The organism is Chromatiales bacterium 21-64-14 (assembly GCA_002255365.1).
Classification (GTDB): Bacteria; Pseudomonadota; Gammaproteobacteria; order 21-64-14; family 21-64-14; genus 21-64-14.
Genome location: NCBI01000017.1, coordinates 1 through 57671, shown reverse-complemented (window position 1 = coordinate 57671; position 57671 = coordinate 1). Strand labels below are relative to the sequence as shown.

At 63.5% G+C, this 57671-nt stretch carries 48 protein-coding genes, 3 tRNA genes, 1 other RNA gene and 2 pseudogenes (1 of these 54 running past the window's edge); 22 read left to right on the top strand and 32 right to left on the bottom strand.

Features of this window, described 5'->3' with window-relative positions:
• The 7 genes from carB to B7Z66_09465 form a co-directional block, all read right to left on the bottom strand.
• Window positions 1–1295, bottom strand: the beginning of a protein-coding gene (gene carB, locus B7Z66_09495) for a carbamoyl phosphate synthase large subunit (GenBank protein OYV76296.1). The gene continues 1930 nt to the left of window position 1, outside the view; 1295 of the gene's 3225 nt are visible here — the first part of the coding sequence; it begins with the start codon at window positions 1293–1295; the stop codon falls past the left edge of the window.
• A 200-nt stretch (window positions 1296–1495) separates the two neighbouring features.
• The gene (locus B7Z66_09490; GenBank protein OYV76295.1) at window positions 1496–2641 is read right to left on the bottom strand and encodes a carbamoyl-phosphate synthase small subunit; all 1146 of its coding nucleotides are present in this window, start codon (window positions 2639–2641) and stop codon (window positions 1496–1498) included.
• 266 nt (window positions 2642–2907) lie between these two features.
• Window positions 2908–3711: a 4-hydroxy-tetrahydrodipicolinate reductase gene (locus B7Z66_09485; protein ID OYV76294.1), complete on the bottom strand. Its 804-nt coding sequence runs from the start codon at window positions 3709–3711 to the stop codon at window positions 2908–2910.
• Between the two features lie 107 nt (window positions 3712–3818).
• The gene (locus tag B7Z66_09480; GenBank protein ID OYV76293.1) at window positions 3819–4961 is read right to left on the bottom strand and encodes a molecular chaperone DnaJ; all 1143 of its coding nucleotides are present in this window, start codon (window positions 4959–4961) and stop codon (window positions 3819–3821) included.
• A 178-nt stretch (window positions 4962–5139) separates the two neighbouring features.
• Window positions 5140–7098 (bottom strand): molecular chaperone DnaK, encoded by a 1959-nt coding sequence (locus tag B7Z66_09475; GenBank protein OYV76292.1) that lies wholly within the window; start codon window positions 7096–7098, stop codon window positions 5140–5142.
• Between the two features lie 126 nt (window positions 7099–7224).
• On the bottom strand, window positions 7225–7821 hold the full coding sequence (locus tag B7Z66_09470; GenBank protein OYV76291.1) for a nucleotide exchange factor GrpE: 597 nt from the start codon (window positions 7819–7821) through the stop codon (window positions 7225–7227).
• A gap of 48 nt (window positions 7822–7869) precedes the next feature.
• Window positions 7870–8901 (bottom strand): heat-inducible transcriptional repressor HrcA, encoded by a 1032-nt coding sequence (locus tag B7Z66_09465; GenBank protein ID OYV76307.1) that lies wholly within the window; start codon window positions 8899–8901, stop codon window positions 7870–7872.
• A 184-nt stretch (window positions 8902–9085) separates the two neighbouring features.
• On the opposite strand from B7Z66_09465, the gene B7Z66_09460 reads away from it, so the two are divergent.
• Together B7Z66_09460 and B7Z66_09455 are read left to right on the top strand one after the other, a co-directional pair.
• Window positions 9086–9973, top strand: coding sequence for an NAD kinase (locus B7Z66_09460; protein OYV76290.1), 888 nt, complete (start codon window positions 9086–9088; stop codon window positions 9971–9973).
• A gap of 229 nt (window positions 9974–10202) precedes the next feature.
• A complete protein-coding gene (locus B7Z66_09455) occupies window positions 10203–11876 on the top strand; it encodes a DNA repair protein RecN (GenBank protein ID OYV76289.1) in 1674 nt (557 codons plus the stop codon).
• Window positions 11877–11991: 115 nt separating this feature from the next.
• Here the strand turns inward: B7Z66_09455 and B7Z66_09450 are convergent, their stop codons facing one another.
• From B7Z66_09450 to B7Z66_09435, 4 genes are all read right to left on the bottom strand, one after another.
• On the bottom strand, window positions 11992–12420 hold the full coding sequence (locus tag B7Z66_09450; protein ID OYV76288.1) for a cytochrome C: 429 nt from the start codon (window positions 12418–12420) through the stop codon (window positions 11992–11994).
• A gap of 17 nt (window positions 12421–12437) precedes the next feature.
• On the bottom strand, window positions 12438–13517 hold the full coding sequence (locus B7Z66_09445; GenBank protein OYV76287.1) for a serine/threonine protein phosphatase: 1080 nt from the start codon (window positions 13515–13517) through the stop codon (window positions 12438–12440).
• Window positions 13518–13528: 11 nt separating this feature from the next.
• On the bottom strand, window positions 13529–14680 hold the full coding sequence (locus B7Z66_09440) for a cytochrome-c peroxidase (GenBank protein ID OYV76306.1): 1152 nt from the start codon (window positions 14678–14680) through the stop codon (window positions 13529–13531).
• 118 nt (window positions 14681–14798) lie between these two features.
• Entirely contained in the window at window positions 14799–15119 is a 321-nt protein-coding gene (locus B7Z66_09435; GenBank protein OYV76286.1) for a hypothetical protein, read from the bottom strand.
• Window positions 15120–15408: 289 nt separating this feature from the next.
• Between B7Z66_09435 and B7Z66_09430 the strand changes: the two genes are divergently transcribed.
• Entirely contained in the window at window positions 15409–16392 is a 984-nt protein-coding gene (locus B7Z66_09430) for a LysR family transcriptional regulator (protein OYV76285.1), read from the top strand.
• 125 nt (window positions 16393–16517) lie between these two features.
• Here B7Z66_09430 and B7Z66_09425 read toward each other — a convergent pair whose 3' ends face one another.
• Window positions 16518–16934 (bottom strand): ferric iron uptake transcriptional regulator, encoded by a 417-nt coding sequence (locus B7Z66_09425; GenBank protein OYV76305.1) that lies wholly within the window; start codon window positions 16932–16934, stop codon window positions 16518–16520.
• 91 nt (window positions 16935–17025) lie between these two features.
• Here B7Z66_09425 and B7Z66_09420 point away from each other — a divergent pair, with 91 nt between their 5' ends.
• Entirely contained in the window at window positions 17026–17469 is a 444-nt protein-coding gene (locus B7Z66_09420) for a hypothetical protein (protein OYV76284.1), read from the top strand.
• 388 nt (window positions 17470–17857) lie between these two features.
• On the opposite strand, the gene B7Z66_09415 is transcribed toward B7Z66_09420, so the two are convergent.
• Entirely contained in the window at window positions 17858–18175 is a 318-nt protein-coding gene (locus B7Z66_09415) for an RnfH family protein (protein ID OYV76283.1), read from the bottom strand.
• Complete coding sequence (locus B7Z66_09410; protein OYV76304.1) at window positions 18162–18599, bottom strand: ubiquinone-binding protein; 438 nt, start codon at window positions 18597–18599, stop codon at window positions 18162–18164. Before B7Z66_09410 ends, B7Z66_09415 begins: the two co-directional genes overlap by 14 nt.
• 382 nt (window positions 18600–18981) lie before the next feature.
• Between B7Z66_09410 and B7Z66_09405 the strand changes: the two genes are divergently transcribed.
• The 8 genes and pseudogenes from B7Z66_09405 (at window position 18982) to B7Z66_09370 (ending at window position 25510) form a co-directional block, all read left to right on the top strand.
• Window positions 18982–19470 (top strand): SsrA-binding protein, encoded by a 489-nt coding sequence (locus B7Z66_09405; protein ID OYV76282.1) that lies wholly within the window; start codon window positions 18982–18984, stop codon window positions 19468–19470.
• 104 nt (window positions 19471–19574) lie between these two features.
• Window positions 19575–19937: a transfer-messenger RNA gene (ssrA, locus tag B7Z66_09400) on the top strand.
• Between the two features lie 221 nt (window positions 19938–20158).
• The gene (locus tag B7Z66_09395; protein OYV76281.1) at window positions 20159–20365 is read left to right on the top strand and encodes a hypothetical protein; all 207 of its coding nucleotides are present in this window, start codon (window positions 20159–20161) and stop codon (window positions 20363–20365) included.
• On the top strand, window positions 20362–20553 hold the full coding sequence (locus tag B7Z66_09390) for a hypothetical protein (GenBank protein OYV76280.1): 192 nt from the start codon (window positions 20362–20364) through the stop codon (window positions 20551–20553). The genes B7Z66_09395 and B7Z66_09390 overlap by 4 nt, the downstream gene beginning before the upstream one ends.
• A 50-nt stretch (window positions 20554–20603) precedes the next feature.
• Window positions 20604–21428: a hypothetical protein gene (locus B7Z66_09385; protein ID OYV76279.1), complete on the top strand. Its 825-nt coding sequence runs from the start codon at window positions 20604–20606 to the stop codon at window positions 21426–21428.
• A gap of 160 nt (window positions 21429–21588) precedes the next feature.
• Window positions 21589–22635: a cell filamentation protein Fic gene (locus B7Z66_09380; GenBank protein OYV76303.1), complete on the top strand. Its 1047-nt coding sequence runs from the start codon at window positions 21589–21591 to the stop codon at window positions 22633–22635.
• 11 nt (window positions 22636–22646) lie between these two features.
• A pseudogene (locus tag B7Z66_09375) lies at window positions 22647–23172 on the top strand (hypothetical protein).
• Entirely contained in the window at window positions 23156–25510 is a 2355-nt protein-coding gene (locus tag B7Z66_09370) for a DEAD/DEAH box helicase (protein OYV76278.1), read from the top strand. Before B7Z66_09375 ends, B7Z66_09370 begins: the two are co-directional and overlap by 17 nt.
• A gap of 199 nt (window positions 25511–25709) precedes the next feature.
• Here B7Z66_09370 and B7Z66_09365 read toward each other — a convergent pair whose 3' ends face one another.
• Together B7Z66_09365 and B7Z66_09360 are read right to left on the bottom strand one after the other, a co-directional pair.
• The gene (locus B7Z66_09365) at window positions 25710–26405 is read right to left on the bottom strand and encodes a hypothetical protein (GenBank protein OYV76277.1); all 696 of its coding nucleotides are present in this window, start codon (window positions 26403–26405) and stop codon (window positions 25710–25712) included.
• Window positions 26406–26492: 87 nt separating this feature from the next.
• A complete protein-coding gene (locus tag B7Z66_09360; GenBank protein OYV76276.1) occupies window positions 26493–26987 on the bottom strand; it encodes a hypothetical protein in 495 nt (164 codons plus the stop codon).
• A gap of 587 nt (window positions 26988–27574) precedes the next feature.
• On the opposite strand from B7Z66_09360, the gene B7Z66_09355 reads away from it, so the two are divergent.
• The 3 genes from B7Z66_09355 (at window position 27575) to B7Z66_09345 (ending at window position 31423) form a co-directional block, all read left to right on the top strand.
• The gene (locus B7Z66_09355; protein ID OYV76275.1) at window positions 27575–29209 is read left to right on the top strand and encodes a hypothetical protein; all 1635 of its coding nucleotides are present in this window, start codon (window positions 27575–27577) and stop codon (window positions 29207–29209) included.
• Between the two features lie 176 nt (window positions 29210–29385).
• Window positions 29386–29853 (top strand): hypothetical protein, encoded by a 468-nt coding sequence (locus tag B7Z66_09350; protein ID OYV76302.1) that lies wholly within the window; start codon window positions 29386–29388, stop codon window positions 29851–29853.
• Window positions 29854–30025: 172 nt separating this feature from the next.
• The gene (locus tag B7Z66_09345; GenBank protein OYV76301.1) at window positions 30026–31423 is read left to right on the top strand and encodes a nitrite reductase, copper-containing; all 1398 of its coding nucleotides are present in this window, start codon (window positions 30026–30028) and stop codon (window positions 31421–31423) included.
• Window positions 31424–31452: 29 nt separating this feature from the next.
• On the opposite strand, the gene B7Z66_09340 is transcribed toward B7Z66_09345, so the two are convergent.
• Window positions 31453–33837, bottom strand: a complete 2385-nt coding sequence (locus tag B7Z66_09340) for a phosphoketolase (protein OYV76274.1) — start codon at window positions 33835–33837, stop codon at window positions 31453–31455.
• Window positions 33838–34100: 263 nt separating this feature from the next.
• Window positions 34101–35273, bottom strand: a complete 1173-nt coding sequence (locus B7Z66_09335) for a hypothetical protein (protein OYV76300.1) — start codon at window positions 35271–35273, stop codon at window positions 34101–34103.
• Between the two features lie 722 nt (window positions 35274–35995).
• Here B7Z66_09335 and B7Z66_09330 point away from each other — a divergent pair.
• Complete coding sequence (locus tag B7Z66_09330) at window positions 35996–36472, top strand: hypothetical protein (protein ID OYV76273.1); 477 nt, start codon at window positions 35996–35998, stop codon at window positions 36470–36472.
• A 114-nt stretch (window positions 36473–36586) separates the two neighbouring features.
• Window positions 36587–39367: a carbonate dehydratase gene (locus B7Z66_09325; protein OYV76272.1), complete on the top strand. Its 2781-nt coding sequence runs from the start codon at window positions 36587–36589 to the stop codon at window positions 39365–39367.
• A gap of 383 nt (window positions 39368–39750) precedes the next feature.
• Here the strand turns inward: B7Z66_09325 and B7Z66_09320 are convergent, their stop codons facing one another.
• From B7Z66_09320 to B7Z66_09255, 14 genes and pseudogenes are all read right to left on the bottom strand, one after another.
• Complete coding sequence (locus tag B7Z66_09320; GenBank protein OYV76271.1) at window positions 39751–40251, bottom strand: hypothetical protein; 501 nt, start codon at window positions 40249–40251, stop codon at window positions 39751–39753.
• Window positions 40252–40301: 50 nt separating this feature from the next.
• Window positions 40302–41051 carry a hypothetical protein gene (locus B7Z66_09315; protein OYV76270.1) on the bottom strand — a complete coding sequence of 250 codons (750 nt, stop codon included), beginning with the start codon at window positions 41049–41051 and terminating at the stop codon, window positions 40302–40304.
• Window positions 41052–41125: 74 nt separating this feature from the next.
• On the bottom strand, window positions 41126–42970 hold the full coding sequence (locus B7Z66_09310; protein OYV76269.1) for a hypothetical protein: 1845 nt from the start codon (window positions 42968–42970) through the stop codon (window positions 41126–41128).
• Window positions 42971–44196: 1226 nt separating this feature from the next.
• Window positions 44197–44273: transfer RNA gene (locus B7Z66_09305), tRNA-Pro, on the bottom strand.
• Window positions 44274–44344: 71 nt separating this feature from the next.
• Window positions 44345–44701, bottom strand: a complete 357-nt coding sequence (locus B7Z66_09300; GenBank protein OYV76268.1) for a transcriptional regulator — start codon at window positions 44699–44701, stop codon at window positions 44345–44347.
• Window positions 44682–44981 carry an integration host factor subunit alpha gene (locus B7Z66_09295; protein ID OYV76267.1) on the bottom strand — a complete coding sequence of 100 codons (300 nt, stop codon included), beginning with the start codon at window positions 44979–44981 and terminating at the stop codon, window positions 44682–44684. Before B7Z66_09295 ends, B7Z66_09300 begins: the two co-directional genes overlap by 20 nt.
• Window positions 44982–44984: 3 nt before the next feature.
• Window positions 44985–47235, bottom strand: a pseudogene (locus B7Z66_09290) (phenylalanine--tRNA ligase subunit beta).
• A 135-nt stretch (window positions 47236–47370) separates the two neighbouring features.
• Entirely contained in the window at window positions 47371–48462 is a 1092-nt protein-coding gene (locus tag B7Z66_09285) for a phenylalanine--tRNA ligase subunit alpha (GenBank protein OYV76266.1), read from the bottom strand.
• A gap of 126 nt (window positions 48463–48588) precedes the next feature.
• On the bottom strand, window positions 48589–48951 hold the full coding sequence (locus B7Z66_09280; GenBank protein ID OYV76265.1) for a 50S ribosomal protein L20: 363 nt from the start codon (window positions 48949–48951) through the stop codon (window positions 48589–48591).
• A 29-nt stretch (window positions 48952–48980) separates the two neighbouring features.
• The gene (locus tag B7Z66_09275; GenBank protein OYV76264.1) at window positions 48981–49178 is read right to left on the bottom strand and encodes a 50S ribosomal protein L35; all 198 of its coding nucleotides are present in this window, start codon (window positions 49176–49178) and stop codon (window positions 48981–48983) included.
• 90 nt (window positions 49179–49268) lie between these two features.
• Window positions 49269–49763: a translation initiation factor IF-3 gene (locus B7Z66_09270; protein ID OYV76263.1), complete on the bottom strand. Its 495-nt coding sequence runs from the start codon at window positions 49761–49763 to the stop codon at window positions 49269–49271.
• A 27-nt stretch (window positions 49764–49790) separates the two neighbouring features.
• Window positions 49791–51716, bottom strand: a complete 1926-nt coding sequence (locus tag B7Z66_09265; protein OYV76262.1) for a threonine--tRNA ligase — start codon at window positions 51714–51716, stop codon at window positions 49791–49793.
• A 163-nt stretch (window positions 51717–51879) separates the two neighbouring features.
• Window positions 51880–51956: transfer RNA gene (locus B7Z66_09260), tRNA-Val, on the bottom strand.
• Between the two features lie 114 nt (window positions 51957–52070).
• The gene (locus B7Z66_09255) at window positions 52071–54095 is read right to left on the bottom strand and encodes an excinuclease ABC subunit B (protein OYV76261.1); all 2025 of its coding nucleotides are present in this window, start codon (window positions 54093–54095) and stop codon (window positions 52071–52073) included.
• A gap of 173 nt (window positions 54096–54268) precedes the next feature.
• Here B7Z66_09255 and B7Z66_09250 point away from each other — a divergent pair, with 173 nt between their 5' ends.
• The 5 genes from B7Z66_09250 to B7Z66_09230 form a co-directional block, all read left to right on the top strand.
• On the top strand, window positions 54269–55471 hold the full coding sequence (locus B7Z66_09250; GenBank protein ID OYV76260.1) for an aspartate aminotransferase: 1203 nt from the start codon (window positions 54269–54271) through the stop codon (window positions 55469–55471).
• A gap of 184 nt (window positions 55472–55655) precedes the next feature.
• A complete protein-coding gene (locus B7Z66_09245) occupies window positions 55656–56228 on the top strand; it encodes a hypothetical protein (GenBank protein ID OYV76259.1) in 573 nt (190 codons plus the stop codon).
• A gap of 68 nt (window positions 56229–56296) precedes the next feature.
• A tRNA-Asn gene (locus tag B7Z66_09240) sits at window positions 56297–56372 on the top strand.
• Window positions 56373–56547: 175 nt separating this feature from the next.
• Entirely contained in the window at window positions 56548–57093 is a 546-nt protein-coding gene (locus B7Z66_09235) for a hypothetical protein (GenBank protein ID OYV76258.1), read from the top strand.
• Between the two features lie 162 nt (window positions 57094–57255).
• On the top strand, window positions 57256–57671 hold a 416-nt coding region (locus B7Z66_09230; protein ID OYV76257.1), incomplete at its 3' end, for a hypothetical protein.

Sequence of the window (57671 nt, the reverse complement as noted above, 5' to 3'; positions counted from 1 at the left end):
GGCTCGTGCAACTCCTGGCGCAGCTTCGCCTTCACCTCCTCCGGATCCTGAGCAACGATGCGTTCGTCGAATCCGTCGATCCCGATTTCCAGCCCGCGCAGCGCCTTCTGCAGCGACTCCTGGAAGGTGCGCCCGATGGCCATCACCTCGCCCACCGACTTCATCTGGGTGGTAAGTCGGGGTTTGGCCCGAGGGAACTTCTCGAAGGCGAAACGCGGGACCTTGGTGACGACGTAATCGATGGTGGGCTCGAAGGAGGCCGGGGTGGCGCCCCCGGTGATCTCGTTGCGCAGTTCATCCAGGCTGTAGCCCACCGCCAGCTTGGCCGCCACCTTGGCGATCGGAAAGCCAGTGGCCTTGGATGCGAGGGCCGAGGAACGCGATACCCGCGGGTTCATCTCGATCACCAACATGCGTCCGGTCTCCGGACTGATCGCGAACTGCACGTTGGACCCGCCGGTATCCACCCCGATCTTGCGCAGCACCGCGATGGAGGCATCGCGCATGCGCTGGAATTCCTTGTCAGTGAGGGTCTGCGCCGGCGCCACGGTAATGGAGTCCCCGGTGTGCACCCCCATGGGGTCCAGGTTCTCGATGGAACACACGATGATGCAGTTGTCCTTGTGGTCGCGCACCACCTCCATCTCGAATTCCTTCCAACCCAGCACCGATTGCTCCAGCAGCACTTCGTGGGTGGGCGACAGGTCCAGCCCGCGCTCGCAGATCTCCACGAACTCCTCGCGGTTGTAGGCCACGCCGCCGCCGCTGCCGCCGAGGGTAAAGGACGGGCGCATGATGGTCGGGAACCCGATCTGGGCCTGCAACTGCATCGCCTCTTCCATACTGTGCGCGAGCGCCGCGCGCGGCACTTCGAGCCCAATTTCGATCATGGCGCGGCGAAACAGCTCCCGGTCCTCGGCCATGTCGATGGCCGCGCGGCTCGCCCCGATCATCTCCACACCGTAGCGCTCCAGCACCCCTTCCCGCACCAGGTCCAGGGCGCAGTTGAGGGCCGTTTGCCCGCCCATGGTGGGCAACAGTGCGTCGGGGCGTTCCAGCTCGATGATGCGCGCCACCACCGGCCAGCGAATCGGCTCGATGTAGACCGCGTCGGCGGACTCCGAATCGGTCATGACGGTGGCCGGATTGGAGTTCACCAGGATGACCCGGTAACCCTCCTCCCGCAGGGCGCGGCAGGCCTGCACCCCGGAGTAGTCGAATTCGCAGGCCTGCCCGATGACGATAGGCCCTGCCCCGATGATCAGGACGCTCTTGATGTCGGTGCGTTTCGGCATGCGCTAAACCAGATTCAGGCGTTGAAAACGAAGCACGATCGCGGCAAGGCGGTGACATCCGCGCCGCCCCACCCAGCCTTCGTCGGTACCGTGCCCGGACCACCGGGTCCGTAGGGCTCCGGCGCGGCGGCAAGGTGCCGGCCCGCGCAGCACCCCGGGGTCTGTTCCGGCATCCGCATCATGGTGCCTCCGCGCGCGGCTCATCCGGCGCGCCCATGCATCAGCTCGATGAAGTGACCGAACAGCGGCGCCACGTCGTGGGGTCCGGGGCTCGCTTCCGGGTGTCCCTGGAAGCTGAACACCGGACGCGTGGTGTGGTGCATGCCCTGCAACGACCCATCGAACAGGGAACGGTGGGTGGGACGCAGGACCGGCGGCAGCGTCGCCTCGTCCACCGTGAACCCGTGGTTCTGGCTGCTGATCATGACCCGTCCGGTATCCAGATCCAGCACCGGGTGGTTGGCACCGTGGTGGCCGAATTTCATCTTCGCGGTGCGCGCGCCGCAGGCCAGTCCCAGGAGCTGGTGCCCGAGACAGATACCGAACACCGGGATACCCGTGTCCACCAATGCGCGGATGGCCTCGATTGCGTAGCCGCATGGCTCCGGATCGCCGGGACCGTTGGAGAGAAACACCCCGTCCGGATTCAGGGCCAGTATGTCCCGGGCCGGGGTCTGCGCCCCCACTACCGAGAGCCGGCAACCGTGGTCCACCAAGACCCGCAGGATATTGCGCTTGGTGCCGTAGTCCACCGCCACGACGTGGTACGGCAAGGCTTCCGCGTCGGGATCCTGGGCCGCCGGCAGGTCACTCTCGATCCGCCAAGTCCCCTGGGTCCAGGTATAGGGGTCGCGGGTCGTCACCACCCGGGCCAAGTCCATGCCCTTGAGCCCCGGGAATGCCCGCGCCGCCGCGTGAGCCGCGTCCGGGTCCAGTCCGTCGCCGGCCTGGATGCAGCCGTTCAGCGCACCCTTCTCGCGCAGCAACCGGGTCAGGCGACGGGTGTCGATGCCGGCGATCGCGACGATGCCGTGATCGCGCAGGTAATCGCCCAACGCCCGGGTGCTGCGCCAGCTGCTGGCCCGCGCCGGCAAATCCCGCACCACCAGGCCGCTGGCATACACCGTCCCCGATTCCTCGTCGGCCGGGTTCGTGCCCACGTTGCCGATATGCGGGCAGGTCAGGGTAACGATCTGGCGGCAATAGGAAGGGTCGGTAAGGATCTCCTGGTACCCGGACATGGCGGTGTTGAACACCACCTCGCCGACGGTCTGACCCGGGCTGCCGATGGCCTCACCGCGGAACAGACTGCCGTCTTCCAAAGCCAGTAGGGCCGGGGTACGCAAAGTGCCTCCTCCAATGAGCCGGTCCCGAAGGGCGCGCGTCCCGCAGAACAGCCCTGCCGCTCGTGGATCTTCCGCTGCCTGCTGGACGGACCTGCGGCAGCAAACGCTGCGCGCAGACGCGCACAGCGGGAAGAGGCCTCAGATCCCTTCCCGCTCCCATGAGTTCCGTGCTCGTTACCGTGACGCCGCTGGAAATCGGTGGAATTTTACTGGATGGAGTGGGGGGTGTCCATGTGATTGCGGGGATATCCGGGCGCGCCGGCACCTCAGCGCAGATCCAGTACGTCCTGCATATCGAACAGGCCGTTCTCCCGGGCCATGAGCCAGCTGGCCGCACGCAGCGCACCCCGGGCAAAGGTCATGCGGCTGCTCGCCTTGTGGACGATCTCCACCCGCTCCCCAGGGGCCGCGAACATCACCGTGTGCTCGCCCACGATGTCCCCGGCGCGGATGGTCTCGAAGCCGATCGCCTTTGGGTCCCGGGGGCCGGTATGGCCCTGGCGCCCATACACCGCGCACTGGGCCAAGTCCCGGCCCAGTGCGCGGGCCACGACCTCGCCCATCGCCAGGGCGGTCCCGGAGGGGGCATCCACCTTGTGGCGGTGATGGGCCTCAATGATCTCCACGTCCACCTCGTCTCCCAGCACCCCGGCGGTCAGGGCCAGGAGCTTGAGGCACAGGTTCACCCCCACGCTCATATTCGGGGCCATCACCACCGCGATCTCCCGGGACGCGGCGCGCACCTGTTCCCGCTGGGGCGAATCGAAGCCAGTGGTACCGATGACGATGCGCCGCCGCGCGGCGCGGCAGATCTCCAGGTGCGCCAGGGTTACCTCCGGGCGGGTGAAGTCCACCAGCACGTCGAAATCCCCGGCCACCCCGGCCAAGTCTGCGGTGACCGGTACCCCCAGGGATCCCACGCCCGCCAACTGGCCTGCGTCCATACCCAGGACTTCGCTGCCCGGACGCTCGGTGGCCACGGTGCAGCGCAGCCCCTCCGACGCGGCGGCGGCCTGAATGAGGGTGCGACCCATGCGCCCTGTGGCGCCAGCGATGGCGACTCTAGTCATGAGGGTTTGGTATCCGCGGATATATCCGGAGCTGAATCCGGGTCAGGGGCCTTAGAGGATAACAGGACCACCGCCCACCCGTCAGCGGATCCTTAAAGTCGGGGTCGTCAAAACTTCACGTTCTCAAAGAATTTCTTGACCCCATCCAGCCACGAACTCTCGCGCGGGCTGTGGCGGTTACCTCCGCCGCGCACCTCCGCCTCGAACGCATGCAGCAACTCCTTCTGGTGCTTGGTGAGGTTGACGGGGGTCTCCACTGTGACCCGGGCCAGCAGGTCGCCGGCGGCACCGCCCCGCACCGGCGTGACCCCCTTGCCGCGCAGCCGAAACAGCTTGCCGCTCTGGGTCTCCGGCGGGATCTTGAGGATCACCCGCCCGTCCAGGGTCGGGACCTCCAGTTCGCCGCCCAAGGCCGCCGTCACGAAGCGGATCGGCACCTCGCAGGCCAAGTCGTTGCCTTCCCGGGTGAAGATCGGGTGCGGTTGTACCCGGACCTGCACGTACAGATCTCCGGCCGGCCCGCCACCCTCGCCCGCCTCCCCTTCCCCCGAGAGCCGGATCCGATCCCCGGTATCCACGCCGGGGGGCACCTTCACGGAAAGGGTCTTCTGTTCCTGAACCCGCCCGTTGCCGTGACAGGTGGGACAGGGATCTTCAATCACCGTCCCGGCCCCGTGGCAGCGCGGGCAGGTCTGCTGGATGGAGAAGAAGCCCTGCTGCATGCGCACCTGCCCGTGGCCGGCGCAGGTGCCGCAGGTACTGGGCTGGGTGCCCTTGCGGGCGCCGCCACCGCCGCAGCTGCTACAGGTCACGAAGGTGGGAACCCGGACCTTGACGGTGGTACCGAATACCGCGTCCTCCAGAGACAGATCCAGGTTGTAGCGCAAATCGGAACCGCGGCGCGCGCGGCTGCCGGCGCCGGTCCGTCCACCGCCACCACCACCAAAGATATCCCCGAAGATATCACCGAAGATGTCGCTGAAGCTGGCCCCGGCGCCCGCGGCCCCGGCGGCCCCGACCCCGCCGCTTAGTCCGGCGTGTCCGAACTGGTCGTAGGCAGCGCGCTTGCGCGGATCCGCAAGGACCTCATAGGCCTCCTTGGCCTCTTTGAACCGCTCTTCCGCCGTATGGTCTCCCGGATTGCGATCCGGGTGGTATTTCATGGCCATGCGGCGATAGGTCTTTTTGAGGTCCGCCTCCGAGGCGTTGCGACTAATTCCCAGGACTTCGTAATAATCGCGTTTGGACATGATTCAGTGCGTCTTTTCCAAGGTCATCAATGCGCGGAGCGGCATGGCATGCATGCAAGGGCGCCCCGCTCCCGCCTCAATGAACAGCCCCCGCAACGCCGCGCGGCCAACGCATCCCTGGACCCCCGCACCCGCCGGGGGCCGGGTCGCCGGCCGCGCCACGAAACGCATAGTCAGGTTACTTGCGATCTTCCTTCACTTCCTCGAATTCGGCGTCCACCACATCATCGTGCTGAGCGGACTCGGACTGCGCCCCGTCCGCAGCGCCGCCGTGCGCCCCGTCAGCGGCGCCCCCGGGCTGGCCGCCGGACTCCTGGCCCTTCTGTTGGTACAGGCGTTCGGCGAGTTTGCCCGAAAGTTCAGCGAGGCGCTGGCTCTTGGACTCGATCTCCGCCTTGTCCTCGCTCTTCAAGGCCGCCTGCACGGCACTGATGGCCGCCTCGATGTCCTTGCGCTCCGCCGCGTCCGCCTTGTCTCCCAATTCCTTGAGGGTCTTGGTGGTGGCATGAACCAGGTTGTCCGCATGGTTGCGGGTCTCCACCAATTCGTGGAAACGGCGATCCTCGTCGGCGTGCGCCTCGGCGTCCTTGACCATGCGCTGAATCTCATCCTCCTTCAGCCCGCTGGAGGCCTTGATGACGATGGACTGTTCCTTGCCGGTAGCCTTGTCCTTGGCCGACACATGAAGGATGCCATTGGCATCGATGTCGAAGGTCACCTCGATCTGCGGCACGCCCCGCGGCGCCGGCGGCAGGCCCGCCAGATCAAATTTGCCGAGCGACTTGTTGGCAGAGGCCATTTCGCGTTCACCTTGCAGCACATGCACGGTAACCGCGGTCTGACTGTCATCGGCGGTGGAAAACACCTGATTCGCCCGGGTCGGGATCGTGGTGTTCTTTTCGATGAGCTTGGTCATGACACCGCCCAGCGTCTCGATCCCGAGGGACAGGGGCGTGACATCCAGCAGCAGCACGTCTTTTACTTCACCGGTGAGCACCGCGGCCTGTACTGCGGCACCCACTGCCACCGCCTCGTCCGGGTTGACGTCCTTGCGCGGCTCCTTGCCGAAGAAGGACTTCACCGTCTCCTGAACCTTGGGCATGCGGGTCTGCCCACCCACCAGGATGACCTCCTGAATATCGCTCACGCTCAACCCGGCGTCCTTGAGCGCGGTCTTGGTCGGATCCACGGTACGGGCAATGAGGTCCTCCACCAGGGACTCGAGCTTGGCCCGGGTGATCTTGTAATTCATGTGCTTCGGGCCGGCCTGGTTGGCGGTGATATAGGGCAGATTGACCTCGGTCTGCTGGGTGGAGGAGAGTTCGATCTTGGCCTTCTCCGCCGATTCCTTCAGGCGCTGCATCGCCAACGCGTCGCCGCGCAGGTCGATCCCCTGTTCCTTGTGGAACTCGTCCACCAGATAGTCGATGAGGCGGTTGTCGAAATCCTCGCCGCCCAGGAAGGTGTCGCCGTTGGTGGCCAACACCTCGAACTGCTGTTCGCCGTCCACCTCCGCGATCTCGATGATGGAGATGTCGAAGGTGCCGCCGCCCAGGTCATAGACGGCAACTTTCTGATCGCCCTTCTGCTTGTCGAGACCGTAGGCCAGCGCCGCCGCGGTGGGCTCGTTGATGATGCGCTTGACCTCCAGACCCGCAATGCGGCCGGCATCCTTGGTGGCCTGACGCTGGGAGTCGTTGAAGTAAGCGGGCACCGTGATTACCGCTTCTTTGACCTCCTCCCCGAGATAGGCCTCTGCATCCTTCTTGATCTTCATCAGCACCCGCGCGGAGATCTCCGGCGGCGCCATGCGCTTGCCGCGCACTTCCACCCAGGCATCACCGTTGTCGGCCTTGCCGATCTTGTAGGGCATCAGCTTGATGTCGCGCTGCACCACCTCTTCATCGAAGCGGCGGCCGATCAGGCGCTTGATGGCAAACAGGGTGTTGTGGGGATTGGTGACCGCCTGGCGCTTGGCGGGCTGCCCCACCAATACCTCCCCGTCCTCGGCGTAGGCCACCACCGACGGCGTGGTGCGTGCCCCCTCGCTGTTCTCGATCACCTTCGGCTTGCCGGCCTCCATCACCGCCAGGCACGAGTTGGTGGTCCCGAGGTCTATCCCGATCGTCTTTGCCATGGTTCGCGCTCTCCAGCTCCAATACCCGAAATTTTCGAAGGTTCGTCCGCCCACTCCAGGGCAAGCCGACGTGTTACCGGTAAGGTGTGGTCAGGATTCCGTTTTTCAAGGCCCTGTCATGGTGGCTCAGCCGTTCCCCGAGGCCGCCTTGGACACGATGACCATTGCCGGGCGGATCAGGCGATCATTGAGGGTGTACCCCTTCTGGACCACGTTGAGGACCGTGTTGGGCTCCAGGTCGGCGCGCTCCTGCATGGCCATGGCCTCGTGGTAACTGGGGTCGAAGCGCGTACCCGCCGGGTCCAGGGCGCGAATACCGAATTTCTCGAACACCTGGCTCAGCAGCTTCAGGGTGAGCTCGCTGCCCTCCTTGAGTTTGCCCGCATCCACGACACCTTCCTGGGCGACACTCAGCCCCATTTCCAAGCTATCACGCACTGCCAGCAACTCCGTGGCGAACTTCTCCACGGCGTACTTGTGGGCGTTCTCCAGCTCCCGTTCGCTGCGCCGGCGGAAATTCTCCATCTCCGCCTTGAGCCGGAGGAACTGGTTCCAATGCTCCTCCGCCTTGGCCCGCGCCTCCTCCAGCAGGGACACCAACTCCGCCACCGGACGCTCCTCCAGGGGGCGTTCCTCCAGTGCAGTCCCGGAGTCAGATCCGGCCTCGGTGCCATTGCCGGCGGATCCGGCCGCCGCTGTCGACCGGTTTTCCTCATCTTGCATGCCATTTCCCCCGCAGCTTCATGAATCCTAAACGGTAGATAAGGGCGCTTAACGTGGATTCAAGGCCGCACTCAAAAGCTTGGCGGTGGCGTCCACCAGAGGGATCACCCGCTCGTAGGCCATCCGGGTGGGCCCAATCACCCCGAGCACGCCGAGCACGCGGCCGTCCACCGAATAGGGCGCGGTAACCACGCTGCATTCATCCAGCACCTGGTATCCGGACTCCTCGCCGATGAAGATCTGTACCCCGTCGGCGTGGGCGCATTGATCCAGCAGGTGGAGGATCTCGCGCTTCTGCGTGAACGCCTCGAAGAGCTGCCGCAGCCGCCCGACGCTTCCAGTAAGCTCATTGAATTCCATAAGATTATTCTGGCCGGCCAATACATAGTCCCCGTGCTGGGGGGTGGGTGTGAAGGCCTTCTCCGCCATATCCACAGCGGTGCGCATGATACGGTCCATATGTTCCCGGGCGACGCCCATCTCCCGGATCAACTGCCGCCGCACCCCGTCCATACCCTTCCCGGCGAAGTTCTGGTTCAGGTAATGGGCGGCCTGTTCCAACTCCGAGGCGCTATAGGCCCGCTCGGTGTGGATGATCCGATTCTCCACATTGGCCTCGTTAACCACCAGGATCGCCAGCACCCGTTTGCCAGACAGGGGCAGGAATTCCACATGACGCAGGGAATCCTCCCCGGGACGTGGCAGGGTCACGACGCCGGCCATGCGCGTGATGGCCGACAGCAGACCGGACGCCACCGCCAGCACGTCCTCGGTGCGCCCGGCACCGGACGTGGCCAGGGAATGGCGCAATGCCTCCAATTCCTCGGATTCCAAGGACCGCACCGTCAGCAGGGCATCCACAAAAAACCGGTAACCACGCACGGTGGGGATACGGCCGGCGGAAGTATGGGGGGACTGGACATAGCCCAGATCTTCCAGATCGGCCATTACGTTGCGGATCGTGGCGGAACTAAGGTCCAGGCTCCGGTTCCGGGACAAGGTACGCGAACCTACCGGCTCGCCCTGGCTGATATAGTGCTCCACCAGGGCCTTGAGCACCTGTTGGGCGCGATCCCCCAGGCCGGGATCCCCAGAGTGTCCGGTTTTACTCGCCACGGCGCGATCAGGCTCCCGAATCAAGGATTTGTTAGCACTCTTAAGGGTAGAGTGCTAACATCCCGCTGTCAACGGCGCAGGCATCCGATACCGGCGCCCGTAACGTAGCGACCGGCATGGCGTTCACTCGATCCAGGCACGACCCGCGATGACGGAACGGTTCCAGACCATCGGGCTCATCGGCAAGCAGGGGGACCCCAGGGTGGTGGGCGCCCTGCAGGCCATCCGGGCGTACCTGAAAGATCAGGGACGCACCGTGCTGTTGGACGACGGACTGACGGAACTGCCCGGCCCATGCCCTCATCCGCGGGTCAGCCGCGCCGAACTCGGGCAGCGCTCCGACCTGGCGATCATCATCGGCGGCGACGGCACTCTGCTCAGCGCTGCCCGCAGCCTCGCCGACGACGACGTCCCCCTCCTCGGGGTAAACCTGGGGCATCTGGGATTCCTGGTGGACGTGTCTCCCGAGGAAATGACCCAGCGGCTGGCGGAGATACTCGCCGGGCGCTACCGCGAGGAACGCCGCTTCCTGTTGCGCGCCCGCGTCCTGCGGGACGGCGATACGGTGCTGGAGAGCGACGCCCTCAACGACGTCGTCCTGCACAAGGGTGGCGTGGCACGCATGATCGAATTCGATACCCTGCTGAATGGGCGCTACCTGTACACCCAGCGTTCCGACGGGCTGATTATCTCCACGCCCACCGGTTCCACCGCGTACGCCCTGTCCGGCGGAGGGCCGATCCTCCACCCGACCCTCGATGCCATGGTGCTGGTGCCGATCTGTCCCCACACCCTGAGCAACCGCCCCATTGTGGTCAGTGCCGACAGCGAGGTACAGATCGTGGTGAAACACGGGGATGACGTGGCGCCCCACGTCAGCTGCGACGGGCAGATCAACACGGAGCTGCGTTGCGGCGACCAGATCTCCGTGCGCCGCAAGGAACGGGCCATCCGCCTGCTCCACCCCATCGACCACGACTATTTCGAGATCCTGCGCGCCAAGCTCGCTTGGGGACGGACGCCGGAGAACCGTTAGCCCGCATGGTTCATGAAGGCTCTCGGAGAATGGCATGGTTTGCGCCCCGGCGTACCGCGATACCCGAACTGGCCTGACTGCGGCATAATCCTGGGGAGAGCCCAGCGAAACCTGCCATGACCGCCAACCGACCCGCATCCCAACCGTCCCGCTGCAGCACCACCCGCAACGCCGCCCGGCCGCGGCACCCGCACCGCGTCATGTTCACCGTGGCATCACGCAAGCCCCCATGCTGACCCAGATCCAGATCCGCGACTTCGCCATCATCGAGGCCCTGGAGCTGGAACTGGCACCGGGCCTGACCGTGCTCACCGGCGAGACCGGCGCCGGCAAGTCGATCCTGGTCGGCGCGGTGGGCCTGGTCCTCGGGGACCGCTCGGATCCGGACACGGTGCGCAACGGCGCGGAACGCGCCGAGGTCAGCGCCGCCTTCGACGTGTGCGCCAACCCGGCGGCGCGCCGCTGGCTCCAGGAGCAAGATCTCGAGTCCGGGGACGAATGCCAGTTGCGCCGCGTGGTGTTCCGGGAGGGACGCACGCGCGCCTACATCAACGCCCGCCCGGTCCCGCTGCAATCCCTCAAAGACCTGGGCGCCTGTCTGGTGGACATCCACGGCCAGCACGAGCACCAGTCCTTACTGCGCCCCGACGTTCAGCGCGCCTGGTTGGACGGGTTCGGCGGCCACCTCGCCCTCGCCCGCACGGTGGACCAGACGTACCGGCGCTGGAAGGAACTGGACCGGGAGCGCACCGCACTGCTGGAATCCGCAGCACAATTCGCGGCCCGCGCCGAGCTGTTGCGCTATCAGGTGCGGGAACTGGAAACCCTGGCACTGACAGCGGAGGAGATTCCCGCCCTGGACGACGAACACCGGCGTTTGGCCAACGCCGGGCGGCTGCTGGAGACCGGCCGCGAGGCCCTGGACACCCTGTATGAGGACGAAGAAGCTTCCCTATCCACCCGCTTGAACCGCGTGCTGGCGGCGATCCAGGGACTCCAGAATCTGGATGGACATCTCGCTGGCATCGCCGAATATCTGGAGAACGCGCGCATACAGATGGACGAGGCGGGCAGCGAGTTACGCCGCTATCTGGACCGGCTGGACCTGGACCCGGCACGGCTGCGGTGGGTGGACGAGCGCCTGGCCACCATCCACGACCTGGCCCGTAAACATCGGGTTGCGCCCGAAGCGCTGCCGGCGCTCCTGGAACAGATCCGCGCGGAATGGCAGGCAGTGGAACACGCCGACCAGCGCCGCGATGCGCTGGAACAGGAAGTGGCCGCGGCCCGCGACGACTTCGAAAAATCGGCCCGCGAACTGAGCCTGCGCCGCGCCGAGGCCGGCGCCCGGCTCACGCAGCGGATCAGCGCGGCAATGCAGGAGCTGGGCATGCCCGGCGGGCAGTTCCAGGTCGAACTCGCGCCTTTACCCGACGGCGAGGCCGCGGCCAGCGGGCGCGAGCGGGTGGAGTTTCTGGTGAGCGCCAATCCGGGCGAACCGGTGAAGGCGCTGCGCAAGGTGGCGTCGGGTGGTGAACTGTCGCGCATCAGCCTGGCGATCCAGGTCACCGCGGTGGACGAAGGCGCGTTGCCCAGCCTGATCTTCGACGAGGTGGACAGCGGCATCGGCGGCGGCGTGGCGGAGACCGTGGGACATCACCTGCGCGCATTGGGCCGGCATCACCAAGTATTGTGCGTCACCCACCTGCCGCAGGTGGCCTCGCTGGCCCACCACCATCTGCAAGTCACCAAGCGTTCCACGCGCCAGTCCACCCATACCCAGATCCGCGGCCTCAGCGCGGCGGAACGTATCGGCGAGATCGCGCGCATGCTGGGGGGGCTGGAGATCACGCCGCAGACCCTGGCCCATGCCGAGGAGATGATCCAGCGCGCCCAGGGTTAAGAACTGCGGGCAGCGCAAATCGCGGGACGGGACCGGCTCCTGGAAGTCCCGCGCCGTGGACCCCGCCGTGGGACACCCGATCGGGGTGTGACGGCGGGGACCAGCCGGGCGGTCCTCAGTGCTTGCCCGGCGCGAGCGCCACACCGCGCCGTTGCTGGGTAATGTAGGCCTGCAGGGCCACCATGCGCGGGTCGTCCAATGCCAGCGGCTTGCTCTGCAACGGGTTCATGATGCACCAGTTGATCATCTCGCCGAGCACCACCACCCGTCCGAGCTGCTTCTGGAACTTGGGGTAGGTCTCCGGATGGATACCCGCGGCATCCGGGTGACACTGGTCGCAGGACACCGTGTTCTTGCTGTCCAGGCCACCGTGGAACAGCTGCTCACCCTTCTTCACCACGGACATGTACTCACCCTGCCAGCGTACCAGGTCCTGCTGGGTGAACTCGTCACCCCAGGCCACGGTCGCAGCCCCAGCCAGCGCCGCTGCGCTGAGCGCCGCCAGCAGCCGTTTGCCCCGCACTCCCCGTCTCCTGCTGTTCATGGGTCGTTCCTCCTCAATCAATAGTGGGTCTGGGGCGGGATGCGCCGGTCCTCGGCCTGGAACACCGTGTCCACCGGGTGGCCCAGGGCCGCATCGTAGGCCACCACCCGGTTCTGGTTGTCCGGCAGCAGGTAGTGGGCGTCCACATGACCCGTGTGCAGGTTGATGAACTGCCATCCGGTCCCGTCGCGCTCGAAGAACGGGTCGGCGCGGTCCATCGGCACCGTGAGCTTGGGCAGATGGCTGGGCGCCTGCGAGAAGGACTGCGGGTAGGGCCACGGCCAGGCGGTGGCCATGGCGGAATGGAAACTGATGTTGCCGATCTGGTTGTACTGGATCTGGTGGACATGGCCGTAGAGGACCGTGACCTTCTTGAACGGCTTGAGCAGCGCCTGGACCTGTTCCGCGTCATCGGTCCAGAAGTTCCAGCCCTTGTAGATCTTCTGCAGCGGGGAGTGCGAGAACACCACCAGCGGGGTGTCGACGCTGACCTTCTCCAGTTCCTTGCGCAACCACTCGCGCTGCGCATCGCCCACCATGAACGGCGACCCGTGCGGGTTGTCCAGCCGCGCCATCTGGTGCATGCGCTCCGCCGCGCTCGGCCAGCGGTGATAGGTCCATTCGTCGTAGGTCAGGATGCTGTTCAGGACGATGAAATGGACGCCCTTGTGGTCGAAGCTGTAGTGGTCCCGCCCGAGCTTGCTGCGCCAGTACTTGCCCAGGTCCAGGTAATAGTCATGCTCGCCCATGACGTAGCGGGCCTTGCCACGCAGCCCGGAGAGGATCTCCAGGCCATGGTCGATCTCCTCGCGCTTGCCGAGCTGCGCGATGTCGCCGCCGTACATGATGAAGTCCGGCCGCGGGGTCAGCAGATTGGCCTCGGCCACCGCCTGGATCAGGCCCCGGTCCCAGTTGCGCACGAACTCCTTGCCGCGCACGTGAGTAATGTGGCTGTCGGAGATATAGGCGAAGGTGAACCCCTGCTCCTTGCTGTCCTTGCCGTACGCGATCTCCACCAGGCTCATGGGTAGCGCGCCGGCGGCGAGCAACGCGCCGCCACGCTTGAGGAAGTCACGTCGGTTGATGGGTTTCTTCATGGCTGCCCCCTTCAGTGTGCGGCCGGTTTGCGGCTGGCAGCCGGCCCCGGAACCCGCTTGACGTACTGTGGACTGGTGAGCGCCTCGAGGAACGCGACCAGGTCGGCCTTCTGCCGCTTGGAGAGATTCAACGGGCGAATGCCACCGCTCTGGAAGTCGTCCACCGGATCGCTCTCGCGCAAACGCCCGCCGTTGTTGTAGAAGTCCACCACCTCCTTGAGGGTCTTCAGGCTGCCGTCGTGCATATACGGCGCGGTGCGTGCCACGTTGCGCAGGGTCGGGGTCTTGAACGCGCCGATCTGCGTCAGGTTCTCGGTCACCGCGAAGCGCCCCATCTCGGACATGTCCTTGCTGGTGAGCACCGTGACGTCGACGTTCGCGCCGCCGCGCTTCGCGGTGATGAACTGCTCAGCGAGGCGGTTCTCCTTGCCGCGTATGCGCTTGAAGCCGATACCGATGTTGTGGAAGCGGTTGTCGGTGAACAGCGCCTGGGTCTGCTCGATGGTGTGACAGGACACGCAGCGCCCCTGATTGACGAATACCTCGAGGCCGCGAATCTGCGCAGGCGTCATGGCGTGGCGGTCTCCACCGTAGTAGTAGCGGTCGAAGGGACTGTCGCCGGACACCAGGGTGCGCTCGAAGCTCGCGATCGCCTGGGCGACCTCGGTCATGGTGATCTCCTCGCCGCTCTTGCCGAACACGCGCTGGAACGCCGCCGCGTAGGCCGGATCCGTGCGCACGATCTTCAGGATCGGCCGATGGTCCTTCAGCCCCATCTCCACCGGGTTCACGAACGGCTGCTGGGATTGGCCTTCGAGATCCGGTTCGCGCCCGTCCCAGAACAGCGTCTTCATATACGCTGCGTTCACCACCGTCGGTGCGTTGCGGGTGCCCTTGAGCCCGTGGATACCCTGGGAAACCTTCAGTCCGTCGGTAAACACCAGCTCTGCCTTGTGACAGTTGGCACACGCGACCTGCCCAGTGCTGCTGAAGCGCTTATCGTGGAACAGCCGGTCGCCGAGTTTGATCTTCTCCGGCGTCTGGGGGTTGTCTGCCGGTATCGGTACCGGTGGAAGCCCCAAGGGAGCCGCCAGCGCCGCCGGCCCGCAAATTGCCAGCGCGACCGCGCAGGCCGCACCGATATGCCCTGTTCGCTTGGCCATCATGGAAGGTCCTCCCTTGCTCGCACACGGGCCAGTGCCGGCCCGCCCCACGCCCCACCGGCACTCCCGCACCGGTCTTAGAATTAGAATTGGTCTAGCGCCAATAGGCGCCGACGCATCACCCCTTGCAATTGATTGTGTCAATCGGTCGGGCTGGCGCCCGCGCCGGCGCGACACCGGCCGGGGCCCGGGCGGCCACTTGTCGAATCGCGCCGGCGAGGCGCAGCATCTGGCGGCCCAGCTCCACGATTTCGCGCGCCGCGGGCGTATCCCAGATACCGCGGCGCTCCCGGTCGAACAATTCCAGACCGAGATAGGTCTCCATACGCCGCAACTGCAGGCTCAGGGTGGATTGGCTCACGCAACAACGCTCGGCGGCGCGCCCGAAATGCCCGGCATCCGCCAGCGCAATGAGATATTGAATCTGTCTAAGTGTCATGCTGCCGACTCCGCTCCCCGACGAAGTAGCCGCCGCGCAGGTAACCAACGCGAAACAGCGCTCCCTTTGTTTCGCCTTGCACCGCGCCGGATTACACTACCCCCAACCTGTGCCGCTCGCTCAAAGCATGGCACAAACGCGGACCGCTTGGGCGGCCGCCCAAGCGGGTTATCCGTAACCTAAGCCCTACGGCGCGGGCGCGGGAAGCTAAATTTTCCAATCCACCCGATAGGCGTAAACTATACAAGGCTCGGGACCAGGTCGTGGGATCGTGCCAGGAGGCGCATTCGTGACGTTGACCGAACTCCGCTACATCGTGGCCTTGGCCCACGAGCGCCATTTCGGGCGCGCCGCCGAGCGCTGCTTCGTCAGCCAGCCAACCCTCAGCGTGGCGGTGCGCAAGCTAGAGGCCGACCTGGGGGTGTCGATCTTCGAACGGGGTGCCGGCGAAGTGTCTTTGACCCCCATCGGCGAGCGGGTGATAGCCCAGGCTCAGCGCGCCCTGGAAGAGGCCGATGCGGTCAAGCAGGTGGCGCAGACCGGGGGCGATCAACTCGACGGCCAACTGCGCATAGGGGCCATCTACACCGTCGGCCCCTATCTGTTTCCGGCCCTGATCCCGATCCTGCGGCGGCGCACGCCATCCATGCCCCTCATCGTGGAGGAGAACTTCACCGCGATCCTGGTGGAGAAACTCAAGCAGGGACAACTCGACGTGATCGTGATCTCGCTGCCGTTTGCGGCCCCCGGCATCCTGACCCTGCCCCTGTACCGGGAGCCCTTCGTGGTCCTGATGCCGGCATCCCACCCGCTGATCGAACGTTCTTCCATCCGCGCGGCGGACCTGAAGCACGAGACCATGCTACTGCTGGGCGCAGGACACTGCTTCCGGGATCAGGTCATCGAGGCCTGTCCGGCCTGCGCACCCCGCGGAGATGGCGGCGAGGCCCGCGCGGTGGAGGGCAGTTCCCTGGAGACCATCCGGCACATGGTGGTATCCGGAATCGGCATCACCGTGCTGCCGTGCTCCGCCGCCGGTGCCGACCGCTACGCACGCCGCCTGCTGGCGATACGGCGCTTCGCGGGCAAAACGCCAAGCCGCGACGTGGCCCTGGCGTGGCGCACCACATTCCCGCGTCCGAAGGTCATCGACGCGCTGCGCGGGGCGATCGCCGCCTGCCAACTCAGCTGCACCAGCCCGATCGCCGATCCCCAGCGCAGGGGAAGCGCCAAGGCCGACGCGCGGCCTGGAAAGAAGGCCCGAGCACGCTGATCAAAGCCGGCGCCGCGCCGGCGCCGCGCCCGCGTCGCACGCAGGCCGTGGGCAGGGCGACGGGTCAGAGGTCCGCAACGATACGCGCTAGGAGCGGCGGGTCCGCAGCGCGGCTTACCCGTGGTTCAGCCGGCATCCTGGCAGCGCCGGCAGATGCCATAGATATAGAGGCAATGATCGGTCATGTCGTAGCCCTGCTTCTCGGCGATCGTCCGCTGGCGGGACTCGATGACCTCATCCACGAACTCGTCCACGCGCCCGCAACGTACGCACAGGATGTGGTCGTGGTGGGCTCCCTGGTTGAGTTCGAATACTGAGTGCCCGCCTTCGAAGTGATGGCGCGACACCAGGCCCGCAGTCTCGAACTGGGTCAGCACCCGGTACACCGTGGCCAACCCGATCTCGTCCCCATCCTCCAGGAGCAGTTTGTATACATCCTCCGCCGTGACGTGGCGAGCCTCGCCGCGCTCCAGGATCTCCAGGATCTTGACCCGGGGAAGGGTCACCTTGAGCCCGGCCTTCTTGATGTCCTGGGATTCCATGATCCGTACCACCCTGTCCTGCCTGCTATCGTGAAAAGCCGGGCCGGTTCCGCTATGATCGGGCGCCAGATCCAGCAGCAATGGCCATCAGATGCAAAAGCTTCTCATTTCTATCCTACTCTGCGCAAGCCTCGCGCTGACGGCCTGCTCCATCGACCGCATCCCGTGGGTCCATAGGATCGACATCCCCCAGGGCAATATCGTCACCCAGCGCATGGTCAACCAGCTGAAACCGGGGATGACGCACGCCCAGGTGCGGTTCATCCTCGGCACTTCCCTGACACTGGACCCGTTCCAGGCGGACCGCTGGGATTACGTCTACATGAACAAACACCCGAACGGGAAAATGGACGAATCCCGGGTAACCGTGTTTTTCCATAACGGACTGCTGGCCAAGGTCGAAGGAAATCTGCGGCCCCAACCCCATGCGGCGCCGGCCCCGCGGCGCGAGGTCATGGTGGAGGTACCCCCCAAGACCGTGGTTCACAGGGGGCTCCTGGTGAAATTCTGGTTGTGGATACGCCAGAAGGGGTAAGTCCTCGGAGCCCGCCGAACGGCGCACTCGACAGAGAGAAACCGGGAAATCCAGGACGGTCCCAATCGTTGGAGGCGGATCGCACACGTCATCCGACGCACTCGCTGGAACCTCGCGGGCCAATCTAACGCCGCCGCGCTCACCACCCGAGCACCGGGATATTCATGAATGGTTGCGCCGGATGGCGCGGTTCGCAGCCGGGATCGCGCCGCCTGGAAGCGAACCCCATTGCCGTGGTTCTGGCGTTAGTCACGGACCGCGAACCGGTACGATACCCCGCCGTGCCGGGACACACGAACCGCGTCTTTCCACTCGCCTGGGCTACCCCGGACGGACCGCGTGAGCCCCGTTCACTACGGGCACGGCCCGCGCACACGGCACGCGGCCCTCATTCGGCGTCCTGCCCCTCGGCCCCGCGCTTGCCCTGCGCGGCCCGCCGCCGCCGCGCCTCTTTGGGATCCACCACCAGCGGGCGATAGATCTCCACCCGGTCCCCATCGCGAAGCACCGCGTCCAAGGTCCGGCGGCGGCCGAACACCCCCACCGGATTTACTTTCAGGTCGATCTCGGGAAACTGTGTGAGTACCCCACAACGGCGGATCGCCTGCTCCAGGGTAGCACCCGGCGGGAGCTGCAAGACCATCAACACCTGCCGGTCGGGCCGGGCATAGGTCACCTCCACCCGCAGCGCCTCAGCGTTTCCCATACACCTCCACCGCGCGTCGCGTAAAAGCATCCACAAGGCTGTTGGTGATCTGGCTGAACACCGGGCCAATGGCCATGCTCAGGATGCGGTTGGCAAACTCGAACTGCATATCCAAGGAGACCTTGCTCGCCTGCTCCCCCAACGGATGGAAGCGCCAGAACCCATCCAGACGCCGGAACGGACCCTCCACCAGCCGGATCTCGATCATCTTGTCGCGCTGCAGCCGGTTGCAGGTGGTGAAGGACTTCTGGATGCCGTGCCAAGCCAACTCCAGAGTGGCCCGTACCTCGTCGTTCTTCTCATATAAGACCCGGGCCGAGCGGCACCAGGGAAGAAATTCCGGATAGGCCTCGAACCCGTTGACCAAAGCGAACATTTCTGCGGTGGAATAAGGTACCACCGCGCTCCTGCTGATACTCGTCACCGTCTTTCCACCTCGAGTCTGAATCCGTGCCGTGCCCGAACCGATCCCCGGCGCGGCCTTCACCCTGAACCGGGAGACCAAGCCGATGACGCTCGGCGCCTCATACCGTACCAGCAGACGCCGTGCACGGAAACCGGGGCGTGGACTCGCGCCCCGGGCGAGCACGCCATGGTGGACTGTCCGCCCATGACCCGCACCGCGAACCGACTGAGATACAAGCGGTCCGGTGGCAGCATAACGTCCGATCTGACGAAATCAATTCCCCGTTGCGCTTCCCGGTCCGAATCCGGATCCCGGCCATTTTGGGCGAATTGCCCGGCAGGCTCAACCGAAGGCCGCCGGGGCCGGCGGGCCAGCGCGCCGCTCCTGGTATACTGGCGCAATGGCCAAGAACAAGGACAATAAGGGGACCTCCGGAGACGGCAACCGGACCATCGCCCTCAACAAGAAAGCGCGCCACGACTACAGCCTCGAGGAACGCTTCGAGGCGGGCTTGGTATTGCAGGGCTGGGAGGTGAAAAGCATGCGCGCCGGCCGGGTACAGCTCAAGGAGAGCTACGTCCTAGTCAAGGACGAGGAAGCGTGGCTGTTTGGGGCCCATATTTCACCCCTGACCAGCGCCTCCACCCATGTGCAGCCCGACCCCACCCGCACCCGCAAGCTGCTGCTCCACGCGCGCGAACTCAGCAAGCTGATCGGCGCCGTGGAACGCCGCGGCTACACCCTGATCCCGCTGGCCCTGTACTGGAAACGGGGCCGCGCCAAGCTCGAGGTCGCCCTGGCCAAGGGCAAGAAGGCCCACGACAAGCGCGCCACCGAGAAGGAGCGCGACTGGGATCGGGAGAAACAGCGCATCATGCGCCACGGCTGAAGGCAATCGGCGCGGGCGCACCCATCCTATTGAAGAACCCGCGGCCCCAGCCGCCAATCTCCCGTGGAGCGGGCGATTCCGCTGCGCTATACTATGGCAGTTCTGGGGGCGACCTGGATTCGACGTGGGTTGCGAAACCGGAGGTGCATGCCGAGGATGCAGGTTCCCTCGTAAATCCATCTGCAAACGATAGTTGCCAACGACGACAACTACGCACTCGCCGCTTAATACCCGGTAGGGTGCCGTCGGACTGGAGCCGTGCCTGTGCGTCCAGATCTCCGGCGTCATCTCTCATAGGATCGCGGTGACGCTCTCCCGGGGCGAATCCGCTAAATCCACACTGGGATCGCCGTCGACATGCCCTGCCCGTCGGGTGGCTGGCGGTTAAATCCAAAGACTGGGATAAGCATGTAGAGCCAAAGGCGGAGAACTTACGGACGCGGGTTCGATTCCCGCCGCCTCCACCACTACCGGCCCTGACGCCTCGTCAGGGCCGTTTTTTTTCGGGACGGCCACGGATGGCCACCTACCGGGGCGAAAAGGGCGCGCGGCGCTCCGTTCGGCACACCACACCCCACCCTTGCATCACAGTAATCCACGGGTAAGAATACGGGCAACTGGAGAGCCGACAGTACGCGCAGCGCTCAAGGTCGCGCCGTATCTGTTCGCCCGCCCGGGGGAACTCAGGATGATGCGCTGGGCCGATGTGGACCTGGACGGCGGGAAGTGGCGTTACACCGCCAGCAAGACCCGCACCGAGCACCTGGTGCCGCTCGCCCCGCAGGTGGTGAAGATCCTCGGGGATCTGCGCCCGCTCACCGCGCACCAAACATGGGTGTTCCTCGGTCAGTGGATGAAAGTTTATTTCAAGTACTCTGATACTCTGACCCCTTGATTCCCATCTCAGCGTTCATCGATAACGCCTTCCGTGACGGCGCCTTCCCGACCGCCGGCACCGCCATCACGAAGGTATCGCCGCCTGTTTCACGATTCTCGAAGGACAACGGCCACGGGCGAAAGAAGCAGACGCTGCTGGACAAGCTGGCCGCCTTCTTTGAGCGGTATTTCGGGCTGATGAGTTAATTGCGTATGGGCCTCGGCTCAGCGATGCGCAACGAAAGGGAGGGCGCTTAATGCGTTTCAGCCCGACATGGTACCTCTTGGAACAGGAGGGGCTGCTGGCGCAGGCCTGCCTCTGCAATGGCCTGACGGCCCTGCGTTGCGCCAATTTAGGCGACAAGAAAGGTCTTTTCTATTCGGCTTTTTTCGAACTATCGATTGGTTTTGAGCGGGTGTTGAAGCTGGTCTTGATCCTCGACCATATGGCGCACAATCAGCTGGTTCCTCCCGACAGCAAAACCGTCGAGGAGTACGGGCACAAGCTTCGCGCCATCTTCGACGCCGCAAAGGCCGTCTGCGCCGCGCGCGGCGTAACCGCACTGGATGGATTTCAATCCGATTCATTGCCGATCGTGATCCTGGGTTTCCTTGACGATTTCGCTCACCCCGGTGGGCGCTATTCCAACATCAACAAGCTTACCGGCCACAGGCATCAGGCGATGGTCGACCCCATCGCCCGGTGGGGCGAGATTGCGAGCCAGATCATGCGCACCCAGGCTACGCCCCGGGAGCGCGAACGTGCGCAGATGAACGGTCGCGTCACGAGCATTGCGTTTGGCGATGCTGCAGTCAGTCTGATGAGTGATCTCAACCAGCAACGGATGGATGTAGCACCGCTGCATGTCCGAGCCTCGGAACTGGATACCGCCGCCAAGTACGCCATCTACGCACTGGTCACCCTGATCGCCGCGTTGCGCGATGTCATCGCCTCGCTTTGTGACAGCGCGCGGGCGGTCAATCACGCCGCTCAATCCGGTGCGGCCGAGGTGCCAACCATGAAAGAGTTCCTCCAGTTCGCCTGGCCAGACAAACAGTACGTGATGCGGAAGCGGCAGTAGCCATGATCGCCGGCACCAATAAACCCATCCGCATCAGCAGCGCGGAACTCCTGACCTTCATCTGTCCCAGCGGCGTGCAGGGCATCGAGACACGCGACGACGATATCGCCCGGAGCAGCAAAGAGTGGGAGTGGAAATGAGCAAGAGAAAGCCACCGCAAATCCCGGAGAAAAAAGAGGTGTCCCTGGTCCGCTCCTCGGCAGCCGAGTACCTGACCTTTGTGGCTGCCACCGGTGGCGGTGGCGTTGAGGCCGCCTATGCCGACGAGAGCATCTGGCTGACCCAGAAGATGATGGGGGTGCTCTACGACGTGAACGTGCGCACAGTGAATGAGCACCTGAAAAAGATCTTTGTCGACAGCGAGCTGCAGGAAGATTCAGTTATCCGGAAATTCCGGATAACTGCCTCCGACGGCAAGAACTACAACACCCTGCACTACAAGCTCCCCGCCATCATCGCCGTGGGCTACAAGGTCAACTCCGAGCGCGCGGTGCAGTTCCGCAAGTGGGCCACGGGCGTCATCGAGCAGTTCACCATCAAGGCCTACGTGATGGACGATGAGCGCATCAAGGCGGGCGGCTCCATCCTCACCGAGCAGTATTTCGAAGAGCAGTTGCAGCGCATCCGCGAGATCCGCCTCTCGGAGCGCAAGTTCTACCAAAAGATCACCGACATCTACGCCACGGCGGTCGACTACGACGTGACGGCGCAGGCCACCAAGCGCTTTTTCGCCACCGTGCAAAACAAGCTGCATTGGGCCATTCACGGCCAGACCGCGGCCGAGGCCATCTACCAGCGTGCAGATGCCGGCAAAGACCACATGGGGTTGACCACCTGGAAGGATGCGCCCAGCGGCAAGATCCAGAAATTCGATGTGGTGGTGGCCAAGAACTACCTCACCGAGCACGAAATGGCGCAACTCTCCCGCCTGGTGAACGCCTATCTGGACGTGGCCGAGGACATGGCACAGCGCAAGATCCCGATGACCATGCAGGATTGGGAATCCCGTCTGAACCGTTTCATTGAGGCCACCGACCGGGAAGTGTTGCAGGACGCCGGCAAGGTCACGGCGGAAATCGCCAAGGCCCACGCCGAAAGCGAATTCGAAATATATCGCATCGTGCAGGACCGGCTGTTCGAGAGCGACTTTGACCAGCTTATCAAGCAAATCGACGCGGCCAGCCAACCAGACAACGATAAGAAATAGGTCCGATGGCCATGAAGAAGCGCGCGCCCGGTTGGAGCGACGTCAAAACCAAGCTGGGCGACTTCGATCGTGCTGGCCTGATCGGTCTGGTGCAGGACCTGTACGCAGCCAGCAAGGACACAAGCCCTTCTTCACGCGCGCTTCGAGCTGGGCGACGACGTGCTGAAGCCGTACAAGGCCACGATAGATCGCTGGCTCTGGCCGGATGTGTTCAAGAACCAGGACACCTCGGTGGCCAAGGCCAAGAAGGCCATTGGCCAGCCGGAAGGGTTGGCTGAACTCATGGTGTTCTACTGCGAGTGCGCAGCCGGCTTCAGCAATGATGTCGGCTTGCAGGACGAGGGTTACTTTGCTGCGCTGGTCCAGATGTTCAGGAAGGCCATGAAGACCATCGATGCGCTGCCTGAAGATTGCAAACCCGCATTGATGGCGCGCCTGGATTCCGTGCGCCACATCAGCCACAACTTCGGCTATGGCGTCGGCGACGACATGAACGATCTCCTTGCAGAGTTCGAATTTGATGACAGATCGCGATGAACTGACTGCACTGCGAGCCGAGAACACGCGCTTGATCGCGTTGCTCGAATCGCACGGAATGGAGTGGCGTCCGTCGTCAAAGGCGGCGACTCCGCAACCGGAGCCGTCCCGGCTGTCCACCGAAGAAAAGGTTGCACTGTTTCGCCGACTGTTCCGTGGTCGCACCGACGTCTACCCCGTCCGTTGGGAAAGCAAGACCACCGGCAAATCGGGCTACGCGCCGGCCTGCGCGAATGAGTGGCGCGCTGGCTTGTGCGAGAAGCCGCGCATCAAGTGCGGTGATTGCAGCAATCGCCTTCTGACCCCGCTGTCGGACGCGGTGATCTACAACCATCTGGCCGGTGAGCATACGGTCGGCGTCTATCCGCTGATGGAGGACGACAGCTGCTACTTCCTGGCCGTCGATTTCGACGAGGCCGAATGGCGAGAAGATGCGCGAGCGTTCATGCAGTCCTGCGATGAGCTCGGTGTACCGACCGCGCTGGAAATTTCTCGCTCCGGGAAAGGCGCACACGCTTGGGTGTTCTTCGCCGGCCGTGTCTCGGCCAGTGATGCGCGGCGGCTAGGCACGGCCATCATCAGCCATACCTGCACACGCACGCGGCAGCTCCAACTCGCCTCCTACGACCGGTTGTTCCCCAACCAGGACACGATGCCCAAGGGCGGCTTCGGCAACCTGATTGCCTTACCGCTGCAAAAGGCGTCGAGGGAGATGGGTTTCAGCGTATTCGTCGATGCTGATCTGTGCCCATATGCGGATCAATGGGCCTTCCTGGCTTCCATCCAGTCGATGTCAGCAGTCGATATCGGACCGACCATCCTGCGGGCCACCGGTGGCGTCCATCCATTGGACGTTACCTTTATCGACGACGAAGACTTGGCGACGCCTTGGAAGTGCGAGAGCACTTCGCCCCGGAAGTTGGCCGGAAGAATGCCAAGTTCGCTGACCGTGACGCTGGCCAACCTGATCTACTTCGGAAAAGCCCAGTTGCCGCAGGCGCTGGCCAACCGCCTGATCCGCCTGGCGGCCTTCCAGAATCCCGAGTTCTACAAGGCCCAGGCGATGCGGATGTCGGTGTGGGACAAACCGCGCGTCATCGGCTGCGCTGAGAACTACCCTCAGCACATCGCACTGCCTCGCGGCTGCCTGGACGCTGCCCTGTCATTGCTCCGTGACAACGACATCGCCTGTGATCTGAAGGACGAGCGTTTCGCCGGTGCACCTCTGGACGTCGCCTTCGTCGGCACCCTCCGCATTGACCAGGAGACGGCAGTCGCGGCGATGCTGCAACACGATGCCGGCGTGCTCTGCGCGCCGACCGCATTCGGCAAGACGGTGACGGCCGCTGCAATGATTGCGCGGCGGGGAGTGAACACTTTGGTTCTTGTGCATCGCACCGAACTACTCAAGCAATGGCAGGAACGCCTGCAGGCCTTTCTTGGCGTCGGCAAGGGGGTTGTCGGCACCATCGGCGGCGGCAAGGCCAGGCCTACCGGCAGGATCGATATCGCGGTGATGCAGTCCTTGTCCCGCCAGGGCGAGGTGAACCCGCTGGTTGAGGACTACGGGCAGGTGATCGTCGACGAGTGCCATCACGTTGGTGCCGTGTCCTTCGACGCCATCCTGAAGAGAACCAGGGCGAAATACGTGCTCGGCCTGACGGCGACGCCGATCCGTCGCGACGGTCAGCAGCCGATTATCTTCATGCAGTGCGGGCCGATCCGCCACACGGCGGCCACACCCGCCGGTGCTCCCCGGGATTTGGAGGTCGTGCCACGGTCACGCTTCGCACGGATCGATCTGCCATCCGAAGCCGGAATTCAGGATGTGTTCCGTCACCTGGCCAACGATCAGGACCGTACCAGCGCGATCGCAGCAGAAATTCAGGGCGCTTTCGCACAGGGCCGCAAGGTTCTGGTGCTGACCGAGCGGACCGAGCATCTCGACGCCATTCGCGCTGCGCTGAATGGGCATGAGCCGGGCCCGTTGGTGTTACACGGCCGAATGTCGAAGAAGCAGCGAGGCGCCCTCATTGCTCAGCTGGACGCCTTACCGCCCGAAGCGCCGCGCATCCTTCTGGCGACTGGAAAGCTGGTCGGTGAGGGTTTCGACCATCCCCCTCTCGATACCCTGGTACTGGCGATGCCGGTTTCCTGGAAGGGAACGCTGCAGCAGTACGCCGGCCGCCTGCACCGGGAGCACGCATCCAAGACCGGGGTTCGGATCATCGATTTCGTCGACACCGGCCACCCGGCATTGCTCCGAATGTGGGACAAGCGCCAGCGCGGGTACCGGGCAATGGGCTACCGGATCGCTGCGGAAGCGGGCGGTTCATGAACCGGTCTTTGCGACATTCCGCAGGCGCTTGCACCGGTCCGAAACGACTGACCGAGGACCCAGTTCTGCGGTCAACCATCCGCCGCCAATATAGAAACCCCAACCGTTCTCGGTTGGGGTTTTTTCTTGCCTGATCGCGCCGGTTCCCGCGTGTTGTTGAGGGCGCGAAAAGGGGAAAAGGGGACGGAGGGAATAATTATTAACCAGCCCGGGGCTGCTTCCTCGGCCGTCCCCGGCGCATCTGCCCGGCCGTGATTCCGTACCGATGCGCAATCCGCAGCTGAAACCGATCGTCTCCGACCGGTTGGCAGTAATGTGCGGCCTTGCGGATCAGGTCCAGGTCCGCTTGCCTCAGCGGGCGCTCAAACAGGGCCCGATACGCATGGCGCCTCAGGTCTGCGGTCCCACCCAGCCGTCCGTACACCTCGTGCGGCTCCAGCCAATCTCCCTCGCCCCAGGCATTGAATCCATAGCTCGACCACCGATATTCGCCGGGGCGGCGGACCATACCGGCGCGCACAGGATTCAGTTCGATGTACCGGTAGCAACAGAGCAGATAGCGTTCCGAGTCGACCAGGCTCGAGCGATGGCGCCCCTCCCACAGCGTCCCCGTACGCCGGTAACGGAGATTGACGTAACGCGCATAACAGCTGCCCACGACCTTCATGGCACGCGAGACCGCGTCCTCCACCGTCGGCGTGACGAGAAAATGCACGTGGTTGGTCATCAGACAGTAGGCGTGGACCGCCACACCGTAACGCCTCGCCATCCGCCGCCACAGATCGAGGTAGGCCCGATAGTCGTCCGGCCCCTGGAAACACGCCCCCCGATTATTGCCGCGCTGGACAACGTGATAGGGCAGCCCGGCGATGTACATCCGCACACGCCTCGGCATGGCAATCCTTTGCTCCGCCGGATCAAAACGCCATCTTCACAATTCGAAGCACTGCCGGTCAAGCCCGGCCAACGGCGTCATTGAGCACTAAATATTCCCTCCGTCCCCATTTTGCGATAGCGGGTCGTACTGCCCGGAATTGAAATGGTCCACCAGAAATTTCTGCATCTGTGCCAATGCCTGGTCCTGCGCGGCCAGATGGTCCAGGACCGCCCGAATCTCCTCCTCGGATTTTATGTTGACCTGATAGTCGTTCTGCGCCTCTACGCGATCCCGTTGCGCCTGGCGATTCTGGCTCATCATGATGATCGGGGCGGCATACGCGGCCTGCATTGAAAGCACGAGATTCATCAGGATGAACGGGTACGGATCCCAGTGGTTCAGGTATGCCGTAACATTCAAAATGATCCATGCCGTCAACAGGACCGATTGCACGATGATGAAATTCCAGGAGCCCATCACCGCGGCTACGCGATCAGCGGTGCGTTGGCCAAAGGTCGAACGTTGCTCGAGCACCTCGTTGACGTTGCGAACTTTCGAGTGCTTGTGTTGATATGGGTTCGGGAATCGTACAAATCGCATGAGAAAACCCTCGCCTCGCTGTTACTCGTGGGTGGAATAAAACCAGTCCGGACCAATTCCAAAGACGTCAGTCTAGCCCGAATGGCATTTACTCGGTGGCCGAAGCGTGGAAAAAACGGTCACGGAACTCGTGGAAAAAGCCGTGCCCATCCGCGCGTTCCGTGGCGTCCATACCCGATCTCAACCCCGTTTTGGACGGTTTCAAGGTCTGGCTCTTGGGTAGCCTGGATACCGGCCGCAGGCCAGAATTCGCGGATTGCGCCGCGCTGGAAGCCCAGTCCCTGGATTCCGCTGCGTTCGATACCGGCTACGGCGAACGGCACAATGGCCATGGGGAAGCCATGGACCAAGCCCGAAACAGCGTGTCCTCGCGTCCCACGCCGAGCGCTGGAAGAGGTCCGCGATCTCACATATATCGATCAGTGCTGGTTGAGATCCGCAGGCGCCACGGCATGGATCGTCGGCCCACCCAACGCCAGATGCACCGCACGGGCGTGGTCGACCGCGCGACTCGGACATAAACCCAGCTACCGTCAACATCCTCACCTCCGCCAGGCGCAGCCGTTGTGGCGCGCACTGGCCGGCGGATGACACACCCAGCATTATTGCACTGCACACACGGGCCACCAGTGCTATCCTTGAAATTCGCGCCGGACAGGACGGTAGCTCGCCACCATAAAGTCCATGGCCATGCAGCAGCCGTCCACACCGCTGTTTGTCTTGATCGATGCGGGAACTGTTTGAGGGGATTTCGCAGACTCAGAATAATCTCCGCCGGTTTCCCACCGCCGCCCAGTAAAATCCACACCGTTTCGCGAGTGCCGTCGCAGGAGAACCACAATATGCCCGATCAGGAAGCCGCCACCGACGGACTTGCCGTCCATCACGACCGTATCGCCTTACTCCGCGAGACGCTGCGCGCACCCGGCCGCTACATGGAGCCGTGGTACCTCGCGTATCTGTTGCTCGGCGCGGTCACTGCGGGACTCGTACCCATATTGTTACCACTGATGATTGTGGCGGTCTCTCACAAACTCAGCACGGTCGCCTATGTAATGGGTGTTTTCAATCTCGGGCTGCTGACTTCCCCGGCGTGGGGCCTGTTGGCCGAGCGGGGTCGACTCTACCGGGGGGTTTTCTTCGGAGGCTTCGTCGCAGTGCTGTCCGGCCTCATCGTCATGCCGTTGGTCGCCAGCGCGGGGCCGTGGATGGTGCTGGCATTTGTAATCGGCGCTGGAACAGCGGCCGCGGCGACCGTGGCGAGTCTATTCGTGCTCGATTTCGCGCCACGCACTGAGTGGGAACCGCGCATCGGCTGGCTGCAAAGCTTTAACGGCGCCGGTCAGGTGGTTGGATTGTTGCTCGCCGGCGTATTCTCCCATGGGCACTACGCGGCGGGGCTGTGGGTAGCAGCGCTGCTGCTCGCCCCGGCCCTGTATCTCGGCGGGCGCGGGCTGCCGATAGCCCGGGAACGGCGTGCCGGGCGGGAACGCGATCCGCACCTGCACCTAAACGTACGAGCGCTCGCTGGCGTGCCGCGCGCGAATCTCCCAGGCGGCGGGTTGTTGCACCATTCCCATCACATCAACCTCGCCGCGCTACGATCGATCCGGGGTCTGCTCGGAACGCCCTTCGGGCGCTTTCTCGGATCTTGGTTTGCCCTGTCTATGGGCGTGGCCGGATTTTTCACCTATTTCCCGCTCCTGATGCGCAGCAGCTACGGAGTAGCTCCGTCCTGGACTTCGCTGACCTATGCGCTCGCCGCCGGGGTGGGCATCGCGCTGTTCATACTCTCGAGCCGCTGGGCCGCGCGTTCCGGCGCGGCGCATGTCTACCTCGCAGGGGTGGCGCTGCGGCTGGCGGGTTTTGGGTTATTGCTGGCGCTGTTCTTGGTACCGGCCGGCGCGAAGGCGGGGCTCAGTCTCGCCGGGTTCGCGGCGATCATGCTCGCCTGGCCGATCCTGAGCGTTTCCGGAACTGATCTGGCCGCACGGCTCGCGCCGATGGGGGAAGGCGCGGCCATGGGCCTATTCAACGCAAGCCAAGCCCTGGCAACCGTCCTCGGCACATTTGCCGCCGGCCCGCTGGTCCACGTGTTCGGCTATGGCGTCATACCGGTACTGGCACTCGCCGGGTTGCTCGCCGCGGGGGCGCTCGCCCGTGGCCTCGGCGATGCGGGCACTGTTCCGGACGACCCGCACGGCACAAGAACCGGCCAATGATTTCGCGAAACTTGTTTTACGGGTTCGTGCTTACGGACCGCAGGCTGTTAGCACGCACGGCGCGGTACGGGCTTGGTTTATGGCCGTTTCTTCTGATCGCAGGGTTGCGATACGCCGCGACGGCACCGCCACGCGGCCGGCAATACACGGGCGCGCGCCTCGCCGTTGTTCTCTGCATCTCCCTGGCCTGGAGCCCGGTGAGCACTGCCGCTCCGCACCCTGGCCTGCCCAACCCGCACATCACCCCTGGGACCCTCAACCGGGCGGTGACCCAAGTCAATCTCCATCACACCATCTGTGTGCCCGGCTACACCCGCACCATCCGTCCACCAGAACGCTATACGGAGGCGCTGAAGCGGCGCCAGTTGCGTGCCTATGGCTATCGCGATCAACACCTGCGGGACTATGAAGAGGACCACCTCGTGCCGTTGGAGTTGGGCGGCGCCCCTCGTGACCCGCGGAATCTATGGCCGGAACCCCGCTACGGACATTGGAACGCCCATCGCAAAGACCGCTTGGAGACCGCGCTGCACCGGCGCGTATGTCGCGGGGATGTCGCCCTGCGTACCGTCCAGTCCGCGTTCGAGCACGACTGGACCCGGGCATACCAGCGCTATCTCGGCACCCGGCGTCGCCAGCCCTAGCACACCATCCCTTATCCGGTCACCCCCAAGATGTCACCGCTTGCCCATCGCATAGTCATCACCTCCCCTATCCACGCGTAGTTTGACTTGCGTCAAGGACGGATGTCATCGAATATCCTACGATACGCACATGTCCTCACTGGTAGGTGAACTGGAGGGATCGACCGTGGATATGACCCCAAAATACGTCGTGGCAAATCCCCGCAACCTGGCGCTCGGATGGGCCGTCATCGCGCTCCTGTTGGTCGCTCCGCTCTTGCGCGCCGCGCCTGGCGCCCAGCAGCAACCCGGGGCGGTCACCTACCGTCCCGACCTCAGTTACACGTTGAAAACCCATATCGGCAAGGAAGGCATGGTCTACGTGGGGGTTGGGGGGGGTATCGACGGCGTGGTCAATCCGACGCTGAGGGTGCCGGTAAACGCCATAGTTCAGATCACGCTGGTCAATGCCGACGGCGCCGAACACGATCTGTCGGTACCGAAATTCAAGGCGCTGTCCGACCACGTCATGGGACTCGGGGCGAGTTCCTCCATCGTGTTCAAGGCCGATGCCGAAGGAACCTTTCCCTACTTCTGTACCCTGCCCGGTCACCGCCAGGCCGGCATGGAAGGCAAGCTCGTGGTCGGCCAGGAAAGGGCCGCGGCCGCCACACCGAAGCTGCCGGATGTTTCCCGCGATCCGGCCGACTTGCCTACGCCGATCGGAAAGCGTGGCGCCAAGCATGTACGGGTCAACCTGGATACACGGGAAATCGACTCCCAGCTTGCCGACGGCACGACCTACACCTACTGGACCTTCGATGGAAAAGTCCCCGGTCCCATGCTCCGGGTACGCGTCGGCGATACGGTTGAACTCCATCTGAAGAATGCCAAAGACAGTCGTATGATCCACTCCATCGACCTGCACGCGGTCACCGGACCCGGTGGCGGAGCGGCCGTCATGCAGGTTCCCCCGGGGCAGGAGCGCAGTTTCACCTTCAAGGCGTTGAAGCCGGGCGTATACGTTTACCACTGCGCGACCCCGATGGTGGCGGAACACATCGCCAACGGGATGTTCGGCCTAATCGTCGTCGAACCGGCCGGTGGCCTTCCTAAGGTAAGCCGGGAGTTCTACGTCATGCAGAGCGAACTGTACACCACGCGCCCGTTCGGATTCCATGGTCACCAGGAATTCGATGTGGCGCGGCTCCTGGCCGAACAACCCACGTATTTCGTCTTCAACGGCACCGTGGGAGCACTGACCAAGGATCACCCGATGCACGCCAAGGTGGGAGACACCGTGCGGATCTTCTTCGGGGTCGGCGGCCCCAACTTCACCTCGTCGTTCCACATGATCGGTGAGATCTTCGATAACGTCTACGAGTGGGGTTCGCTCCAAACGCCGCCGGACCACGGGGTGCAAACCGTCTCCGTTCCGCCCGGTGGGGCCACCATGGCCGATTTCCACCTCGAGGTCCCAGGGAAATACATCCTGGTGGATCACGCATTGTCACGCATGGAACTCGGACTGGCCGGTTACCTGCTCGTCACCGGCCCCGAAGACCCGCGCATCTACAGGGCGAACCCATAAGGCGCCGGAGCGGCCACGGCACGATCGGCTCACCGCTCGTAGGGCCAGTTCCAGTCGCTGAATTCCGGCTGATCATATCCCTCATGTGACGCGAACAGTAGGTTGGCGATAATCTGGTTCTTCATCTGCTCCTTGACGTGTGCCCCTGCGACTTGGAGCTGTGGGACACGGTTAATTACATCGATCACCAGATTGAACCGATCGATCTGGTTACGGATGGCCAGCTCCATAGGAGTATTGATGTTGCCGCATTCCTTATAGCCGCGTACGTGCAGGTTCCGAGAGTTGGTGCGCCGGTAGGCCAGCTTGTGGATTAGATAAGGATAACCGTGAAAATTGAACACCACCGGCTTATCACGCGTAAACAGGCCGTCAAAATCCCGATCTGATAGTCCGTGCTCGTGTTCCTTTTCCGGCAGCAGGCGGAACAGATCCACGACGTTGATGAAGCGCACCCTAAGAGCCGGGAAATGCGCGCGCAACAGGGCAGTGGCCGCCAGAGACTCCGTCGTAGATACATCCCCGGCGCAGGCCATGACCACGTCCGGTTCCGCTCCGCCGTCGCTGCTCGCCCAGTCCCATATGCCCACGCCCTTGGTGCAGTGTGTGATTGCCTCATCGATTGACAGGTATTGCAGATGGAACTGCTTATCCGAGACAATAACATTGACGTAATTGGTGCTGCGCAAACAATGATCCGAAACCGATAGTAGGCAGTTGGCATCGGGAGGAAGATAAATGCGCGTCACACGCGGGCTCTTGTTCGTCACGACGTCCAGGAAGCCCGGATCTTGGTGCGAAAATCCGTTGTGGTCCTGGCGCCAGACCGTCGAGGTAACCAGCAGATTCAGGGAGGAGATGCGCGCTCTCCACGGCACATCGAGGCACTTTTGGAGCCACTTTGCGTGCTGATTGAACATTGAATCGATCACATGGATAAACGCCTCATAGGAGGAGAGTAGCCCGTGGCGGCCCGTGAGGAGATAGCCCTCCAGCCAGCCCTCCAGCGTATGTTCGCTAAGCATTTCCATGACCCGCCCATTCGCCGACAGGTGCCCACCATCAGCGTCCTCCGGCAGGATCCCCGCCATCCAGGTCTTTCCCGTGACCTCATAGATGTCATCAAGCCGGTTGGACGCCGTCTCATCCGGCCCGAACACGCGAAACGTGTTCATGTTCTGCCTCATCGTGTCGCGCAGAAAACGACCGAGAACACGTGTGTTCTCTATTCGAATCCTTCCCGGCTGTGTCACCTCAACGGCGTAGTTACGAAAATCCGGAAGTCGCAGTGCCTTGCGCACGAGACCGCCGTTGGTCACCGGATTGGCGCTCATGCGTCGCATGCCCGTGGGCGCCAGCTCCCTGAGTTCCGGAATGAGCCGGCCATTCGAATCGAAAAGGCGTTCGGGTTCATAACCACGCAGCCAGCGCTCAAGCAACGCGAGATGCAGCGGGTTGTCGTGGACGGCGAACGGCACTTGGTGCGCCCGCCAGGAACCCTCCAACTTATGTCCGTCTATTTTTTGCGGGCAAGTCCAGCCCTTGGGAGTACGTAATACAATCATCGGCCACTGCGGCAGCCCCTGCAGACCCGGGCCACGCGCTTGCGCTTGAATGGCATGGATCTCGCCGAGCACGTCTTCCAAGGTCCGTGCTAAGAGCTGATGCACGGTGTCGGGATCGTCGCCATCCACGAAGTACGGATGGTAACCGTATCCACTGAACAGGCTCTCGAGTTGGTCACGGCCGATACGCGCAAAGATACTGGGATTGGCGATCTTATACCCATTGAGATTGAGGATCGGCAGCACGGCACCGTCGCACGCCGGATTGAGAAATTTGTTGGAGTGCCATGAGGTGGCCAGGGGCCCGGTCTCGGCCTCCCCGTCCCCAACCACCACGGCCACGACCAGGTCGGGACAGTCGAATGCGGCGCCGAAGGCGTGCGATAGACTGTAGCCAAGCTCCCCACCCTCATGGATAGATCCGGGGGTCTCTGGGGTGCAGTGACTACCAATTCCGCCCGGAAAAGAAAACTGTTTGAGAAAATGGCGCAATCCGTCCACATCCCCACCGCAGTCCGGGTAGAATTCCGCATACGTCCCCTCCAGGTACGCATGCGAGAGCATGGACGGTGCGCCGTGTCCGGGTCCGGAAAGAAAAATCACGTCGAGGTCATCGCGTTTGATAAGCCGGTTCAAATGGACCCATACCAAGGTCTGGGCTGGATCCGATCCCCAGTGGCCCAACAGTCGCTTCTTGATGTGGTCGATCCGGAGCGGCTCCTTGAGTAACGGATTGTCGCGCAAATAGAGCATCGCGGCGCAGAGATACAGGCTCGCGCGCCAGTAGTCGTCCGTCTTACGCAGTTCATCCGGCGAAAGTGCATTGGATCCCTGAGCTATCTTAGTCATCACTGACCTCCCGATCATCCTGGATCGCCCCCGCGACGTGGAACCACGAGCGGCGCAGTAGTTCGCCGTAAAGTCGACACACATACAAATCGATGTATCCTATCAGGAATTCATGCCTTTAACTTTGCGGTTGCACCAATCACTGCACCCACTGTTCCGCCTGCAGGCCCTGTTTTCGGTGGCCGCGGCCTGCGCGGCGCGCCGCCAGGACCCGCAACCGGCGGGAAGCAGTCCGAGCACGACGTATTGTCATACTTGAATTCTCAGCCAGCACCGAACAACATCTCATGGGTGTGGCGGGCGATCATACGATCCTCGTCCGTCGCAATCACCAGCACCTCGCACGCAGCGCCATCCGAGGAAATCCGCTCCGCCCCGACGTTATTACGGTCCGGGTCCAACTGCACCCCTAGAAATTCCAATCCTGCGCAGGCCGCCGCACGAACCGGTGCGGCGTTTTCGCCAATCCCGCCGGTGAATACCAGCCGATCGAGGCCGCCGAGCACCGCCGCGAAAGCACCAATCTGCTTGCGTACCTGGTAGGCGAATTGATCGACGGCCAAGGCGGCCTTGGGGTCCGCCTCGCGGTGCGCCAACAACACCGCCATCTCAGCGCTGCGCCCCGAAACACCCAGTAACCCTGCCTCGCGCTCCACTAACCGCTCGATACGCGCGCTGTCGTAACCACATCGCGACAAATAGACCAGAACCCCGGGATCCAGGTCCCCACAACGCGTGCCCATCATAATCCCACCCGCCGGCGTGAACCCCATGGTCGTATCGAGCGAGCGGCCGTCGAGAATCGCGGCGAGGCTCGCCCCCCCGCCGAGGTGGGCAACTACGAGTCTTCCTGACGCTTTAGGGCCGAGTTCCGCGACTATGTACTCGTACGATAGGCCATGAAATCCGTACCGTCGCACACCCTGCTCCCACAACGCCTCGGGCAACGGCAATCGTTGTGCCCGTGCGGGCAGATTTCGATGGAATCCGGTATCGAAACACGCTACCTGCGCATGCCCCGGAAAGTACCTGGAGCACGTGTGGATTGCCTCCAACGCCGGCGGCAGGTGCAGCGGCGCAAGCGAAATTACAGCTTCGAGCTCACCCAGCAGCGCCGGGGTGATCTTCTCGGGCTCTCGATGCGCCTTCCCACCGTGGACCAGGCGGTGGCCGATCGCATCTGGCGGAGGGAGTCCGTTGCCCTCCAACGACGCCAAAAACTGCGCTAACGCCTCGCCATAATTGGAAGAGCGGAGCTCCACAACCTCCTCGACACCGTCCTGGCTGCGCAGACGCAAGCTACCACCAACGTCGCCTATACCATGCGCCTCGGCGTTCAACACGCGCACTTCGCGCGCAGCCTCAAAGCGGAACACAGAGAGCTTGAGTGAGCTGGATCCACTGTTCACACAAAGAATATGACGCAGGTCGCTCAAGAAGGCCCCTAGAACATCATGGAACAACGCATGCAGAAACGATCGCCCACAAAGCGGCCGCAGCCATTGCACGATTACGTGCAAGCTCGGCTTATGCTCCTCTTGCGGCGGGTTGCGCTCGCGCTCGCACTGGCACCACCCGCCACGCGATTGACCTCTATTGGCGCCATGCTGAGGCAAGCCCACCTCACGAAAGACCGCCGTAACTCCCCTCCACGCGTTCCAATCCGGACCCCGCCCGTCTCGAACACTCCGTCATCCTCCGTTCCAACCCCCATCGGAACCCACGGACACGGCGCCAACCGAGAGCATCGATGCGTGGAACGAGGACACTTGGAAACCTGCTCGATAACGCATACCCATACCCCGCACGACGGGGCAATCACCTTGACTGGATGAGTTTACGCCACCCTACGCCTGTGGTGGCTGACTGACGTCAAGCATGCGCACGATTTGGGAGACGCATGCGAGCGCGACGGATTCATGACGGTGAACGTGCCCGTTCATGCAGACCATCCTTACACAGTGTAGTATAGCGGGATTCCGCCGAAGCACGGTCCTCCATGCTGTGTCGGCATCGACCATTGACCATTGACCATTGACCCTGGTCAATTGACCTGTCTTGTTGAACTGCTACACTACAAATGGCGTGAGAAATACGACGCGTCTAAAACCCTGATTCTAAGGAAGGACCGCCCAACAAACCGGCTAAGGAGAAGCTCATGATGGCGACGAAATCCATAGTGATGATCACCGCGTTAATGATGGTAGCGGGGACCGCATTAGCAGCGGGCAATGACCAAGGTCAGAAAGCGAATCCTACCAACGCAGCTGCTATCACCAATAATGGCGATTCTGGAATGCCGGGAAGCGGCATGCAAATGAACGAACAAATGCACAAGATGCGTGCACAGATGGCGGAGATACATCGCACCAAGGACCCCGCCAAGCGTGCCGTTCTCATCCGCGAACACATGGCAGCGATGCAAAAAATGATGGGGATGATGGACGGAATGCATAGTGGGAAATCGATGATGGGAAGGGGCGGAATGATGGAGGTCATGGACCATCAGAAGATGATGGAAAAGCGCATGAACATGATGCAGATGATGATGGAGCAAATGATGCAGAATCAGGCTGCGGCCGAAGAAACACAGACACTCCGTGGACCTCGTCACGAACACCGCGATAACAACTAGACACTAGACCAGCGGTTGGCCGACACGCCCCGAGATATATCCTGTCGGGGGTGGCTATTTTAACAAAGGGCCAACCTAACCCCGACAGGAAATTTTTCTAAGGGAGCAGGGTCCATGTCTTTCTCATCGACCCATGCCACATCCACACCGTCACCCGCATGGCACACTTCGACGCCTGCTCAGGTGTTCCACCACCTGTCCAGCGGTCCCGCCGGACTCAGCGGCTCCGAAGCCGCCAAACGCCTGACGGACGTCGGCCCCAATCGCCTACCTCCACCGCCACGTCGCAGCGCACTGATGCGTATGCTCTCGCAGTTCCATAATGTGTTGATATATATACTCCTGCTTGCTGGCGTAAGCACGGTCTGGCTGAGACACTGGGTGGATAGCGGGGTCATTTTTGGTGTCGTCATCATCAATGCGGTTATCGGTTTTATCCAGGAGGGAAAGGCAGAACACGCCATGGAGGCGATCCGCAACCTGCTCTCGCCCCATGCGTCGGTACTGCGCGATGGGCACTACCAGTACGTCGCTTCCGAGTCGTTGGTGCCCGGAGATGTCGTTCGCCTGCGATCTGGCGACCGCGTGCCGGCCGACCTGCGCCTGCTCAACGTGCGTGACCTGCGTATCGAGGAGGCTGCCCTCACCGGCGAGTCCATGCCCACTGAAAAGTGCCTCGATCCGGTCGATCCACTGGCTGTGTTGGGCGACCGCAACAACTTGGCCTACTCTGGAACATTGATCCGTTCCGGACAGGGGCAGGGCATCGTTGTAGCTACTGGAGCGAGGACGCAACTGGGCCAGATCAGCGCAATGCTGGACAGCGTCAGCCCCATTGATACCCCGCTATTACGCCAGATCGCAGACTTCGGGCGTGTGCTTACACTGGCTATACTTTTCATAGCAATCGTCACCTTCGTAGTCGGGAGCCTCCTGCGGAACTACCCACTTGAGGAGATGTTCCTGGCCGCCGTAGCCCTCGCGGTGGCCGCGATCCCGGAAGGACTGCCCGCCGTCATCACCATCACTTTGGCGGTCGGCGTCCAACGTATGGCGCGACGTAGCGTGATCATCCGACGCCTTCCCGCGGTCGAGACCCTTGGGTCAGTCACTGTAATCTGTTCGGACAAGACAGGAACGCTCACACGCAACGAGATGACCGTCCAAAGCGTGGTCACCGCTGCCGATACGGTAACCGTCAGCGGTGTTGGCTATCGCCCAAACGGAAGTTTCAGTGTTGGAGGTGTCCCAGTAGATCCTGAACATGATGGTGACCTGGGCGAGCTGCTTCGTGCCGGACTGCTGTGCAACGACGCCGAACTCGTGAACGCGAACGATAACGTAACAAAAACCAGAGACAATACGCATCCCGAAGCAGATCCGGATGGCTGGCACATAGACGGAGACCCGATGGAGGGCGCGCTCATCACCGCCGCTCGTAAAGCCGGACTAGATCCCGTGCACGAACACGCCATGTTGCCGCGCACTGACGTCATTCCATTCGAATCCGCGCACCGGTTCATGGCGACCCTGCATCACGATCACGCCGGGCACGGTTTTCTCTATCTCAAAGGCGCACCAGAGCAGATACTGTCCATGTGCGTCCACGAACGTCATGCCGGTACCGACCGCCCGCTGCATCCGGCCTATTGGCATGCCTGTATCGAGCGCCTGGCCGCTTCCGGACAACGTTTGCTCGCTGTAGCATTTCTCCCCGCCCAGGACCACCTCCGCGGCCTCACATTTCGTGATCTCGAGGCCGGGCTGACCCTGCTCGGCCTGTTTGGGTTCATCGATCCGCCGCGTGAAGACGTGCGAGGCGCGGTTGCCAAATGTCAGGCCGCAGGAATCCGGATCAAGATGATAACGGGTGATCATCGAGCGACCGCGGAAGCCATAGGCCGCCAGATTGGGATTGGCCAAGATAACCAAGTAACCACCGGAGACGAACTGGACCTGCTCGACGACGCAGCGATCCGTGAAACCGCTCGGAACGTAGATATTTTCGCGCGCGCCAGCCCGAAAAACAAACTCCGTTTGGTCGAAGCCCTACAAGCCGACGGACAGGTCTGCGCCATGACCGGGGACGGGGTAAACGACGCCCCCGCCCTCAAACGGGCCGATGTCGGCGTTGCGATGGGCGTCAAGGGTACAGAGGCTGCCAAGGAGGCCGCCGAATTAGTCTTGGCTGATGACAACTTCGCGTCCATCGTCGCCGGCGTTGAGGAGGGGCGTACCGCCTACGAGAACATCAAGAAGGCCATACTGTTCATCCTGCCCACCAACGCGGCCCAGGCCTTTATCGTGATCACCGCCATCGCGTTCGGGAACCTGCTACCCATTACCCCGGTGCAAATCCTTTGGGTCAACATGATAACCGCCGTTACGTTAGCGTTAGCCCTCGCCTTCGAACCGGCCGAACCAGAAATCATGCGGCATCCGCCACGTCCAACGGACGAACGCCTCCTGTCCCGCTTCCTCATTTGGCGCGTCCTGTTCGTGTCAATGATCCTGGTCGTCGGCGTGTTCGGACTGTTTATCTGGCAACGCATGGTTGGCGCCTCTCTGGAGACCGCCCGTACAATCGCAGTGAACACCCTTGTGTCGGGAGAAATATTTTACCTGTTCAATAGTCGTTTCCTCGTTGCCTCCAGCATTACTGCCGCCACACTGCGTGGCAACCGTACCGCCCTACTCGCCGCTCTTATGGTTATTGGTCTCCAGCTACTGTTCACGTACTTTCCACCCGCGCAGCGCCTGTTCGGAACCGCCGCGCTCGATTTCCACCTTTGGCTACCGGTTATCGGTATAGGCGCTAGCGTTTTCGTTCTGGTTGAAATAGAAAAAACCGTTTGGCGCCGACACGAAAATTCCACACTCCATCGCATTCCGTAATCGGGCTCAACCCGATTCTGGCCCGATTCCACGCTAGCCGCGCGGATAACCCGGATACAGGCCGCAGGCCGAAATCCGGCGATTGCGCAGCGTTGCAAGGCCAGCCCCCGATTCCGCCGCGCTCCATCCGGGCTACCGGATACGGCGTAATGGCAACGGAACGCACATACCAAGGCGCGAGGATCCCGCGGCTCAACTCAACATGGTTGTGACTTGTGGCTTGATCGCCCGGAATTCGCGTGAGCATCATTTGTCCTGGGACTGAATGTGTGCCGAGCGGGGACCAGAACATGACCTGCCCTGGACACCCACCCCCTTGAGAGCCACCCCATCCCGCCACCGTTCCAAAACGTGGCGTTCGCACAATACCGATTCCGCCCGCCCTATTCGATGCGTAGTTCGCCGTACATGCCCGCCGCGTAGTGGCCTGGCTCATGACACGCATAACGAACCGTCATGGGTTTCGTGAAGGTCCAGATCAGCGACGCGGTCTTGCCTTTTTGGATAGCGATTCCGTTGGGGTCATCCATCTTCATGTTCGGATGCGCTTCCATCTCCTTTTCGTGCTCCTTCTGCTCTTCGTTGGTTCCAAGCACGAATTCGTGCTTCACCATGCCCTTATTGACAACGACGAATTTTATGGTCTGGCCGGCCTTGACTGTAATAGTCTTCGGAACGAACTTGAAATCCATCGCGGTGATCCGGATGACTCGATCTACGTGCTTGGCGCTCCCCGGGTGTCCGAACGGAAACGCCTCTGCCTGAGAACCCTTCTCCATATGCATCCCAGCCATGGAGGCCATGTCCTCCGCCTGACTCGCGCCAGGCAGGATAAAGGCGGCAGCCGCCATCGAAACGAGTAATGCTGATCCAAATTTCTTCATCTTCTATCTCCGAGTATTGGAAACATCGCCATGAATCCCGAAAACTACCCTCAGAACCACAACCGTATGCCGGTGACGAACCGGAGGTCTTCCACTGATGCTCCATCCTGGCGCGCATAATCGGCACTCCTTCCGTACTTCTTCTCGTACGTAACGCCGATATAAGGCGCAAACTGACGGCGGATTTCATAGCGTAGCCGCAGCCCGCTGTCGAGGCTCTCCAACCCCGATCCGATCCGCCGGCGTGGATCGCTCTTGGTGTAGAAATTGAGCTCCGCCTGTGGCTGCAAGATCAGGCGCTGCGTGATCAACAAGTCATACGAACCCTCCAGTCGCGCGGCAAAATATCCGTCATTGCTGACGAATCCGGTCGCCGCCACCTCGAAGAAATAGGGCGCCAGTCCCTGGACCCCGAACGCGCCCCAGCCCCGGGATGGTCCGGGCTTGAAGTCGTATCGAACCCCGGTCTGCAGGTCGAAATAGCGCGTGATGGCGCGCGAATAGAGCGCCTGGAGTTCCCCTTCGTCCACCTTTCCCGTTGTCGTATCCAGATTGCCCTCGGTCTTGAACCAAGCCCGGTTGATATTCCCGCCGTACCAACCTTCCCCTTCCCAGCGATAGGTGGAATTCCCGTCCCAGGTCCGCAGTTCGTTCTGGTTCAAAGCCCAATAGGAGTAAGGCAGGTTGTTCTGCACCGGCTGCGGCCAACCGGGTTTCGTCGGCTGCTGCGCATACGCTACGGGGCCGAGCAGCAGGCCCAGTGCGAGGGCCGCGGCGTACCACTGGATAGGTCTTCGCATGGCATTATCCTGTCGGTGCTGCGTTTCACCCGCCGGGCCACCGCCCGGACATTGACTCCCGTCCGCGAACCGCATCATGCCACTACCGCGGAGGTAAACATCCCCGCCTCCATGTGATAGAGCAGGTGGCAGTGATACGCCCATCGCCCAAGGGCATCGGCGTTCACGTAATAGTGCAACTTTTCACCTGGCTTGACGCTGATCGTGTGCTTGAGCGGGCGCAGCCGGCCGTGGTGGTTTTCCAGTTCGCTCCACAGTCCGTGCAAATGGATCGGGTGTTCCATCATGGTGTCGTTGATCAGTGTCACCCGGATGCGCTGCCCGTGGGGAAATCTCACCGGCTGGCTCTGATCGTAGGTCAGGCCGTTGAAACCGAAGATGTAGCGGTCCATGTTTCCGGTCAGGTGCAGCAGCACCTCGGCATCCGGATCGCGGGTGACAAAGGGTGCATTCTGCGGACCGACATCCAGGCGGACCAGATCGGCATAGGTCAGGACCTTGCGTCCGTTGTGGTCGAGGCCGTCACCCGGGGTGTCCAGGCGTTCGGTGGGATCCATCGCGATGTTGACCACCGCGGGTCCGAGTTCCAGATGGACATCCTGGGGCTGGGGATAGGCGGTCTCGCCCGATTTTCCGGGCCTCGCCCGGCCCATCGGTTTCATGCCGCTCATGCCACTCATGCCACTCATGCCGCTCATGCCGCTCATGCCGCTCATGCCGCTCATGCCACTCATCTTTCCGCCGCCCCCCATCTTCATGCCGGGCGGCATCCCCATGTCCGTCATGGTGCGGTTGAATACGGGATCCAGCGGTGGAACCGGCGCCTGCAGCCCGGACCGGACCGCCAGCGTGGCACGCGCATAGCCGCTGCGGTCCATCGCCTCGGCGAAAATGGTATAGGCATCGTCCGTCGGCTCTACCAGCACATCGTAGGTCTCTGCCACGCCGATCCGGAATTCATCCACGCTCACAGGCTCCACGTTATTGGCGTCCGCCTGCACCACCGTCATTTTCAGGCCGGGAATACGCACATCGAAATACGTCATCGAGGAACCGTTGATGAAGCGGAGCCGGACCTTCTCACCGGGCTTGAACAGGCCGGTCCAATTCGCCGCCGGAGGCTGGCCATTGACCAGGTACGTGTACGTGGCGCCACTCACGTCCGAGATGTCGCGCGGGCTCATGCGCATCATCCCCCAGGCGGACCGGTTCTTCAGGGTCGCCGTCAGCCCCTCCTTCTCAACGTCGTCGAAGAAGGTCCCGATGGTGCGCCGGTGATAGTTGTAGTAGTCGCTCATCTGCTTCAGATGCGCATACACGTCATCCGGATTTTCGTCGGTCCAGTCGTTCAACATGATCACGTAGTCGCGATCGGCCTTCACCGGGTCCTCGCCACGCGGCGTCACGATCAATGGGCCGTAGAGTCCGGTCTGTTCCTGGAACCCGCTGTGGCTGTGATACCAATAGGTACCGCTCTGCTCCACCTTGAACCGGTAGACAAACGTTTCGCCGGGCGCGATACCGGGGAAACTGATGCCCGGAACGCCGTCGAACTGCGTCGGCGGACGGATCCCGTGCCAATGGATGGAGGTGGACCTGTTCAAACGGTTGCGCACCCGCATAGTAACCGTGTCACCCTCACGCCAGCGCAGCAACGGCCCTGGAATCAATCCGTTCACCAGCGTTGCCACGCGCGGCCTACCGGTGATATTCACGCGGCTAGGCCCAATCGTCAGGTCGAATTCGGTTCCGGACAGCTCGGGGATACCGAACGTCCCGGCCGGCGCCCCTGCCGCGTGGGCGCTGCGCGGAAACCAAGGCGCCAGCGCAGTGACGGCAGCGCCCGCCGCGAGACCGTGCACGAAACGGCGACGGCTCAGCCCGTGGGCATCGAGTGGAATCCAGATTCGCTTGCTCATCGCTAATGCCTCGTTGTCGATGGATGACCACACCGCCGCAGCTTCCGCCGGCGATCCCCGGGTCCCTCGTACTGGATTGCAACGCTCCCTGAGAGCCCGTCCGATTCATCATGACGCGGTGGCAACGTCGAACCGGTCCTCGGGTCGCACGCGCCTCGCCCGGCGTGGATGACTCGGACGGGCTCTCAGGCCAAGGTGGCCCGGAGTAAGCGCTCGGCCACGGAGCGCGGAAAACGAATGGAACGGGGTCGCGGGCTACCCGCGTCCAACGCGATGCGCCGCGTGATTCAGCCGCCGGAACGTTGGAGCAGCCGGGCGTCCCGCTGTTGTGGGACTAGCAGGGAGGGGCGTGGGGCCAGAGTCGTCCGGCAGACGGCGAGCGTCGGCGCCGGGGGGGTGGGAGAAGTGGACTGCCCGGAATCCTGACGGCCTCGGTCCGCCCCAGGCGCAGGGCTGCCCACAGGGCGAATACGGACAGCAACACCCAGGAAAGGGCGGCGCCCGGATTCATGTCGGGACCGGAGGATCGCTGGAGCACGGACACATGCTGGAACACGGTACAACAAACATCATTGCCCGTTCCCGCGTGCGAGTGCGCTGTCACGGCCTGAATCACCCGCGCAGCGCCGCCCGGAAGGTTGCCGGCGAGCCCCGCCAACGTCGGTGGGCAGGCAAGGAGCCAGCTTACCCATGAAAACAGCACCAACAGCACGACGAAGCGTCGACCGGCGCCGTCATGCCGGCGGCCGTGATAGACGTGTGTTGTGCTCAAGTGGGTGATCACGGGCGAGGCGCTCCTGCCCTCCACAATCCTGAATCCCGGTGTCCGGGGAGGGACCTCCGGGCCATTACGGAACCGCTCGAATGACCGTTGGCGTCGTGGGCACGGATGGAAATGCGGAGTCAATGATACAGACCGCGGTGACGGGAGGCAAGTGGTACCCGTACGCGAGCCGCTGGGGCCCGCCGGCCCTGCCGGCGGGCCGGGAATCCGAGCGCCCAACGCAGTCGCGCGAAATCGCGCTGCTGGATGTCCACCGATACGAGCGAAACTGCGGATGTTGGGCGGGGCGAGAGGGTGAGACGGACCCGCGGGATGTCCAGTGGACATCCCGCCCGCCGAGCGCCCGCCGGCCCTGCCGGCGGGCCGGGAATCCGAGCGCCCAACGCAGTCGCGTGAAACCGCGCTGCTGGATGTCCACCGATACGAGAGAAACTGCGGATGTTGGTCGGGGCGAGAGGATTTGAACCTCCGACCACCTGAACCCCATTCAGGTGCGCTACCAGGCTGCGCTACGCCCCGAGAGTGACTTCAATCTGGCGGGGCCATGATACCCCAGCAGGACACGCGATGGGAACGGACCGGGAACGCCTTCAGCGTTTCAGTTCCTGCAGCAGTTCTTCCAGTTCCATGCGCAACTGGCGGATGATCTGATAACTGCGCTGGCTGTCTTCCCGGGCGTGATGGCCGGTCATCTGCTGACGGGCACCACTGATGGTGAACCCCTGGTCATACAGCAGATTGCGGATCTGACGGATCATCAGCACGTCCTGGTGCTGATAGTAGCGCCGGTTGCCGCGCCGCTTCACCGGCTTGAGCTGCGGGAATTCCTGCTCCCAGTAACGAAGCACGTGGGGCTTGACCCCGCACAGCTCGCTCACCTCCCCGATGGTGAAATACCGCTTGGCGGGGATCGGTGGCAGTTCGTTGTTATTGCTGGGTTCCAGCATAGGCTTCTACCCGGGCCTTGAGTTTTTGACCGGGCCGGAAGGTAACCACCCGCCGGGCCGTGATCGGGATTTCTTCGCCCGTCTTGGGGTTGCGCCCCGGGCGCTCATTCTTGTCCCGCAAGCTGAAGTTTCCAAACCCGGACAGCTTCACCGCCTGCCCGTCCTCAAGCGCCGCACGGACCTCCTCAAAGAACATCTCCACCAGGTCCTTGGCCTCACGCTTGTTCAGCCCGAGTTCTTCGAAAAGCCTTTCGGCCATTTCCGCCTTGGTCAGTGCCATCGTCTATCCTCTCAACGTAGCACCCAGTTGTTGTTCAAGCCCCACCACCACCCCCGCGATGATGGCGTCGATGTCCTGGTCAGTAAGGGTGCGCGAAGATTCCTGAAAAATCAATCCAACAGCGATACTTTTTCGACTTGGTTCTACGCCTTGGCCACGATACACGTCGAATACGATCAGGTCTTGGAGGGAGGCCGGTGCGTGACGCACGATACATTCCCGTACCGCCGCCGCGCTTACCGCCTCATCCACGACCACCGCCAGGTCACGGCGAATCGCTGGAAAACGGGACAACTCCTGAAAGACGGGGATCCGGGCCGGTTCGATTTGCGCAAGGTCCAGTTCAAACAGGAAGACCCGATCCGCAAGCCCCAGTTCCCCTAGTAATTCTGGGTGAAGCGCTCCGAACCACCCCACCGCAACCCCCGCGCACTCGATCTGTACCGACTGCCCCGGATGCAGGGCGGGATGAGGTGTCGGCTTAAAGATAAAGTGCCCGCCCCGGCCCGTCAATCCCAACAGCGCCTCCAGGTCCCCTTTCACGTCGTAAAAATCAACGGCTTGGGACTTAGACCCCCACTGTTCCGGCAGGGCGGCCCCGCCCGAAACCAAACCGGAGATGGCCCTTTCCTGTTTTATATCGGTAGTTTGCTGAATAAATCTTAGTCCTGACTCGAAGATGCGGACCCGGCCTTGTTGCCGATTCTGATTGTAGATCAGAACCTTCAGCAGCGCTGGCCACAGGCTGGTTCGCATCACGGAAAGATCCGCGGACAGCGGGTTCGCCAGGGCCACCGGGGGGTGCTCCGGGTCGAGCCGCCGCTGCAGCACCGGGTCGACGAAGCTGTAGGTGATGGTCTCCTGATACCCGCGGTCCACCAGGAGTTGGCGCATGCGGGTCAGGTCCACCCGCCCTTCCGGGGCCGGCGCCAAGGCCAGATCCCCAGAGGTCCGGGTGCTCGGGAGCCGGTCGTACCCGTGGATCCGCGCCAGCTCTTCGATCAGATCCACCTCGCGGGCCAGATCGAAGCGGTGACTGGGGGGCGTGACCCGCCAGCCCGCGGGCTGCGGCGCCACCTCCATGCCGAGCCGGGTCAGGATCTCCTCCACCTCCGGGTCGGGAAGACCCACCCCCAACACGCGCCGGATCCGATCCCGGCGCAGGACCACCGGCACGCGCGCCGGTAGATGCGTCTCGGAGCACACTTCCACCACCGGGCCCGCGCTCCCCCCTCCGATCTCCACCAGGAGCCCCGTGGCACGCTCCATGGCCTGCGACTGGAGTCGCGGATCCACCCCACGCTCGAAGCGGTGAGAGGCGTCGGTATGCAGCCCGTAACGGCGCGCACGCCCGCCGATCGCCTGAGGGGTGAAGTAGGCGCATTCGAGGAACAGGTCGCGGGTCGCTGCCCCGACACCGGAACCCTCCCCGCCCATGATCCCCGCCAGGGCCAACACCCGGCCGCGGTCGGCGATCACCAGGGTCGCATCGTCCAGTTCCACGTCGCGCCCGTCCAGGAGGGTCAGCGCCTCCCCCGCACGCGCGCGCCGCACGCATCCACACGGGCGTCCGGGCGGCGGGATCCATGCCACGGATCACCCGACCCAAGTAGCGCGGACAATCCGCGGGCGCGTCCACCACCACCGGGAAACGGTCCTCGATCCCGGCGCGTACCGGCGTCCACTCTGGCGCGCGCACCGCACAGCGGTTCAACACCCCTACCTCCCGCGCGATACCAGCGATCCCCAGGCAGTCGCCGCGGTTGGGGGTCAGATCCACCTCCAGCACTTGGTCGTTCAGACCCAGATAGTCGCGCAGATCGGCCCCCGGTGGCGCATCCGGCGGCAGTTCCAGAAGCCCCGCCGCCTCCTCGCTCAGCCCCAGTTCCCGGGCCGAGCACAACATTCCGAAGGACTCCACCCCGCGCAGCCGTGCGCGCCGGATGCGGGTGCCATCCGGCAGGCGCGCGTCGACCACCGCGAAGGGGACCCGCAACCCAGCCCGGGCATTGGGCGCACCGCACACCACCTGGACCGGGTCAGCCCCTGCCGCCACCTGGCAGACCTGAAGACGCTCCGCGTCGGGATGGGGTCCGGCCGACAGGATCTCCCCCACTACGATTCCTTCGAACCCGGGCGCAGCGGGGCGCACGGAGTCCACCTCCAACCCCGCCATGGTGAGCTGTTCCGCCAGGGTCTCCGTGGAGACCGGCGGATCCACCCATTCCCGCAACCATCGTTCGCTGAATTTCATACCATCCGCTCGTATCCACAACCGCAATGCGGTGCCGGCTCCGCGCAACCCCGCATCCCGCGTTGGCCGGATAGACGGCGCCCCAAAGCGGGACCGCCCCGTTGCGCGTCAGCGATGTAACCGCCGCCCGCCTGCTCAGTTGAATTGGCGCAAAAACCGCAGGTCGTTCTCGAAGAACAACCGCAGGTCATTCACGCCGTAGCGCAACATCGCCAGCCGCTCCACGCCCATCCCGAAGGCGAACCCCGTGTAGCGCTCGCTGTCGATGCCGACGTGGGCGAACACCTCCGGGTGCACCATCCCGCAACCCAGGATCTCCAGCCAGCCGCTGTCCCCGCACACCCGGCAGCCGCCGCCGCCGCAGATGACGCACTCCATATCCACCTCCGCCGAGGGTTCGGTAAAGGGGAAATAGGAGGGACGGAAGCGGACTCGCAGGTCACGCTCGAAGAACCGTGAGAGGAAGTCGTCCAGCAGACCCTTGAGATCCGTGAAGCACACCGACTCATCCACCATCAGGCCTTCCACCTGGTGGAACATCGGCGTATGGGTCAAATCGGAATCGCAGCGGTAGACGCGACCCGGAGCGATGATGCGCAGCGGCGCGCTGCGCTCCTTCATTACCCGGATCTGCACCGGCGAGGTATGCGTGCGCAGCAGGCGATGGGCGTCGAAATAGAAAGTATCGTGCATGGCCCGCGCCGGATGCTCGGGCGGTATGTTGAGGGCCTCGAAGTTGTGGTAGTCGTCTTCGATCTCGGGACCTTCCGCCACATGGAAGCCGATCCCGGCGAACAGCCGCTCGATGCGCTCCAGGGTACGGGTGACGGGGTGCAGGCCACCGCTGTGTTGGCCGCGTCCGGGGAGTGTGACATCGATCCGTTCCCCGGCGAGCCGCGCGTCCACTGCGTCCCGTTCGAGCGCCGTGCGGCGCCGGTCCAGGGTTTCCTGCAACGCCTGTTTGGCACGGTTGATAGCCGCGCCGGCCTCGGGACGCTGATCGGCAGGCAGTGCTCCGAGGGCCTTGAGGCGTTCCGTGAGCACGCCCTTCTTGCCCAGATACCGGACCCGCACCTGGTCCAGTTCCCGCAGCGAGGGCGCCACGGCGATCTCCCCCTGTGCCTGCGCCAGCAGATCCGCGAGTTCTTCCTGCACGATGTCCGTAAATCCTTCGCTGCGTGCCCGCCGCAGGGTCCGTGCCGGACCGCGGGTCACCTCCTGATCCATCCCCGCTGCGACCCGCGTCAGGGCCGGTGCCGGTCCTGCAAATAAAACGGGGGAAAGGCGGCCAGTCCTTCCCCCCGTCCGGGCGCCCGTGGGGCGCTACGCCAGCGGCACGCGCCGCGGCGAACATCAATGAGCCGACAGACTGGCCTTGGCCTGCTCCGCAAGGACGGAGAACGCGGGTTTGTCGAACACCGCCAGATCCGCAAGGACCTTGCGATCGACCTCGATGGAGGCCTTGTGCAAACCGTCCATGAACCGGCTGTAGGACATGCCGTTCTCCCGGGCCGCGGCGTTGATCCGCACGATCCAGAGACCCCGGAACTGGCGTTTGCGCTGGCGCCGGTCACGGTAGGCGTACTGGCCCGCCTTGGTCACCGCCTGCTTCGCTACGCGGTACACATTCCCGCGCGCATTGAAATAGCCCTTCGCCTTGTCCAGCAACTTCTTGTGACGGGCGTGGGCGGTAACCCCTCGCTTTACTCTCGGCATGACCTGCTACCTCTTGAGAATCCGGGCCGTCAGTTGTACGGCAACATGCGCTGCACCGCGGGCACATCCACTTTGTGCAACGTGGAGGTGGCACACAGGGTGCGTTTGCGCTTCGCGCTCTTCTTCGTCAGGATGTGACGATGATGTGAATGGGCGCACTTGAAACCACCCGATGCGGTGCGCCGAAAACGCTTCGCCGCACCCCGGTTGCTCTTCAACTTCGGCATCTCGAAAACTCCCGCTGTACCTTGACCTGTCCGGGCCACCCCGTGGGGCCATCGCCCGGAACCCGTAGTTCTCTAGCGCCCGGGCGCCGACTAAGCGCGCTTAGGCGTGACCAGCATGATCATCTGCCGGCCCTCCATGCGTGGGAACTGTTCCACTTCCCCAAATTCCTTGAGATCCGCTTCGACCCGCTGCAGCAGCTGGCGACCCAGTTCCTGATGCGCCATCTCGCGCCCGCGAAAACGCAAGGTGATCTTCGCCTTGTCTCCGCTCTGTAGAAAGCGCACCAGATTGCGCAGCTTGATCTGGTAATCACCCTCGTCGGTTCCAGGCCGGAACTTCACCTCTTTGAGGTGCACCTGCTTCTGCTTGCGCCGCGCCTGGTGTGCCTTCTTGCTCTGCTCGAACCGGAACTTGCCGTAGTCCATGATCCGGCAGACCGGCGGCTCCGCCTGGGGCGCGATCTCCACGAGATCCAACTCCGCTTCCAGCGCCATTCGCAGCGCTTCTTCCCGCGCAGTGACTCCTACCTGTTCGCCTTCGGCTCCAATGAGCCGAACCTCCGGGGACGTAATGTCCTCGTTCATGCGATGCTCTTTATCGGCAGCGATGCGTCAGTCCTCCAAAACAGTAAAGCCGTGATCCGCGATTTCAGCAGCGAGGTGCCCGGCAAACTCCGCTACGGACATTGAACCCAAATCCTCACCGCCGCGCGCGCGCACGGCAACCGTACCGGTTTCCTGCTCCCGGTCCCCAATGACCAGCAAGTACGGAATCCGCTGTAAAGTATGCTCGCGGATTTTAAAGCCGATCTTCTCATTTCTCAAGTCCGAAATGGCCCGTATTCCCTGATTTATCAGCTTTTGTTCCACCTCCCTGGCGTAGGGGGCGTGGCGGTCGGTAATCGTGAGGGCCGCCGCCTGGACCGGGGCCAGCCAAGCCGGCAGGGCCCCCGCGTAGTGCTCCAGCAGGATCCCCACGAAACGTTCCATCGAGCCCAGGATGGCCCGGTGCAGCATGACCGGGACCCGTTTGCTGCCATCCTCGGCGATATAGTGGGCCCCCAAACGGCCCGGCATGGAGAAATCGAGCTGAATGGTCCCCAATTGCCAGACCCGGGCCAGGCAGTCGCGCAGGGAGAATTCGATCTTGGGCCCGTAGAAGGCCCCCTCCCCGGGTTGCAGGGTCCAGTCCAGCCCGGCGGCGTTCAGGGACTCCTCCAGGGCCAGTTCCGCCTGATCCCAGAGCGCGTCGTCCCCCACCCGGTTCGCGGGGCGGGTTGAGAGCCGCACCAGCACCTCCTCGAACCCGAAATCCCGGTACACCTCGAACAAGAGCGCGATGAAGGCCGACACCTCGCCCTGGATCTGGGCCTCGGTACAAAAGATGTGGGCATCGTCCTGGGTGAAATTGCGCACCCGCATCAGCCCGTGCAGGGTTCCGGAGGGCTCGTTGCGGTGACAGGAGCCGAACTCCGCCAGCCGCAGGGGCAGATCCCGGTAGCTCTTCAGCCCCTGATTGAAGACCTGCACGTGGGCCGGGCAGTTCATGGGCTTGATGGCGTAGTCGCGGTTCTCCGAGTGGGTGGTGAACATATTCGCGGCGAACTTCTCCCAATGGCCGGACTTCTCCCACAGGGACCGGTCCAGCACCGCCGGGGTGTGAATCTCCTGATACCCGTGAGCGCGCAGCTTGGCACGGAGGTAGTGTTCGATGGTGAGGTACACCCGCCAGCCCCGGTCGTGCCAAAACACCATTCCAGGGGCCTCGTCCTGGAGGTGAAACAGCTCCAACTGGCGGCCGATACGCCGGTGATCGCGCTTGGCGGCCTCCTCCAGGCGGTGCAGGTATTCCTTGAGGGCCTTCTTGTCCGCCCAGGCGGTGCCGTAGATGCGTTGCAGCATCTCGTTGCGGGAATCCCCGCGCCAATAGGCGCCCGCCAGCTTGGTGAGCTTGAAGGCCTTGAGCCGGCCGGTGCTGGGCACATGGGGGCCGCGGCACAGGTCCACGAAATCGCCCTGCCGGTAGAGAGAAATCGCGTCGGCCTGGGGAATCGCCGCGATGATCTGTGCCTTGTAGGTCTCCCCGATCCCGTGGAAGAAGGCTACCGCCTCGTCCCGGGGCATCACCGTGCGGCTGACCGCGAGATCGCGCGCCGCCACCGCCTCCATACGCCGTTCGATGGCCTCCAGATCCTCCGGAGTAAACGGCCTCTCGTAGGCGAAATCATAGTAGAACCCGTCCTCGATCACCGGGCCGATGGTGACCTGCGCCTCCGGGAACAACTCCTTCACCGCCTGGGCGAGTAGATGGGCGGTGGAGTGGCGGATGATCTCCACGCCTTCCGGATCCCGATCGGTGACGATGGCGAGCCGGGCGTCGTGGTCGATGACGTGGGAGGTGTCGACCAGGCGGTCGTCCACTTTGCCGGCCAGCGCGGCGCGCGCCAGCCCGGGCCCGATGGACTGCGCTACCACATCCACGGTCACCGGGCCGTCGAAGCGGCGTTCACTCCCATCCGGAAGGGTGATAGTCGGCACAGGGCCTTCTCCAGTGGTGACCAATACGAGAGGTCACATGGTTGCTGTCGTGGAGCGCTCGCACGTGCCAGCACCCTGGCCGACGCGTGGCGCGAGGATGCACCATTGCCGGACCGCAGGACTGTCCGCGAATCAGTATAATGAACCGAAGCCTTGGTCGAATTGGTAGGCGCGATTGGACTCGAACCAACGACCCCCACCATGTCAAGGTGGTGCTCTAACCAGCTGAGCTACGCGCCTCCAGAGGTGGGATACAATACCGGGGCACCGCGTCCAAGACAAGCCGTGGGCCCGGTCCCCACCTAAATAAATGAATCCGCGGGGTTGAATCGCCGGCCAGGGCGCGATCCCGGACTAACCGTCCGCCGGCGCCTGCTCCGGCAGGCCCAGGCCGTATTGCTCGATCTTGCGGATCTCGTCCCGCACCCGCGCCGCTGCTTCGAACTCCAGGTCCCGGGCATGGCGGTGCATCTGCTGCTCCAGGGCGCGGATCCGCTGGGCGAGCTTCTCCGGCGACGCACCACCATAGGCGATCATCTCCTCCGCGACCCGCGCATAGTCCTCCGCCGGCAAGGGTCGGTCGTCGGCCACGTCGAGAATGTCCCGGATCCGCTTCTCCACGGTGCGCGGCGTGATCCCATGGGCCTCGTTATAGGCGACCTGCACACCGCGCCGGCGTTCGGTCTCCGCGATGGCCCGTTCCATGGAACCGGTGACCCGGTCCGCGTACAGGATCGCCTTGCCGTGGAGGTTGCGCGCCGCCCGGCCCATGGTCTGGATCAGCGAACCCTCGGAGCGCAAGAACCCCTCCTTGTCCGCGTCCAGGATCGCCACCAGGGAGACCTCCGGCATATCCAGGCCCTCGCGCAGCAGATTGATGCCCACCAGTACGTCGAAGCGTCCCAGGCGCAGGTCGCGGATGATCTCCACCCGTTCCACCGTGTCGATGTCCGAGTGCAGGTAGCGCACCCGGACCCCATGCTCTTGCAGGTATTCAGTGAGGTCCTCCGCCATGCGCTTGGTCAGGGTGGTCACCAGCACCCGCTCCTCGGCCGCCACCCGCAGGCGGATCTCGGAGAGCAGGTCATCCACCTGGCTGGCGGCGGGTCGCACCTCCACCTCCGGATCCACCAGCCCGGTGGGCCGCACCACCTGCTCCACCACCCGGTCGGCGTGTTCATGTTCGTAGGAACGCGGTGTCGCGGACACGAAGACGGTCTGGGGCGCGATGGCCTCGAATTCGTCGAAACGCAGCGGCCGGTTGTCCAAAGCCGAGGGCAGCCGGAACCCGTATTCCACCAGGTTCTCCTTGCGCGAGCGGTCGCCCCGGTACATGCCGCCGAGCTGCGGGATGGTGATATGACTCTCATCGATCACCAGCAGCGCGTTGTCCGGCAGATAGTCGAACAGGGTCGGTGGGGGCGCGCCTGCGCTGCGGCCCGTAAGGTGGCGCGAGTAGTTCTCGATGCCGGAGCAGTAGCCCAGCTCCGTCATCATTTCCAGGTCAAAGCGCGTGCGTTGCTCCAGGCGTTGCGCCTCGACCAATTTGTTTGCGCCGTAGAGCTGCTCGAGGCGCTCTTTGAGCTCCGCCTTGATCGCCTCCACCGCGTCCAGCACCGTGCGTCGCGGCGTGACATAGTGGGTCTTCGGGTAGACGGTGTAGCGCGGCACCCGCCGCGTCACCTCACCGGTGAGAGGATCGAACAGGCTGATGGCCTCGATCTCCTCGTCGAACAGCTCCACGCGCACCGCCTCGCGATCGGACTCGGCCGGGAAGATGTCCAGCACGTCGCCACGCACCCGGAAGGTGCCACGGCGCAGTTCCGCGTCGTTGCGGGTGTACTGCAATTCAGCCAAGCGGCGCAGCACCGCGCGCTGATCCACCGTATCGCCGCGCTTGAGGTGCAGGACCATGCTCAAATAGGACTTGGGGTCCCCCAGGCCATAGATGGACGACACCGTGGCCACGATGATGGTGTCGGGCCGCTCCAGCACTGCCTTGGTAGCGGACAGGCGCATCTGCTCGATGTGCTCGTTGATGGAGGCGTCCTTCTCGATATAGGTATCGGTGGTGGGGACATAGGCCTCCGGCTGGTAGTAATCGTAGTAGGAGACGAAATACTCAACCGCATTGTGGGGGAAGAACTCCCGCATCTCCGAGTAGAGCTGGGCCGCCAGGGTCTTGTTGGGCGCCAGCACCAGGGTCGGGCGCTGGACCGCCTGGATGGCGTTGGCAATCGTAAAGGTCTTGCCGGACCCGGTGACCCCCAGCAGGGTCTGGTACATCAGCCCGGACTCCAGCCCGTCCACCAGTTGACGGATGGCCTCGGGCTGGTCGCCCGCGGGGGACATGGAGGAATGGATCTGGAGAGGTCGCATCTGGGGATTCTGGTCGCGGCGCGGTTTCAGTATTATACCGTCAGGCCCCTGCCACGAACGAACGCCGCGCCGCTGGACCCCTGAGGGGCCGCCACGCCCGGCTCCGGCACGGCCGCCGCCGGCCGGGAGATCCGCCGTGCGGGGCACTCATCATCAGGACCTGACGAACCGCTATGCACATAACCCTTTCTGACCGGGTACAGAGGATCAAGCCTTCTCCCACCCTGGCGGTCACCGCGCGGGCGGCGGAACTGCGCGCCGCCGGGCGCAACATCATCGGGCTGGGTGCCGGCGAGCCGGACTTCGACACTCCGGACCACATCAAGGAAGCCGCGATCCGCGCGATCCACGACGGCTACACCAAATACACCCCGGTGGATGGCGCCCCGAGCCTCAAGAAGGCCATCGCCGCGAAGTTCGAGCGCGAAAACGGCCTGCAATTCGAGCCGCGGCAGATCCTGGTCTCCTGCGGCGGCAAGCAGAGCTTCTACAATCTGGCCCAGGCGCTGCTCAACGCCGGGGACGAGGTCATCATCCCGGCGCCCTACTGGGTCTCCTACCCGGACATCGTGCTGCTGGCGGACGCGGTGCCGGTGATCGTGGCCGCCTCCATGGACCACGGATTCAGGATCACGCCGGAGCAGCTCGAAGCGGCGATCACCCCGCGCACCCGGCTGCTGGTACTCAACAGCCCGTCCAATCCCACGGGCATCGCCTACAGCCACGCCGAACTCGCCGCACTGGCCAGCGTGCTGCTGCGCCATCCGCAGGTGATGGTGGCCACCGATGACATGTACGAGCATATCCTCTGGACCGACGAGCCGTTCGCCAATCTGGTGAACGTGTGCCCGGATCTGATGCCGCGCAGCATCGTGCTCAACGGCGTCTCCAAGGCCTATGCGATGACCGGCTGGCGCATCGGCTACGCGGGCGGGCCGGCGGAACTGATCGGAGCGATGAAGAACATTCAGTCGCAGAGCACATCGAATCCCTCATCCATCTCTCAGGTCGCGGCCCAGGCCGCCCTGGAGGGGGACCAGTCCTGCATCCTGTCCATGCGCAAGGCCTTCAAGCAACGCCACGACTTCATCGTGGAGGCCCTGAACGCCCTGCCCGGCGTGGACTGCCTACCCTGCCAGGGCACCTTCTATTGCTTTCCGAACCTGGAGGAGGTCATCGAGGCCCAGGGTCTGGCCAACGACGTGGCCCTGGCGGAATTTCTGCTCGCCAAGGCAGAGGTTGCCGTGGTGCCGGGCTCCGCGTTCGGCGCGCCGGGGCACCTGCGCCTGTCCTACGCCACCAGCATGGAGAACCTGAAAGAGGCAGTCACCCGGATCCGCGCGGCCCTGCCGCAGGCCCTCCCGGGTCTCGACTGAGCCCGCGGGGCGGGACACGCGGACCCTGGGGGCCTCGCGCCCCAACAACCGGACCGCCAACCGCCCCTATGCGGGCCGGGGCCGGAAGCGGTAGTGTAAGCACGGGGGGCAGGAAGCCCCCCGCAAACGGAACACGCCGGCGGGAACATCCCGGCGCAGCCCCAATGCCAACAAGGAGGTCGGCATGCATACCCTCGTCCCCACCAAGCGGCGGCGCCCGCCGTCGGAATCCCGCGGATTGACCTTCCTCGAACTGCTCACCACCCTGGCGGTGAGCGTCGTCCTGGCCAGCGTCGCGATCCCTACGTTCCGCTGGCTGGTGCTCGATACCCGCCGCAGTACCGCGGTTAACGCCCTGGTCCACGATCTGGCCCTGGCGCGGAACACCGCGGTCTCCCGCTTCCGGCGGGTGGCGCTGTGCCCGAGTCAGGATGGGAACGCCTGCCTCCCGGTCCCAGAATGGCACCAGGGTTGGATGGTCTTCGTCGATACCAACCGCAACCGCGACCGGGATGGGGCAGAGCCAGTGCTATGGACCCACGGGCCGCTGGCCGCCGGGCTCTCCGCCACCTCCGCCCGGGCGCGGCGTCGCATCGTGTATCAGCCCCTGGGCACCGCCGGGGGCAGCAATCTCACCGTGACCTTCTGTGACGCGCGCGGGCCCGCCCACGCCCGCGCCCTGATCGTCTCCAACAGCGGGCGACCGCGCCTCGCCCGGCGCACCGCGGGCGGCGGCGCGCTGCACTGTCCGCCGTAACCGGCCGCCCTCTATTGACCCTAAACGCCGGGATCCAGTACTATTCCCACCCTTCAAGCACGCACCATTCCCCGGTAGCTCAGTCGGTAGAGCAGGTGACTGTTAATCACCGGGTCGGCGGTTCGAGTCCGTCCCGGGGAGCCAATCCGTCCGACGCAGTGGGAAACCGGGAGGCCTCGCCCGGTGTCCCGGTATTCCGCCACACCGCACCGTGGTCCATAGACTCCGGCCGCGGCGCTACCAACGCCAACATCCCGCCGCCAGCACTTGCGAAATCGCGCAAACCGATAGCGTTCAACAAACAAGAGGTCGGAGATCCATGCTGCAACGTTCAAATGCCACGCTGCTATTGGCAATCACCTTCTGTCTGCTGACGTCACCATCCGCGCTTGCGCAGCTCGCGCAACCAGCACCAACCCAGACGCTGCAAATTGCCAGTATCGCTAACGACCACGACTCGAGCGTCAGTAACCTTGGCCTGACCATCGCGGCAGACGGGCATGTGCTTGGAATCTCCATCGTCACGAACTACCCAAACCCCAACGGTCCGGCGCGCATCGTACGCAGAGCCTATCCGCTCCAGCGCCTCGAAGACGCGCAGGGAATTGTGTTAACCCACCAACGCGGACTCGACTTCATTACGCTTCGAGGGCGCATAGATCAGAAGAGCGACCGCGGAAATCTCGTTATCCGCTATCTTTCCAACGCCATCTTCCGGACCTACCACCAATGCCGTATTGAACTGCAACGCGACAACCAGGGCGGGTGGCACCTCGTCGACCCGCACAACGGAAAAACCGTACCGCGTCTCTACGTCAAAACCTGGATGCTCGGAATCTCGACGATCGACCCACTGTGCCAATAGCGCGTGGCAGGAATACCCGCCGAGGCGGCCTACGGACCGGCGTGGTCTGCGTGGCGTCAGCTGTTTTAGATGGTGGTTACATCAGAAAAACCCCATTCCTGCCGCTATATTTCCTGCCGATACCGCGAATACGGTCACAGTTTCTAAAATCGACTACTACATATGGTACTTTTTGGGTACAAATGGAAGATTCTGACCCGGTTGGCAACAGGGGCCCTTGCCGCCGTGCTGATTTCGTCCGTCGCCGCCGCAGCGGTATCACCGCAACTCTACCTCGGCCTGCACGGTGGGGGCGGGCGCAGCCTCAAGACCACGGAGATCCTGGCTCCATTGCTCTGGCGGGACGGAACGCTCTGGTTCGCCGATCTGAGGGCCACGAACTCCAGCAGTGCCACCCAGGAATACAATCTGGCTGTGGGTCTGCGACACCTGATTCCGGGGCGCGGGGTCCTGGGCGGCTATGTCTACTACGACCACCGCCACGCGGCCGGTCACTTCTTCGACCAAGCTACGGTGGGTATGGAATGGCTCGGCAAGCGATTCGATGCGCGGCTGAACGTCTACCTGCCCATCACCGG

Coding starts and splice junctions, on each gene's coding strand:
- B7Z66_09415 (OYV76283.1), bottom strand. CDS start 18,175: ATGGGAAACGCTGAGGCGCTGCGGGTGGAGGTGACCTATGCCCGGCCC.
- B7Z66_09485 (OYV76294.1), bottom strand. CDS start 3,711: ATGACTAGAGTCGCCATCGCTGGCGCCACAGGGCGCATGGGTCGCACC.
- B7Z66_09425 (OYV76305.1), bottom strand. CDS start 16,934: ATGGAATCCCAGGACATCAAGAAGGCCGGGCTCAAGGTGACCCTTCCC.
- B7Z66_09345 (OYV76301.1), top strand. CDS start 30,026: ATGACCCCAAAATACGTCGTGGCAAATCCCCGCAACCTGGCGCTCGGA.
- B7Z66_09385 (OYV76279.1), top strand. CDS start 20,604: ATGCGTTTCAGCCCGACATGGTACCTCTTGGAACAGGAGGGGCTGCTG.
- B7Z66_09445 (OYV76287.1), bottom strand. CDS start 13,517: ATGAAGAAACCCATCAACCGACGTGACTTCCTCAAGCGTGGCGGCGCG.
- B7Z66_09395 (OYV76281.1), top strand. CDS start 20,159: ATGATGCGCTGGGCCGATGTGGACCTGGACGGCGGGAAGTGGCGTTAC.
- B7Z66_09325 (OYV76272.1), top strand. CDS start 36,587: ATGTCTTTCTCATCGACCCATGCCACATCCACACCGTCACCCGCATGG.
- B7Z66_09300 (OYV76268.1), bottom strand. CDS start 44,701: ATGCTGGAACCCAGCAATAACAACGAACTGCCACCGATCCCCGCCAAG.
- B7Z66_09405 (OYV76282.1), top strand. CDS start 18,982: ATGGCCAAGAACAAGGACAATAAGGGGACCTCCGGAGACGGCAACCGG.
- B7Z66_09340 (OYV76274.1), bottom strand. CDS start 33,837: ATGACTAAGATAGCTCAGGGATCCAATGCACTTTCGCCGGATGAACTG.
- B7Z66_09450 (OYV76288.1), bottom strand. CDS start 12,420: ATGAACAGCAGGAGACGGGGAGTGCGGGGCAAACGGCTGCTGGCGGCG.
- B7Z66_09275 (OYV76264.1), bottom strand. CDS start 49,178: ATGCCGAAGTTGAAGAGCAACCGGGGTGCGGCGAAGCGTTTTCGGCGC.
- B7Z66_09480 (OYV76293.1), bottom strand. CDS start 4,961: ATGTCCAAACGCGATTATTACGAAGTCCTGGGAATTAGTCGCAACGCC.
- B7Z66_09470 (OYV76291.1), bottom strand. CDS start 7,821: ATGCAAGATGAGGAAAACCGGTCGACAGCGGCGGCCGGATCCGCCGGC.
- B7Z66_09255 (OYV76261.1), bottom strand. CDS start 54,095: ATGCGACCTCTCCAGATCCATTCCTCCATGTCCCCCGCGGGCGACCAG.
- B7Z66_09420 (OYV76284.1), top strand. CDS start 17,026: ATGCAAAAGCTTCTCATTTCTATCCTACTCTGCGCAAGCCTCGCGCTG.
- B7Z66_09235 (OYV76258.1), top strand. CDS start 56,548: ATGCTGCAACGTTCAAATGCCACGCTGCTATTGGCAATCACCTTCTGT.
- B7Z66_09435 (OYV76286.1), bottom strand. CDS start 15,119: ATGACACTTAGACAGATTCAATATCTCATTGCGCTGGCGGATGCCGGG.
- B7Z66_09360 (OYV76276.1), bottom strand. CDS start 26,987: ATGCGATTTGTACGATTCCCGAACCCATATCAACACAAGCACTCGAAA.
- B7Z66_09330 (OYV76273.1), top strand. CDS start 35,996: ATGATGGCGACGAAATCCATAGTGATGATCACCGCGTTAATGATGGTA.
- B7Z66_09440 (OYV76306.1), bottom strand. CDS start 14,680: ATGGCCAAGCGAACAGGGCATATCGGTGCGGCCTGCGCGGTCGCGCTG.
- B7Z66_09475 (OYV76292.1), bottom strand. CDS start 7,098: ATGGCAAAGACGATCGGGATAGACCTCGGGACCACCAACTCGTGCCTG.
- B7Z66_09285 (OYV76266.1), bottom strand. CDS start 48,462: ATGGATCAGGAGGTGACCCGCGGTCCGGCACGGACCCTGCGGCGGGCA.
- B7Z66_09460 (OYV76290.1), top strand. CDS start 9,086: ATGACGGAACGGTTCCAGACCATCGGGCTCATCGGCAAGCAGGGGGAC.
- B7Z66_09365 (OYV76277.1), bottom strand. CDS start 26,405: ATGCCGAGGCGTGTGCGGATGTACATCGCCGGGCTGCCCTATCACGTT.
- B7Z66_09250 (OYV76260.1), top strand. CDS start 54,269: ATGCACATAACCCTTTCTGACCGGGTACAGAGGATCAAGCCTTCTCCC.
- B7Z66_09370 (OYV76278.1), top strand. CDS start 23,156: ATGACAGATCGCGATGAACTGACTGCACTGCGAGCCGAGAACACGCGC.
- B7Z66_09315 (OYV76270.1), bottom strand. CDS start 41,051: ATGCGAAGACCTATCCAGTGGTACGCCGCGGCCCTCGCACTGGGCCTG.
- B7Z66_09245 (OYV76259.1), top strand. CDS start 55,656: ATGCATACCCTCGTCCCCACCAAGCGGCGGCGCCCGCCGTCGGAATCC.
- B7Z66_09280 (OYV76265.1), bottom strand. CDS start 48,951: ATGCCGAGAGTAAAGCGAGGGGTTACCGCCCACGCCCGTCACAAGAAG.
- B7Z66_09320 (OYV76271.1), bottom strand. CDS start 40,251: ATGAAGAAATTTGGATCAGCATTACTCGTTTCGATGGCGGCTGCCGCC.
- B7Z66_09355 (OYV76275.1), top strand. CDS start 27,575: ATGACACACCCAGCATTATTGCACTGCACACACGGGCCACCAGTGCTA.
- B7Z66_09295 (OYV76267.1), bottom strand. CDS start 44,981: ATGGCACTGACCAAGGCGGAAATGGCCGAAAGGCTTTTCGAAGAACTC.
- B7Z66_09455 (OYV76289.1), top strand. CDS start 10,203: ATGCTGACCCAGATCCAGATCCGCGACTTCGCCATCATCGAGGCCCTG.
- B7Z66_09310 (OYV76269.1), bottom strand. CDS start 42,970: ATGAGCAAGCGAATCTGGATTCCACTCGATGCCCACGGGCTGAGCCGT.
- B7Z66_09270 (OYV76263.1), bottom strand. CDS start 49,763: ATGAACGAGGACATTACGTCCCCGGAGGTTCGGCTCATTGGAGCCGAA.